Here is a 51362-nt window from a genome sequence, read left to right on the forward strand (position 1 = left end):
CAACTTATCTACACCAGCCTTGAGCTGATCACGAGCTTCGATGTTGAATTTGATATCTTTTGCCATTTTCTTACGTTTTAAACTTTAGTTTGAAATTAGAGAATTCCAAGAATGTCAGACTGACGCATAATGATGTAGTCAACGCCATCAATTGAGACCTCGGTTCCTGCATACTTTCCGTAGAGAACGGTGTCGCCAACCTTTACCTCCATGGTAACATCCTTAGTGCCTGGACCAGCAGCAAGTACCTTACCTTTTTGTGGCTTTTCCTTTGCAGTGTCAGGAATGTAGATACCACTTGCAGTTACCTGTTCGGTTGCGGCAGGCTCCACAACTACTCTATCAGCTAATGGTTTGATCATTGCGTTTACTATTTTAAGTTTAACATTAATATCGTTTTTCAGGCTTTGGTCTATCGAAATTTGTGCCAAGCCGTCTTTTTTTCTAAAACCTGTTCTTTTTTCAGTTTTGCTAGGTACTAAATGTCAGTTCAACGAAAATTTGTCAGTTTTTGGATAGCGCTGGCCCAATATACGCCAAAATTTGCAACGACAACAAGCTGTTTCCCGCTTCTTTATTCGAAAGTTAGCGTAACAACACGGCGGCTTTTTAAGTAGGCAACCATGATAGAATTCAAAAAAAGAGGGACTTCAACGAAGCCCCTCTCTAAATTTTATGGTAGTAAAACCCTATTTCTTTGCTGGTTGTTCTTTTGCAGGTTCAGCAGCTGGCTGCTGTTGAGCAGGTGCTGGCTGCTGCTTAAGCGCACCCGATGATGGGAAAGCAGGAACTCCGGCAGCAGGTTGGCTTGTGATTTTTTTCTCAAGGCCTGTTGACTCGGCACCCTTGTTGCTGTTAACAACTATATTTACAGCGAGGCTAAGAACTACAATAGCAATAGCAAGCCCCCAAGTAAACTTCTCAATAAAATCAGCAGTTTGTCTTACACCTACAATTTGATTTGCACCAGAGAAATTTGCAGCCAATCCTCCACCCTTAGAGTTTTGAACTAATACTGCAAGTATCAACAAAATTGCCGCAATAATAATCAGCGAAAAAAGGATATACATGGTTTATTTTCTGAATGTTATTTACTTTGACTCCTTCAACTTTTCGAGTTGAGCTACAAAATAAGCTTTTTTTTCTGGGAATTTCAAGCACAATTTACGGTAAATATCTGCAGCCTTCTCAATAAGTCCTTGTGCTGCGTATATTTTAGCAAGAGTTTCTGTCACTAAATCGCCGTCATCCTCTAGCGATTTAATTGAAATATCCTCATTTACAGGAGGCAAGTCTGGTTTTGGAACGATTCGAGGATTTGCACTTAAGAACTGGTCAATAAGGCTATTTTGTATTTCTAGTGTTTTCTCGTTATCGTCGAGCGTATAGAGCTTTTGATCTAATATTTCTAGGATTGGATCTTCCTTGTCCGACACTAGTTCATCATCAATCAGCTCAAATGGCACCTCGTCATCCAGCGTGATGGTTGGCTCCTCTTCCTCGGTCGACTCCTCAATCTTCGACTCGGGCAGTTCCTCATCGGCTGCTATATACGAATTAACAGGGCATTGTCCCTCTTGATCTTCTTCGGCAAGAATGCTTTCCTCTACTAGAGCAGCAGAAGCCAAGTGTTCTTGGTCTGCATTCTCTTCAATATCTGTAATGATAGCAGTAGGGCTTGCATCTTCAACCGAATTAACAGCATTCGGTTGACTAATTTCTGGTTGTTCTGACGAAACAGCATCAACATTCGAGTGCTCCTTTTCCTCTAATGCCTCTTCATGACTCTCATCTATAGTAGGGATGCCGAGTTCGTAGTCGCTAAGATAAAGGTATAGCCACTCGCCACTTGGTGCATAGGTCGAAACATGCGAAAGTAAAGTAGAAAAGCGTGCATCGCCGTTTACCTTTAAGCCCTTAAGGTAAATCAACTTAGCCAGACTAAAATAAGGGTATTTTTCTATAACCTTAACCAGCTGGTCTAGAGCCTTTGCATCAATACCTTTCGGATTCTCAATCAACTTTATAAACGTACGGTCATCCATCTTTTAAGGTATTACCAGTTTGCTACCGAAGCATTAAAGATAGCATCAATAAGCATAGTTGTTACATCTTTAATAAGTTCATTCTGAACACTTGCCACGCTAACGTTGCTCGGAAAATCTTTGAACTGTTTAAACTCCTTATAATCGAAGCTAAGTTCGGGATTCTGTTTGTTAGTAAACTTAACCCTTACGGTAATTGTAAGGCGGTTTTGGCTGGCTCTATCGTTCCCTGTAATTGCAACAGGATCGATGGAGTACCCTACGATTTGCCCCTCGAAGGCCAAGTCGCCATTACTACGAACATAGTCGAGCCTAGTTTGGTTTAGAAACCGTTCCTTTAGTGCTTCTGTAAAGCTATTGCTCAGGCTAGGTACAACCAAAGGGGCCAGATTCTGGAAGTATCCCACCGAAAAAGTTTTCGAATCGGGAGAAATGGATGCTCCCGAGAATGAGTACTTCATGGTACACGACGAGAAAAGCGATACGGTAGCTACAAATGCGAATGCCCTAATGAGCTTTTTCAACTTCATTCTGCTAAATATTCAGGTTATACTCTTTTATTTTTCGGTAAAGGGTTCTTTCCGAGATACCCAACTCATTAGCTGCATCTTTACGCTTACCTCCATACTTGGTTACTGCTTTTATGATGAGCTCCTTTTCCTTATCGGCCAAAGATAGCGACTCTTCCTGAATTTCGTGGGATACATCGAGATGCGACACATCTTCAAATTCATCAACATCGCTATCGGCATCTATATTGTCGATTTTCGCATGCAGAGGCGTATGTATCGGCGTGTAGCCTTGAAATTGCGGTACGCTACGATGAGGGTACACAACTTGGCCTTCGATTTCGTCGGGATTATAAAGCGCATTACGCGATAGCTCCTCAACACGCTTCTTAAGCGCATTCATGTCATCGCGCATGTCGAAAAGTATCTTGTAAAGAATTTCCCTATCGCTGGCATACGATCGCTCTCCGCTCTCCTTATCTCCAACGTAAAGCGCAGGAAGCGTTTTATCCTCCACATGTGGGATGTACAGCATCAGCTTATCGACATCAATTGTCCGCTCTTCTTCGATAACCGATATCTGCTCGGTAACATTTTTGAGCTGACGAATATTGCCCGGCCATCGGTACGATTCGAGCAGCTGCTTTGCTTCGGGGGTTAGCGCAATTGCGGGCATGCGGTACTTTTCGGCAAAGTCGGCTGCAAACTTACGGAAGAGCAACGAGATATCCCCCTTACGATCGCGCAACGGCGGTATGCTAATAGGTACCGTATTTAGTCGATAGTAAAGATCTTCACGAAACTTGCCATTCTGAATGGCCTGGGGAAGATTTACGTTGGTTGCTGCAATTACGCGCACATCCGTTTTCTGTGCCTTAGACGACCCCACCTTCATAAACTCGCCGGTTTCGAGTACGCGCAACAGGCGAACCTGTGTTGACAGAGGAAGTTCTCCCACCTCATCGAGGAAGATGGTGCCCCCATCGGCCACCTCGAAGTAGCCCTTACGGGTTTCGTGCGCCCCCGTAAACGAACCCTTTTCATGCCCAAAAAGTTCCGAGTCGATTGTACCTTCGGGAATAGCCCCGCAGTTAACCGCTACGTATTGGGCATGCTTGCGCGAGCTGAGCTGGTGAATAACCTGTGGAAAAATCTCCTTACCTACACCGCTTTCGCCAACTATTAGCACCGACAAATCAGTAAAGGCAACCTGCTTAGCTATATCGATAGCTCGCTCCAGCATTGGAGAGTTACCTATAATTCCAAATCGTTGCTTAATTTTTGCAATATCCATTACGCAAAACTGTTTTAGACTGTCAAAATTACCTTTTATATGTGGTTTGACAAAGTTGTAGGGCTCTTTTTTATAGCCTTAATGACATTTTTTCCGATTTTTTGAGCCTTTAGGGAATGGAAGAATCGCGGCTTGTTTCATACCTTTGTGGCAAATATATATGCCATGAAGTTTATAGGAATTATCCCAGCCAGATACGCATCGACCCGCTTTCCGGGTAAGCCACTCGCCGACATTAAGGGCAAACCAATGATACAGCGCGTGTACGAGCAGGCGAGCAAAGTGCTTCCGGTGGTGTACGTTGCTACCGACGACGAGCGCATATTCAACGCGGTAAGGGCTTTTCGAGGCAATGTGGTGATGACCTCTACCGACCACAAGAGCGGAACCGACCGCTGTGCCGAGGCCGTTCGTAAAGCAGAAGCTGAGCGCGAAGAGATGTACGATGTTGTGGTTAACATCCAAGGCGATGAACCCTTTATTGTACCCGACATGCTGCTAAAGGTGATGAGCTGCTTTAACGATGGCCAAACCGATATCGCAACATTGGTAAAACCATTTGGAGCCGACGAGGACATCTTCAACCCCAACTCTCCAAAAGTAGTGGTAAGCAACAGCAACTTTGCCCTCTACTTTAGCCGTTCGGTGGTGCCCTTCCTTCGCGGAATGGACAAGAAGGATTGGCAGAAAAGCCACACTTTCCTTAAGCATATAGGGCTCTATGCCTACCGCACGAAGGTACTACACCAGCTAACCCAGCTCGACCAAGGAGTGCTAGAGGAAGCCGAGTCGCTCGAGCAGCTTCGCTGGCTGGAGAACGGTTTCCGCATTAAGGTAGAGCGCACCGAGCACCAAAACTACGGTATAGATACCCCCGAAGATCTTGAGAAGGTTCTACAAATGGATCTTCTTTAGTAGCGTTATCCTTTTTTCGAAAGCTACACTTTGAGATTCATACTAAAGCTTATTAGAAGCCTTTTCGGTCCGAAAAAGGAATACACCATAGAGCCGCTGCTCCACTCCAATGCCGATAGGCTCTTCCAGGAGTGGAGCAGCGGCTTTGGTATTTCCATTCCTCAACCTAATCGTCCTCTTCAGCTAGCCGATATTTCGGGGAACTATGCCGTTAAGGGCCGTAATCCGAATGCTACCGGCGAAGGATACTTTGGTTCGCTTAAGCTCGAGCCCAAGGGGACACTCGTTAAGGCATACTGGGAGATTGGCCACACCCGCCAGCCTCAGCACGGGTTGGGGTTTTTAAAAGACGACCTGCTTGCCCTCGACTTCTACTACACCGAAGAGGGGACGCGCTACTACGGTCAGGTCATATACAAGGTAGATGGCGATCGGCTCATCGGCTTTTGGCGCGAAAACCACGTAGGCGAGCTCGCCATAGAGGAGGCCAAGCTAAAGAACAAGCTCGTGTAGCCACAATGCTGATTTTCTTTATTACCATCATTTAGTAGCCATTAACGATCAACCCTTGGGGGCTTTACTACCTTTGCCCCTCTCAAGACTGACCCTACCAGTAGGCAATCGCTCTGCTGTAAAATATTTAAAATGGCAAGTACATCACCACTAGACTTAGGCAAAGCCCCCATACCAAAGCTGCTGCTACACTACGCGCTCCCATCCATAATCGCCATGACGGCCTCATCGCTCTACAACATCGTCGACAGCATATTTATTGGGCATGGCGTAGGGGCAATGGGCATCTCGGCCTTGGCCATATCCCTCCCGCTGATGAACCTTGGAGCGGCATTTGGCGCACTTATCGGGATAGGCGCATCGGCGCTGCTCTCCATCAAGATGGGCGAAGGCGATGCAAAAAGCCAATTCAAGATTTTGGGGAATACGCTCACGCTAAACATCGTATTAGGAGTTCTCTTTACGGTCGTTGGGCTGATCTTCCTCGATCCCATCCTAAAGCTATTTGGAGCAAGCAACAATACGCTGCCCTATGCCCGCGAGTTTATGAGGATTATCCTTATCGGGAATGTCTTTACCCACGTGTACCTTGGGCTAAACACGCTCCTACGCGCCTCGGGGCATCCGCGCCACTCTATGGTAATCGTGGTAATGGCGGTGGTGGTAAACGCCATCCTGAACGCCCTCTTCATCTTTGTGTTTAAATGGGGAATAGCAGGTGCCGCCTGGGCTACCGTTATTGCGCAGCTGCTGGCCACCATCTTCGAGGTTAGCTACTTTGCCCGCAAGTCGCGCCCCATCCACTTTAAGGCCTTTGCCCTGAAGCTGGACGCCCGAATCGTACGCTCGATATTCGCCATTGGGATGGCCCCTTTTCTGCTGAACATCGGGTCGAGCATCGTGGTGGTATTCCTCAACAATGCGCTTATGCAGTACGGAGGCGACCTCTACGTTGGCGCCTTCGGCATTGCCAACCGCATACTTCTGGTTATTGCCATGATAACCTTCGGCCTCACCCAAGGCATGCAGCCCATCGTTGGTTTCAACTACGGAGCCCGAAATATTGGCAGGGTAAAGCAGGTGGTTAAGCTAACCATAACCTGGGCTACCGTGTGCACCACGGCAGGAGCCATTGCGGGAATTCTCTTTCCCCGAACCATCGCCACCATCTTTACCACCGACCCCGAGCTCATCCGCATCGCAGAGAACGGTCTCCGAATCGTATTCATAGGCTTCCCCATCGTAGGATTCCAGATCGTGGCGGCCAACTTCTTTCAGTCCATCGGCATGGCTAGCCGGGCAATCATTCAGTCGGTGCTTCGCCAGATGGTGCTCCTGCTACCCTTCCTGCTCATCTTTCCGCTGTTTTGGGGAACCACCGGCATTTGGGCCAGCATGCCCGCTTCCGACATTCTGGCCTCGCTCGTATCGGCCATCCTAATTGCCAGCGAGTGGAAAAAGCTCAACCGCCTTGCTCCGCCCGTTTATGAGCCAGCCAAGCAGGCCAGCCTTCAGCCGTGCGAGCCATAAGGCTGATGGCGATCGGCCCATCGAAGTTTCGAGCATGCCGCTACCAGCTTCTTCGGGTACGCTGGTAGTTCCTCACATGTTGCTGGTAATTCCTACAAGTACGCTACCGATTCTACCTATGCTGCTAGCTATTCTACCAAGTACGCTACCAATTCTTCGCATGTCGCTACTGATTTTACCAATGTTGCTAGCGATTCTACCGAGTACGCTACTGATTCTACCTATGCTGCTAGCTATTCTACCAATGTCGCCAGCAATTCTACCGGGTACGCCAACCTCTGGAGCCCCATTCCAACACTAATTCAACCTCCACCTTTGCGCTCTCGCGGCATTTGGTTAACTTTGCACCTCGTCCATATTCTGGGCTACAATATCTTGCTAATTAAGACATCGACATAAGCAATGAAGCAGTTCAAAAGACACCTGGTAACCTCGGCGCTACCATACGCCAATGGGCCCGTTCATATTGGCCACCTTGCTGGGGTTTACATCCCTTCGGATATCTACACCCGCTACCTGCGCCTTAGGGGCGAAGACGTGATCCACGTTTGCGGAACCGACGAGCACGGGGTACCCATCACCATAAAGGCAAAGCAGGAGGGCGTTACCCCTCAGGATATCGTGGACAAGTACCACAAGATCATCGGCGACTCGTTCAAGGGATTGGGCATCTCGTTCGACATCTTCTCGCGTACCACCACCCCAACGCACTACGCCACCGCATCGGAGTTCTTCAAGAAGCTGCACGACGCAGGTAAGTTCGTAGAGCAAACCTCCGAGCAGTACTACGACGAGGAGGCCAAGCAGTTCCTGGCCGACCGCTACATCATGGGAACCTGCCCCCACTGCGGCAACGACCGCGCCTACGGCGACCAGTGCGAGAAGTGCGGTACGTCGCTCAACTCTACCGACCTCATCGACCCAAAATCGATGATTAGCGGCAGCAAGCCTGTAATGAAGGAGACCAAGCACTGGTACCTCCCCCTAAACGACTACCAAAAGGATCTCGAGAAGTGGATCCTCACCGACCATAAGGAGTGGAAGAGCAACGTGTACGGCCAGTGCAAAAGCTGGTTCGACCTCGGGCTACAACCCCGCGCCGTGAGCCGCGACCTCGACTGGGGGATTCCCGTTCCTGTTGAAGGCGGCGAAGGGAAAGTGCTCTACGTATGGTTCGATGCGCCTATCGGCTACATCTCGGCTACCAAGGATCTTACTCCAGATTGGGAGAAGTACTGGAAGAGCGAGGACACCAAGATGGTTCACTTCATCGGTAAGGACAACATTGTATTCCACTGCATCGTGTTCCCATCCATGCTGATGGCCGATGGCAGCTACATCCTACCCGAAAACGTACCCGCCAACGAGTTCCTTAACCTCGAAGGCGACAAGATATCGACCTCGCGTAACTGGGCCGTTTGGCTGCACGAGTACCTCGAAGAGTTCCCCGGTAAGGAGGATGTGCTTCGCTACGTGCTTTGCGCCAATGCGCCAGAAACCAAGGATAACGACTTTACCTGGAAGGATTTCCAAACCCGCAACAACAGCGAGCTGGTGGCCATCTTCGGTAACTTTGTAAACCGCGCGCTGGTGCTTACCCAAAAGTACTTCGACAATAAGGTGCCTGCCGCTGGTGCGCTCACCGATTTCGACCGCGAAACGCTTGAGGAAATGCCTAAGATTAAGAAGGCAGTGGAGGACTACATCGAGGTGTACCGCTTCCGCGATGCCCTTAAGGAGGCCATGAACCTTGCCCGCCTTGGAAACAAGTACCTTGCCGACACCGAGCCATGGAAGGTTGCCAAAACCGACATGGAGCGCGTGGCAACCATCCTTAACGTGGCGCTGCAAATCACCGCTAACCTGGCCATTGTATTCGAGCCATTCCTGCCCTTCTCCACCGAGAAGCTGCTGAAGATGCTCAACACCTCCGAATTTGGCTGGGATAAGCTGGGCAACACCGACCTGCTAGCCGTTGGTCACGAACTGGGCAAGGCAGAGCTGCTATTCGAGAAGATTGAGGATAGCGTGATAGATGCCCAATTAAAGAAGCTCGAAGACACTAAGCTGGCCAACGCCCTTAAAGAGTACAAGGCCGAGCCCCAAAAGGAGGAGGCGCAGTTCGACGACTTCATGAAGATGGACATCCGAGTAGGAACCATTAAGGCGTGCGAGAAGGTTGCCAAGACCAAGAAGCTGCTTAAGCTTACCGTAGATACCGGCATCGACACCCGCACCATCGTTTCGGGTATTGCCGAGCACTTCGAGCCAGAGCAGCTCTTAGGCAAGCAAGCATGCTTCCTTGTAAACCTTGCCCCCCGCGAGATTAAGGGGATCACCTCCAACGGCATGATTCTTATGGCGCAGGATGCCGATGGCAAGCTCCGTTTGGTTCAACCAAACGAGGCCGTTAAGCCAGGATCACAGGTGGGATAATTGGGAAAATCCAATATATGATATGCGTAGGGGCGAAAAAATTTTCGCCCCTACTCATATCCCCCCATTCTCTTGCCCATCTCCTCCAGTTGGCTATCTTTGAAAACAAAAATGCTATTCGAAAACCCATCCTTCAACATAGAGGAGTTCCCAAACGCCTCTAAGCCCAGCTACACTCCGCTGCAAAACGACTATATCATGGTGCAGCTCTTCAACGCCATCTTGCTGTACGTATCCATATTTGCCGTTATAGCCTTCGTGGCGCTAGTGGGTATTAACGCCTTCTGGTCCCATCCCATTCTATACACGATGCTAATGGTAGTGCTAATGCTTGCCCTGTTGGGATTACAAGTATACCTTATCATGGCCGGTTTCAAGTACAAGGGCTACTGCATCCGTCAGCACGATGTGCTCTACCGCAGCGGCCTCATCTTTAAGCGCGAGCTGGCGGTTCCGCTTCGAAGAATTCAGCATGTAGAGGTTAAGCGTGGCGTATTTGCCCGCATTTTCGATCTGGCATCGCTCCACATCTACACCGCAGGTAGCGGCAGCGTTGACCTAAAGATACCGGGACTAAGCCTCGCCGATGCCGAAAAGCTGATGGAACACCTCTCCCAAACCATCTCTCATGAGCGCTAAGTCCATCGACCTTTCCCAGCCCAATCGGCTACACATGGGCGGCATGGCCATCTTCTTTGGCCTATCGGCTAAGAAGTTTATTCAGTACATATGGCCCATTCTGCTCATCCGCGTGTTCGACAAGGATGGATCGATGCTTGCTGCCTTCATCCTACTGGGCATTATTGCCGCCGTTGCCATTATCCATGCACTGCTGGAGTATCTCTACTTCACCTTTCAGATCACCTCCGGCGAGCTGACGGTGCGCAGCGGCTACATCCGCAAGAAGCAGGTGTCCGTTCCTCTGTCAAAAATTCAAAGCCTAAATATGAAGCAGAACCTGCTTCAGCGGCTGCTAAAGATTTACGAACTTGAGGTGAATACCGCTGGGGCCAAGGGCTCGGAGGTGACGCTGCAGGCTCTTAGTTTAACCACCATTCGTGAGGTAGAACAGCTGGTAAACCTAGGCTCTTCGAACATCTCGGAAGAGGAGCACGATGCGGAGGCCCCCCCTATCACAAACGAAGAGCACGAGCAAACCATAATGCGGCTAAGCCCTACCGATCTGCTGCGTGTGGGCCTTACCAACAACCACATCAAGGTTATCCTTATCGTGTACGGTTTCCTGTTTGGTATCTACGACGACCTTCCCGAAAGGTGGCAGCGGTTGGTGGTGGATACGCTTGATCAGTTTTCGGCACAAGCCTCCAGCCAGTTGGCCATCTACCTTGCCTTGGGGCTGCTGTGCGCCATCATTTTTACGGTGACGGGGGCCATTCTGGCAACCTTTGCCTGGCACTTCAACCTAAAGTTGAGCCACACGCCCAGCCGTTTGGTGCTGGATGCCGGACTTATTGCGCATAAGCGGGTGCTTATCCCCTTCAGGAAAATCCAGACCCTTACCTGGACCACCAATCCGCTTCGACGGCTAATCGGCATCTTCGCCGTTTCGGTAGGGCAGGCATCCTCGCTTGAGGAAACCGAGAAGATGAAGGCCAACGTTCCTGGATGTACCGATGCTCAGGTAGAGCAGATTCAGCAGGCCCTTTTTGGAACCAGCCTAATGGCCCAGCCAGAGCAGCTGCACCGCAGCCACTGGATATACCTCCGCAACCTTTGGCTAATGTTTGGGTTGGCTCCTGCGGCCGTAGTTTCTATTGTGGGTTACCTCGCAGATAGTCCGCTGGTATGGAGCTGGCTTTGGGCTATCGTATACCTACCCTTTGCCTACCTAAGCTGGCGCCACGCCTACTTCTACATGGACGAGCAGCACGTGGTGGTTAGCAGCGGCTCGTTTGGCCACAAGCGCCAGATGTTTGCCCTACATAAGATTCAGGGGGTGTCTGTACGACAATCTATCTGGCAAAAGCCAAGGGGCAGAGCTTCCGCCACGCTCTACTTGGCAGGCGAAACCATCACCCTATCGCAGATAGACGCTGCCACAGCCTACGCGCTGCGCGACTACGCCCTCTTCCTGGCCGAAAGCGAGCAGCAACCGTGGATGTAGGATTCTAAACGACATATCCAACCGATAAATGTAAGGGCGAAAGATTTTTCGCCCTTACATTTTATTGACGCCCCCATCCTTGACAGCACCTCCCATAACCATCCGGATGGGCATCAACCGAGGTGTAAGCACCTTACTGCCGTGCAAAATGAAGGAACCCCGAGGTATCTCCATTTTGTAAACATACAAAACTAAAGTATCTCGGGGTATTTGCATTTTGCAGCTATGCAAAATATAAGTACCCTGAGGTTTTTTTATTTTGTTAAATTACAAAATAAAGATTCCCCGAAGTATTTCTACTTTGTAAGCAAGCAAAGTAAAAGTACCCCGGAATTCCTGCATTTTGTAGCCATGCAAAGAGGAAGTACCCCAAGGTATCAGCATTTTGCAGCCGTGCAAAGTACAGATACCCCGAGAGTCCTTTTGTTTGCATCCCTCTGAAGGTAAACGCCAATGAACGGATGCCCATTTTCGAGGTCATCCGAAGCCATCGCCTGCAAATAGTCGGCTAAATGCTTGGCGCTCTCGGGTAGAATGGTAGCTTTGCAGCACTAAAACAAGCGCTATGCAACGCATCCTACTTTCAATCATACTGCTCTTCGGTGCGGCCACAACCATGGCGCAGAGGGGCGAGAAGGCCATCAGTCCACGGCAGATGGTTAAGGATATCCTAACGCTCGAGGCCGACTCGATGCAGGGGCGCGAGCCCTGCACCATTGGCGAGACGCGTGCCGTAAGCTACCTCACCACCCGCATGAAGGAGCTGGGCCTACGCCCCGCCTTCGGCAGCAGCTACACGCAGGCGGTGCCGCTGGTGGCCATCCGCAGCCAGCTGCCGCAAACCATCACCATCGGCTCGCCCGAGGGGATTCCGCTGGAGTACCAGGCGGGCACCGATGTTTCGGTGTGGAGCCCTACCACCCAGCCAACCATTAGCATCAAAAATTCACCAATGGTATTCGTAGGGTTTGGGGTAAATGCTCCCGAGAGCCAGTGGGACGACTTCAAGGGCATCGACGTGAAGGGCAAAACCATCGTGGTGCTGGTAAACGACCCCGGCTTCTACAACCACGACACCTCCCTCTTTAAGGGCAAGGCGATGACCTACTACGGCCGCTGGCGCTACAAGTTCGAGGAGGCCGAGCGCCGCGGTGCCGCCGCCTGCCTTATCGTGCACGACGATGCCGGCGCCGGCTACCCCTGGAGCGTGGTAAACGGTCACACCAACAACAAGGAGTTTTACATTGATGATCCTGCGCTGGAGAATCCCCGCTGCATGGTAACCGGATGGCTCACCAAGAGCGCCGCCGTCAGCCTGATGGAGGCCGCCGGATATCGCCTAACCGACCTGATGGATGCCGCCGCCAAACGCACGTTCCAGCCCGTAGACCTGCGCTGCAGCTTCAGCATCGACATTAAGAACGAGCTATCGCGCGGCGAATCGCAGAATGTTGCCGGATATATCAAGGGATCGAAGCACCCCGACGAGGTGATCGTCTACAGCGGTCACTGGGATCACCTAGGGTTTGGCAAGCCCGTTAACGGCGATTCGATCATCCACGGGGCCTCCGATAACGCCTCGGCCATCGCCTGGATGTTCGCCATCGCGCAAGGCTTTAAGAATGGGCCAGCACCCGAGCGCTCTATCCTCTTCCTTTCGCCTACCGCAGAGGAGGCCGGACTGCTGGGCAGCAGCTACTACGTGCAGCATCCAACCTTCGCAATGAAGAAGACCGTAGCCATGTTTAACACCGACGTATTCGTGTTCATCGGCAAGTTTAGGGATGTCACCATCACCGGCCCCGGCCACTCGGAGCTCGACGGAATGCTCCGCGAGGCCGCCGCAACCCAGGGTCGCTACCTAGCCGATGACCCTACCCCCGACAACGGCATGTTCTACCGCTCCGACCAGCAGCCCTTCCTTAAGGCAGGTGTGCCTGCGCTATTCGCCAAGGGATATATTGATAACGTAGAGCTAGGAAAGGAGAAAACCGCACTGGTTAATGCCGAGTACTGGAAAACGGTATACCACAAGCCCACCGACAGGTTTATCCCGGGAGTAAGCAAGGTCGATGGCGTGTACGAGGATGCCATCCTCTTCTACCGCCTCGGATATAAGCTGGCCAACAGCCGCACCTTCCCCAAGTGGATGAAGAGTTCGGAGTTTTACGTGGAGAGGTAATCTTCTAAAGAAGTTACACGGATGTAATCGGAAGTTAGACTGAAGTTAAACGGAATAGTGCAATAAAAAAGAGCCGCTGCGCATTGCAACGGCTCTTTTTATATATTCTGGATTGCCAACTACTCCGCCCTAAGGGCACCCCTCGTTGAGAAGGAGGGGAATTTCTTCGAAGTTGGCATTGCCTTTATTCTTTAACTTCTGAAATTCCTTCCGTTTAACTTCCGACTAACTTCTGTATAACATCCGATTAACTTCTCTGTATTTAGTACGCTCCCCCGAACATCTGCTGTACTACCAGCAACGCCTCGTAGAGTCTATCTACCTCCTCTTTGGTGTTGTACATGGCAAACGATGCACGAACAGTACCATCGATTCCAAAGTGGTCCATGATAGGTTCGGTACAGTGGGTTCCGGTGCGGACTGCAATACCCAGCTTATCGAGCACCATGCCCGTATCAAGCATGTGGATGCCGTTTAGCAAAAACGATATGATGGCAGCCTTATGAGGAGCCTTGCCGTATACCGTAAGGCTTCCAATGGTGGATAGCCGCTGGTTGGCGTAGTGAAGCAGACTATGCTCGTGCGCTTGGATGTTTTTCAGACCAATCTCTTCGATATAGCGAATGGCAGCACCCAATCCAACAGCACCAATATAGTTAGTGGTTCCAGCTTCAAACTTAAGGGGTAGCTCTGCCCAGGTTGTATTGCCATCGAGTTTCACGTGGGCAATCATATCACCTCCACCCTGATAGGGAGGCATTTCCTCAAGGTACTTTTCTTTTCCGTAGAGTATTCCAATACCCGTTGGTCCGTATACCTTATGTCCGGCAAACACGTAGAAGTCGGCATCGATATCCTGCACATCCACCTCCATGTGAGGTGCAGCCTGCGATCCATCCACCAGCACCGGAACGCCCAACGCATGAGCACGAGCCACAATCTCCTTAACGGGATTGATGGTGCCAAGCGAATTGGATACGTGAACCAGCCCAAGGATCTTTGTCTTTTCGGTGATCAGGCTTTCAAGGAGGTTATCCTGAAGGATTCCCTTACTATCGAATGGAATGTACTTAAGGATAGCTCCCTTTCGCTGGCATAGCAGCTGCCAGGGCACGATGTTGGCATGGTGCTCCATCTCGGTGATGAGTATCTCATCTCCCTCCTTGATGTACTTCTCCCCAAACGAGTACGCCACGGTATTGATAGCAGCCGTAGCTCCAGCGGTGAAGACAATCTCACGGGTGCTAGCGGCATTCAGAAACGAGCGCACCGTTTCTCGTGCAGCCTCGTACATCTCGGTGCTCTGCTGCGAAAGATAGTGCACCCCACGGTGGATGTTAGCATTCCAAAAAGTGCTCATCTGGTTCACCGATTCGAGCACGGCACGAGGCTTCTGCGTGGTGGCACCATTATCCAGGTACACCAAAGGTCGCTTATTTACCTCGCGCGACAGTATTGGAAAGTCTTCCCGTATCCTATTTACGTCGTACATTTTCTTTTGAGATATTAGAATTAGATGTTAGATATTATGCATAAGTAGCAAAACATATAAGTAGTAAAGATAGCATTCAACCACCCCGCCCTTCGGGCACCCCTCCTTGATAAGGAGGGGAGTAACTTCGAAGTATGTTTTGCTAATTCTTTAACTTCTCTAACTTCACAATTCTTTGACTTCTTCCGTTTAACTTCCGAGTAACTTCAGTTTCCGTTTAACTTCTTGCCCCTCTACATACAATGCATCTCGCACACATTGCAGCGGCTAAGCTCGCCACGCAGACGCTTGTTTACAAGTTCGTCAATGCGGTCGCGGAGCGGCTCAATACCGATGTGCTGGATAACCTCATGGGCAAATCCGAACATCTGAAGCAGCGTAGCCTCGCGCTCGCCAATACCGCGTGCACGCATGTAGAATACCTGATCGGTATCGGGCTGACCAACGGTTGCTCCGTGGCTACACTTCACATCGTCGGCATAAATCTCAAGCTGAGGTTTGGTGTACACCTTGGCATCATCGGTAAGCTGAAGCGTACGGTTGCTCTGGTATGCCTCGGTCTTCTGGGCATCCCTAGCCACGTACACCATTCCGTTGAAGGCAGCAACGCCATTGTCATCAAGCACCCCCTTAAAGAGCTGGTTGCTGAAGCAGCGTGGTACGTTATGGTTAACCACGGTGCGGCTATCAACTTGCTGATCTTTATCAACCAGATATAGACCAGATAGCTTATTCTCGCACTCCTCGCCATTGAGGTTAGCGGTTACATTGTTGCGAACCAAACCGCCATGTAGGGTAACTGCATGGGAGGTATAGCGGCTCTGCTTATCCTGATGTACGTACACATTGGAGATGAGCGTTGATCCATTGTTCGCATTCTGCATCTTAACCACCTCTACAGAGGCATTGCGCTCAACAAACACCTCCGTAACAGAGTTGGTAAGAAAGCTATTTGTTGATAACGTATGATCGCAGATGGCAACCTTCGCCTCACTATTCTCCTCGAAGATGAAAAGATTTCGAGGCTGGGTAAGTATATCCTCGTTCGAAACAAATCCGTTAAGAATCTGAATTGTTTGATCGAGAACAACACCCTTTGGTATATATAGGAATACGCCATCCTGTGCAAATGCCGTATTGAGTGCGGTTAATCCCTCGGTTGCATTATCGGCAACCTTGTTGTAGTACTTCTCGAACAGCTCAGGATACTGGGTTGATGCAGCGGCAAACGAGCCAAACACTACTCCATTATCCAAAACGGTTAGCTTCTCGCCAAAGTAAAACCCATTCACCAGCATTGCCAAGTGGGCATTCAGGTTAGGCACATCGCACTTAAAGAGATCCGATTGCTCTACGGAGATATTCTGTGAGGCAAAGTACTTTTCGTACTCCTTCTCGAATACCAACTGGATGTCGGTATACTTATACTTTTCGTTTTTCTTGTTGGGGATGCCGTTGAGCAGGAAGCTCTCGATGGCATCGGCACGAACGTTGTTCACCGCAAGCGATACCCCATCGGTAAGCATCTCCATGTTGGCGATGTAGAGGTCTACCAGCGATTTAACAACGTTATTTTCTATAGGCTTACTCATTTCTGCTCAAGTTTTGGGGCATTAGAATTCGCCATCCTTAATTAGCCAGTCGTAACCCTTTTCCTCTAGTTCAAGCGCAAGTTCTTTACCCTCAGACTTGATGATGCGACCGTTATAAAGCACGTGTACAAAGTCTGGCACGATATAGTCGAGCAAGCGCTGGTAGTGGGTGATAACGATGGTTGCGTTATCGGGTCTCTTAAGCTTAGTTACACCGGTAGCCACAATGCGTAGCGCATCGATGTCCAGTCCCGAGTCGGTTTCATCGAGGATGGATAGCTTTGGCTCGAGCATCGCCATTTGGAAGATCTCGTTACGCTTCTTCTCGCCACCCGAGAAGCCCTCGTTCACCGAACGATTGGTAAGCTTAGCATCGATCTCCACGATCTGGCTCTTCTCACGCATCATCTTCAGGAAGTCTGATGCAGAGATGGCAGTTAGCCCCTTATACTCGCGGTGCGCGTTAACCGCAGCACGCATAAAGTTGGTCATCGACACTCCTGGGATCTCCACAGGATACTGAAACCCTAGGAAGATACCTTCACGTGAGCGATCCTCAGGCGATAGATCAAGAAGATTCTTACCCTCAAAGATCACCTCACCATCGGTAACCTCAAACATTTCCTTGCCAGCCAGAACCGAAGCAAGAGTACTTTTACCAGACCCATTAGGTCCCATGATTGCGTGAACCTCGCCAGGATTTACCTCGAGGTTGATCCCCTTTAGGATTTCCTTGCCATTAATGCTGGCATGAAGATTTTTTATCTGAAGCATTTCTCTTTGTTTTTGCAGAACTGTTTGGGAAGTTAAAGAAGTTAATGAAGTTAATGAAGTTAGTGAATATCGGATGATATAGCCTTACAGTAACTATTCAACAACCTGCTTGCATCATTTAGAATTTCAAGCAATGCTCCTTTTTCATCTCCCGTTATGTAGTTCAAGTCCTTTGATAGTATTAAGTAATAGCGACACTCTTCGAGAGAACCTTGTGCCATATTAAAGAATCTCAACTTATCGGGTTTTCCTTTTTTCTTGTAACCTTCAGCAATGTTTGCTGCGATTGAAACAGCAGCCCTTCTAAATTGACTCGTCAAACCGAAGTCTTCTCTTTTTGGATAGGTGCTTGTTTTACTATAAACTTCCAAAATAAACGCATGGGCTTTCTTCCATGCATTCAACTCCTCAAAAGTTTTAGTTCCTTCCATATTCTTTAACTTCTTTGACTTCAATATTCTTTAACTTCTGCTCCCTATCCTACACTTCCCTCCAAGCTTACCGCCAGCAGCTTTTGCGCCTCAACTGCAAATTCCATTGGCAACTTGTTGAGCACCTCTTTTGCGTAACCGTTTACGATAAGACCAACGGCCTCCTCGGTTGACAGCCCACGTTGGTTGCAGTAGAAAATCTGATCTTCACCAATCTTCGAGGTAGTTGCCTCGTGCTCTACTATGGCTGTCTTGTTGTTAGTCTCGATGTAGGGGAAGGTGTGTGCACCGCACTTATCGCCCATAAGCAGCGAGTCGCACTGCGAGTAGTTGCGGGCGTTATCGGCGTTCTTGGTAACCTTCACCAATCCACGGTAGCTGTTGTTGCTTACCCCTGCCGAAATACCCTTCGATACAATTCGACTCTTGGTGTTCTTCCCGATATGAATCATCTTGGTACCAGTATCAGCCTGTTGGTGGTTGTTGGTAACCGCCACCGAGTAGAACTCTCCAATGGAGCTATCGCCCATTAGGATACAACTTGGATACTTCCAGGTAATTGCCGATCCGGTTTCGATCTGTGTCCACGAAAGTTTTGCCCTATCGCCCTTGCATATACCTCGCTTGGTAACGAAGTTGTAAATACCACCTCGTCCCTCCTTATCGCCGGGATACCAGTTCTGAACGGTTGAGTACTTCACCTCGGCATCCTTCATCACCACAATCTCTACGATGGCGGCGTGGAGCTGGTTCTCGTCGCGCATTGGAGCGGTACAACCTTCGAGGTAGCTAACGTACGATTTTTCGTCGGCAACGATAAGCGTACGCTCGAACTGACCCGTGTTAGCCGCATTGATACGGAAGTAAGTCGACAATTCCATTGGGCAACGAACACCCTCGGGGATGTAGCAGAACGATCCGTCGCTGAATACAGCCGAGTTGAGCGCTGCAAAGTAGTTGTCGGTATAGGGAACCACCGATGCCAGGTACTTTCGCACCAAATCGGGATGCTCGCGAACGGCCTCGCTAAACGAGCAGAAGATAATTCCCTTTTCGGCAAGCGTATCCTTAAAGGTCGTCTTTACCGATACGCTATCCATTACCGCATCGACAGCAACACCGGCAAGGTGAGCCTGCTCGTCGAGCGGGATGCCCAGCTTGTTGAAAGTCTCCTTAAGCTCAGGATCAACCTCATCCATACTGGCATACTTAGCCTGTTGCTTAGGCGCCGAATAGTAAATGATATCCTGATAATCGATCTCGGGAATATTCAAATGCGCCCACTTGGGCATCTCCATGGTTTGCCAGTGGCGAAACGCCTTGAGCCTAAACTCAAGCAGCCATTCCGGCTCCTCCTTTTTTTGGGATATGAGTCGGACGATATCCTCGTTCAATCCCTTCGGAATTTTGTCCTCCTGAACGTCGGTAACAAAGCCGTACTTATATTCGCCCTTCGTTACGTCGTCTAGGATGTTATCTTGACTATCCATTACTGCATATCTTTGTTTGTCGGACTAACAAAGCTAAACCTTTAATGTTTACCTTTGTAATCGGTTTACAAGTTGTTATGTAGAATAAATCTAAATTAGGGCAAAGATAGTCAGTTTTTTATAATAGTTGCCCAAAAACAGCTTTAAAACCGCATACTATCACTAAAAAATGGGATTGCAAATGTCGTCAGAAAAAGCAAGACGCACAGAACTCTCCACCTTCGGCGAGTTTGGACTTATCGACCACCTTACATCATTGCTAAAGTATAAGCAGGAATCTACTCAAACCGGTGTCGGCGACGATGCCGCCGTGATCGACTTGGGCGATCGCTATATGCTGCTATCTACCGATCTACTTCTGGAAGGAATTCAGTTCGATCTTACCTATACCCCCCTTCGCCACCTCGGCTACAAGGCGGTGGTTACCGGCATCTCGGACATCTACGCCATGAACGGAACGCCAACGCAGATCACCATTGGTCTTGGCATTTCGAAGCGCTTCTCGGTGGAGATGCTCGACGAGCTCTACGACGGCATCCGCCTTGCCTGCGACACGTACAACGTCGACTTGGTGGGCGGCGACACAACCAGTTCGCTAACGGGACTTACGATTAGCACTAGCACCGTGGGCTTTGTAGATAAGCAAAAGATTACCTTCCGTAGCGGCGCTAAAGAAAACGACCTAATATGCGTAAGCGGAAACCTTGGTGCAGCCTTTATGGGACTTCAGATTCTGGAGCGCGAAAAACGCGTGTTTGAGGGTAATGCCAACGTACAACCTCAACTCGAAGGGTTCGACTACGTCCTGCAGCGCCAACTGAAACCCGAAGCTCAAAAAGATATCATAGATCTACTTGCAGAGTTAGGCATCCAGCCTACTTCGATGATCGACCTTTCGGACGGACTGGCTTCTGACACCCTTCAAATTTGCAAGAGTTCGAAGGTTGGTGCCCGAATCTACCTCGATAAGATGCCCATTGCCAGCGAAACCTTTAGGGCTGGGGAGGAGATGAACTTCGACCCTGCTATTGCTGCCCTAAACGGAGGCGAAGACTACGAACTGCTCTTCACCGCACCCATCGAGCTGCACGACCAACTGAAAAATCTTGCAGGAATTGACGTAATTGGCCATATCACAGCCGAGAGCAAAGGCGCCTATCTGATAACTCCCGATGGAGGCGAAATACCGCTGCAGGCACAGGGCTGGGGAGCAAAGGAGTAGTTCTAAGAATTCCAAATTGAGCAATAACAAACGAATGCCCAACAGTAAACTAGTCATATTCACTGATAGCTACCCCTACGGAAGCGCAGAGCCATTTCTGGCAAATGAGCTGGAGTACCTCGCTGCTGCTTTCGAGAAGATACTAATTATCCCGCTGAACTACGGCACCTCGAAGGAGGCACGAGCGCTACCCGCTAATGTTACCTGCACGAAGCCCATACTAAACAGCACCAAGGATAAGGTGGAGCTCGCCAAACGGGGACTGTTGAACTGTGTCCCTTTGGGATGGTATCTAGGGGAGCTGCTTAAAGGAAAGGCAACCGCATCGGCAAAAACGATGTGGAGCTGGGGTATTGGGCTGCTGCTAAGCCGCGCTATCCTATCCAGTAAGCAGGTGAAAAATGTTTTAAAGGATGATGACTGCACAACATTCTACTTTTACTGGGGCATCCGCAGTTCGTTCATCATCCCACTAATAAATAAAAAAGGTAGGAAGATCGCCGTGCGGTTCCACGGATCGGACACCTACGAGGAAACAAACGGGGGCTACATCCCCCTTCGCGAACAGCAGCTGGCTGCTATTGACCGATGCTATTTCTGCTCCGAGTATGGAAAAAGATACGTTGAGAACAAGTACCCTTTTGTACAAGCAAAGGCTGAGGTTTCGAGGCTGGGTGTACACGAACGAGGTGTTGGCCAACCAAGCACCGATGGCGTATTTCGGATAATCACGCTATCGAATATGGTGCCGCTTAAGCGCCTCGAGCTGCTTGTGGAAGCGCTAATGCACTCCACCATCCGCATAGAGTGGACACATATCGGCGATGGTGAAACATGGGAAACCGTTACCTCTTCGGCCCAACAGCTGCCATCAAACGTAAAGGCAGCCTTCCTAGGAAGGCTACCAAATCAAAAGGTCATCGAGTATCTTACCAAAAATTCGGTAGACCTATTTTTAAACGTCAGCAGCAGCGAGGGCGTTCCTGTTTCAATCATGGAAGCCCTATCGATGGGCATCCCCGTTTTGGCAACGGCTGTTGGCGGCTCGCCCGAGATTGTAGACGATAAAGTTGGCCGGCTGGTTTCTCCAAGCATCACTCCAGAAGAGTTAATGCGCGAAATTGAGGCCATTGCCCAACACCCCAGCTACGATACCCTTCGGGCAAACGCCCGAAATCGGTGGACCGAACGGTGCAACGCAAAAACGCTATACCAGCAGTTTTGCCAATCAATTTTAAACATTTAGAGCCGTTCTTTATTTATAAAAACAGGTAACAATTTTTGTAAGCCGTAAATTGCTACCTTAGAGACGAAATTTAACTTTGTAAAAAATATTTACAATGATAGACGGAAAAGTAGTAGTAGGAATCACTCAAGGCGATATAAACGGAATTGGTTACGAGGTTATTATGAAGACGCTGGCCGATTCTCGCATTAATGAGATATGCATCCCCGTGGTTTACGGATCACCGAAGGTTGCCGCATACCATCGCAAGTTTATTAACGTAGAAAACTTCTCGTTCAATCCAGCAAAAAGTATTGAAGACATCCACCCCAAACGTTCCAACCTTATAAACGTAATGGATGATAACGTACGGGTTGATGCTGGAAAATCGACGCCATTAGGAGGAGCCGGCGCCGTTACAGCACTTGACATTGCAACACAAGACTTACGAGATGGTAAAATAGATGTTCTTGTAACTGCACCTATAAACAAGCAAAACGTTCAGTCGGAAGAGTTCAGTTTCCCAGGGCATACCGAATACCTCGAGCGCAAGTTTAACAGCGAATCGCTAATGATTATGATTAGCGATGTACTAAAGATTGGGGTGGTAACAACCCACGTTCCCATCAAAGATCTACCATTCCTCATCTCGAAGGAGCTGATCCTTTCGAAGCTGCGCATGCTCAACGAATCGTTGGTTGTTGATTTTGCCATTCGCGGCCCCCGAATTGCCGTACTTGGCTTAAATCCCCATGCCGGCGACAGTGGCTTAATTGGTATTGAAGAAAACGAGGTAATTATACCTGCCATTAAAGCAGCCAACGAAGAGGGCATCATGACCTTTGGGCCATATCCTGCCGACGGATTCTTTGGATCTGACAGCTTCCGCAAGTTCGATGCCGTGCTGGCCATGTACCACGATCAGGGACTTATTCCATTTAAGGTAACCTCATTTGGTAGCGGCGTTAACTATACCGCAGGACTACCCGTAATTAGAACATCACCAGCCCACGGAACAGCCTACAACCTCGTTGGACAGGATATCGCCTCTCCAGACAGCTTCCGCAGCGCCATTTACGCGGCTATAGACATCTTCCGCAACCGTTCTATGTACCGTGAGATCTCTAAAAATCCGCTAGCACACGTTGATCCTGATTCTATCTAGGACTTAGGCAACTTATATACTACAAAAAAGAGGCTCGTTTGAGCCTCTTTTTTTATTAGGTATTAAATGTTAGAACGTGTATCTAACACCAATTAATGCACCCCAGGTGCTTGACGTACTTCTAACATCCTTATAAGTTGAAGTTGGAAGTTGAGGTTTTCCATCAACTGTAATGGTATTCATTTGGAAGGTTGGCTTATTATCCGTCCCTACGGTAGATTTAAGCAATGTAAAATCATAGCTTCCAATAGATTGAGTTTGACGAACACCCCAATCCTTGTTAATAAGGTTGCCTACATTAAGTAAATCCAGACTTACTTGTAAAGAATGACGACGCTTTCCAATATTTGTAAACACATCCTGAAGTAACTTAAAGTCAAAGCGGTTATACCAAGGCATAACAGCCCCATAACGTTCAGCATATTGGCCCTTATGATTTTTAAGATAATCGTCCTGATTTACAAACTTCCAAAAAGCGTCATTTTGCTGAGCAGCAGTAAACAGAACGGCACCATTACTCTTTATATCAGTAAATGTGATTTCTGTTGCATCCTTTGGTATATACATTAAATCTGCAGTATTTCCATCATTATTGATGTCTGTAGAATATATGTACGACAACCTACCCATGCTACTTCCTTCATAAAGTAAAGAAACCGTTGTTGCCAAATGTCTTAGGTACTCAATACGGTAAGAAATAGACCCAACAACTCTATGAGGAACTGTAAATTGAGAATAGCTTAATCCTGGATTATTTTGACCGTAAACGGCAGGATTACTTTGCCATGCAGAAGATGCGGTAGAACCTGGATTTGCAGAAAGGTCTTTAGCCATGCTATAAGTGTAGGCAATTGATCCTGATAACCCATTAGAGTATGGCTTAGTCAACATAGCCGTAAGAGAATAAGAATATCCCTTGCTAGCATTTTCCAGCTGCATTGCTGTAGATACAGAAGATACATAACGCTTATCAGCATTAGTAGCTGCTTTGGGGAAAATTGGACGTTGATCAGGTCCTACAAGATTTCCACTATATGCTTTTTGATTTACATTATACTGAACCACCGCATTTACATCCTTTGTGTAAATAAATTCACCTGTAAATACAAAATCCTGGAAAGGAATCTTGATATCGGTAGCAAGGTTGCTTCTCCATACCTGAGGCATCTTAAAGTCAGGAGAAACAACGGCCATTGAACCAGGGGCTGTTGTACTTGGAGATGAAGGGAACTTACTCTTATAATAGAATGGATCTTTATTGAAAAGAAGTGTTGCCAAGGTAGCAGCATCTGTAATTTCAACTGTATTCTGAAGAGTTCCACTATTGGTAGGCTGATTGGTAAACCAAACAAAAGGTAAGCGTCCGGTAAATAAACCCGTTCCTCCTCGAACCTGAACAGTCCTATCACTCAAAACATCGTAGTTAAATCCGATACGTGGAGACCACTGAATCTTTGCCTCTGGCCACTGCCCAACATCAATTTTTTGACCTCCAAAATTAAGTGCAGCAATTGCAGAATTTGGAAGTGGATCTTTTAAATAGAAAGGACGCTCAACCCTAAGACCTGCTGTGATCTTAAGATTATCTAGCACTTGGATTTCGTCTTGCAAATAAACGCTACCATAGCCGAACTTCAATTCAGCATAACCATCTCCGGCTCCTTCATAAGGATAGGTTAAACCAAATGCAGTAGGAGCCTTATTGGTCATAAAATCGTCCATAGATGCATATCGATAGTAGCTTGTTCCATAGCGCTTATAGCTATTACCAAAGTATAGGTAATCGTAGGAGAATCCGGCTGTTAATGTATGCTTACCTAGATAGAAGTTGAAGTTATCTGCAAGGGTAAACACATTGTTTTTTACATCATTATCATAGGTAAAGAGTTCGTAACCAAAACTCATGTAAGGAGTTCCTTCTTTATAAATATCCACAAATGGGAATATATCGCTATCAGAATCTCTTTTATCCCTAATTTTCGTATAGGTAACAATAAACTTGTTGGCCATTTTTGACCCAAATACGCTATTTAATTCTGCAGACAAGGAGTTTACTGTATTCTCAAAATTATAGTTCGCACCAGTAAAGGCCATTGACTTTTCACTAATACGGCCATAGGTAGAACGAGGATTTGGAGCGCTTGTTGCATTTACCTCTTGGTCATTTGTAGATTTCACTGTATTGAAACGAACCGTAAACTTATGCGACTTGTTGATATTCCAATCCAAGCGAACTAAAAATTTATTGTTCTTGCTTTCAAAATTATCAAAGTTTTTATAGCTACCTGGATTGTACCCATGAGTACCTATTAGATAATTCCGCATTATATCAAGATCCTCCTCTGTAGTTCTTGATATATACTTTGCAGGGTCAGCAGCAAGAGTTGAACTTGAAGGTCTCCAAATTGTCCCAGGGAAAGATGATTTTTCATTTTCCGCATTTACAAAGAAGAACAACTTGTTTTTCACAATAGGTCCACCAACTCGAGCACCTGTTGTTGTAGTGGTGGATTTGGTGAGATTTAAGGTATAGTCGCCAACATGCTTTCCATTAAACGATTTATCGCGATAGTAGAGGTATGCAGAGCCTTTATATTCATTGTCGCCACTTCGGGTAACTGCATTAATGCTTGCACCCGTAAAGTTTGACTGCCTTACATCATATGGTGCAATATTAACACTTACCTCTTCAATAGCATCAAGGCTTATAGGTTGAGCATCCCCTCCTGGCAGATTCTTAGAACTCAAGCCGAAGCTATTATTAAAGTCTGCTCCATCAATTTTAATAGTATTATAACGTCCATCACGACCAGCGAAACTATTCCCATTAGCCTGAGGAACCAATCTTGTAAAATCATTTACGCTTCGGCTAATTGAAGGAAGAGTTGTTATTTCTCTATTGGAAACAGCTGTTGCAGCACCAGTTCTTTGGGAATTCAGAATAGGATTTCTCCCTGCTTGAATCACAACCTCCTTAAGTTCCAGCGTCGCTTCTTTTAAACTAGAATTTAGAACATAATTTTGTCCCAACTGAAGAACAATATCCGAATAGACTGCGGTCTGAAAACCAATCATTCTAATTTCAGCTTTGTATGGGCCCCCTACTCTCATGTTAGGAATTCGAAAGGTCCCTTTCGCGTCGGTAACCGTACCGTATTGGGTACCCGAAGGTTCGTGCGTAAGCTGAACCGTAGCACCAGGAAGAGGAGCGTTTTTATCATCTACGACTCTACCACTCGTAGAAGAAGTAGTAACCTGACCAAACGCTAGCGAACAAACAAGGGCTACTGCTAATGTCAGGAAAGCCCTTTTTAATGTAATTCTCATGTTCTGAACCGTTTTGTTTAATTATGTATCTGTTGTAAAATTATCGCCAAATAGAACTACCAATGGTAGCACAATCTTAAGATTGCATTATTTCTAAGCTAATCACCACAGCTAACACACGGTCAGACTCTCCCCGCTCAATCATCTAACTTAGGTTGTAAATATATATTAATATTCACAAATATCAGTTAATCGGTCGGGGGATTTTTACATTCACTCCTTAAAAAAAGGGTTACTTTTCTTACATTATTCCTTGTATGATGGTTTGTGTTGCACCTATATGAGAAGTAACGTATTCTTTAGCGGCTTTTGAAGATTGGTGTAAAGCCTGTGAATTCTTTGTCAATAAACCCATTACGTCATTAAATTGGACATAATTCTCAATTGAGAATGCAGCTTTTAATCCAACTAAATCTTTTGCTTCTTGAAATTTGTGGTAGTTTGGCCCAAATACGATGGGTAGGCCAAAAGTTGCCGCTTCAAGAGTATTATGGATGCCTACGCCAAAGCCCCCTCCTATGTAGGCAACCTTACCATGCCGATAAACGGAAGATAGAATGCCAATGGTATCAACAACTAGGATTTGAGCATTGGCAGCCTCCTCTGGGGAAGCTTGCGTATAGCGAACCGTTTTAAGCGCTCTAAACTTTGCAAGGATGTCCTGAATATGCCCCTCGCCAATTTCGTGAGGAGCAACTACCATTTTTAGCGACGGATTTGCAGCAGCATATTCGGCAAGTATTGTCTCGTCATCGGGCCAAGTGCTACCCGCAATAAGGGCAAAATTGTCACCTACAAACGAGCCTACTATCGGTAAATCTTTTACGTTACGGGCAATATCGGCAACCCTGTCGAAACGGGTATCTCCGGATATGGTTACATTGGTTACGCCTATAGACCTAAGCAGGTCGCACGACTGCTGATTCTGCACAAATAGCTGGCGGTAGTTCCGTAGTATCCGGCGAAACATACCTCCATACCAGCGGAAGAAAATCTGATTTGGGCGGAAAATGGCAGATATAACGTAGGTGGGAATACTGTTTCTATGAAGTGCTTGAAGGTAGTAGTACCAAAACTCGTACTTCACGAATACTGCTGCTTTGGGTCGAACGATTTGAATAAAGCGCTTGGCGTTAAAGTAGGTGTCGAGAGGTAGGTAGAAGATGTAATCGGCACCCTCGTAGTTTTTCCGAATCTCGTAGCCCGAAGGGGAGAAAAAGGTAAGCAGAATTTTGCTGCTTGGGTGCTGCTTCTTGTATGCTTCAATTACCGGCCTCCCCTGTTCAAACTCGCCCAACGATGCGCAATGAAACCAAATAACATCATCGGCATCCGAAATTTGAGCACGTAGCCTCTTGAAAATGCTTCGCCTGCCGCTTATCCACTTTTTTGCCTTATCGTTAGAGATAGATGCGATTAGGATTAGAACAAAATATATGCGGAGCAAAATGCTGTAAAGTATGATCATCGTTTTTCGAAGTTGAACGCGGCAAAAGTAGCGTTATGATTCTACAAACACAAATTTAACACATTCATCCAGCGGATTACATTAAGAATTAGCTACACGAAACTTGCATACGAGTATTGCAATAAATGCATCGCGTAATTTTTGATGCGGAAGCGCTTCCCTTATCCTCCAAGCTATTTCGGATACGAATGTGCTATTTTCTGGTTAATCGGAGCTGCTTTCCTATAAGATAGGAACCTTTTCCTATGACAAATGGGCTATTCCTTATAAGAAATGAAGCATTCCTTATGAGAAATGGATTATTTCTTATGAGAAATGAAGCATTTCTTGGAGGAAATGGGCCATTTCTTATAGGAAATGAATTATTTCTTGGAAGAAATGAGCCATTTCATATAAGCATTAGCCTCAAAAAAGCTTTCCCGATCAAGCTGAAAAACAACGCACAAAGTTCGTCGATAGAGAATATGAGGCATGGGAGAATCATCTCCCCATACCCGATGCTCTAGGACCGGTTCTACCTAAATGCTTACCTTTGCGCCAAGTGTAACATGACAAAGCAACGCAAAATAGCATGAACGGAAGTCCTGCTCTATATGAACTTTTGGATGAGCTAAACATCGGCTACGAATACCACGAGCACCCCGAAGCTCCAACCATCGAAATTGCCATGCAGTACTGGGATGGAATCGATGCCACCCATTGTAAAAACCTTTTTTTCAGAAACCATAAGGGAAACAAGCACTACCTGGTACTGCTCGAATGCTCGCAGGCACTAGACATCCACGATCTCGAAAAACGGTTGAAGCAGGGGAAAATCAGCTTTGCCTCCCCCGAAAGAATGGATAAGTATCTTGGGGTTAAACCCGGATCGGTAACGCCTTTTGCGCTAATCAACGACAGCCAAAAGCATGTGCATGTTTTTATCGACAAGAACTTGCAGAAGGCGAAGTTCCTTAGCTTCCATCCGCTGGTAAATACGGCCTCGCTGGTTATCAAAAGAGATGATCTCCTTAAGCTTCTCGATCATCTAGGGAACACCTACGAATTCATCGAAATGTACTAATGCATAAGGCTACTGGGCGAAGCTAAGCCCGGTAAGCCTTTCCCATGCTCCCCTCGTAAAATCGGGAATCTTAACAGGAGTAGAGCCCAACTCTACCGACTTAGCCGACAGCTCTACGATACACGACCATTCGGCAGCATCGTACACATCAACATCAAGGGGCAAACCTTTTCTCAAGCAGTACACCAACCGGTAATCCATAATAAAGTCCATTCCTCCATGTGCGCCTACCTTTTGAGCAACTTCACCCTGCTCCTTATAGAATGGATGCTCGTACTGCTTCAGCATTATATTCAGTTCCCCCTTACTTAGGTAGCAGCTCGGATTTTCGCCAAAGGCAATACCCGGCTCTATACGCTTATCGGCAAAGCCTTTGGTTCCACACACCAAATAGTTTCGGGAATAGGGCCGTGGGCTCGATATGTCGTGCTGTAACACCACCGTTTTCCCCTTATGGGTTTTAACTAAGGAAGTGTTGACGTTGCCAAGCGTACAGCATTCCTTTTTAACCATACCGCCCTCGGCTGCTGGATGGTTAAACTGGTTGCCCGACATGGACACCAGCATATCCAGCTTATCGCCACGATGGATGTTGAGCAGCTGGCAAAGCGGTCCAAACCCATGCGTTGGGTAAGGATTTCCCAGCATCGACCATGAGTTCAGATAATCTGGCTTTTGTACAAAATCGAGCCAGCGCAGATCGTGAATGTACGCTCCCTCGCAGTGAAATATTTCACCCAAAACATTCTGCTGTGCCATGTTGAGAATGGTTAGCTCGAACTTATCGTAGCAGCAATTCTCGAGCATAAAGCAATGGCGACGCGTTATCTCGGCCGTATCCACCAATGCCCAGCAATCCTCTACCGAAAGAGCCGCCGGCACTTCTACAGCAACATGCTTCCCCATTTGCATAGCGTACACAGCAATGGGCGCATGCAATTGCCAATGCGTGCAAATGTATACTAGGTCGACATCGGGAAGCGCGCATACCGTCTTCCAATCATCGGGCTGATCATACTCACGAGCAGCAGGAAGCCCATGCTGCCGAAGCTTATCTGCAACAAAAGAAAGATTGGAAGGGTTAACATCGCAAACCGCCACAATTTGCACATTGTTGATGTACATGTAGTGGTTGATCGATTCTTTCCCCCTTTTGCCAAGTCCAATAAAAGCAATCCGAACAACATCCAGCGGCTCGCAGGCCAGCCGAAGAACATCCTGCTGATTCGGTTTACGGTCGGGCTCAGGAAATGCGAACATATCGTAATGAAATCCTTTTACAACTTGTTATTGTCCTACCACGGTTGTAGGAACGCCAGCAAAATAACAGAATCTAAGCATGACACCCGAACCTGCAATTGTTAAATAAGCAGAACTAGCTTGCAGTAATTCCTCAACCCGAACCCTACCAGTAGGTATTTGTTTTTAAAGGTAATAGCCCTGTTTATTCCTTTTTAGATGTATCTTTAACGCTTCATAATCTAAACACTCCGTTATGAGGAAACATTTACTTATAGCACCATTTTTCTGCTTAATAGGAGGAGCTCTGGCACAAACGCTTCCGACAGAACTGCAGACTCCTCAGGTTGTTGAGGTGAACCGGCAGCCTATGCGAGCCACAAGCTTTGCCTTCGAAAGCGAAGACCTAGCAAAGAGCCTGAAAAAGGAAAACTCGAAGCGTTTTCTTTCGCTTAACGGCAATTGGAAGTTCAACTGGGTAAAGAATCCTAACGATCGCCCAAAAAACTTCTATCTCCCCGATTTCGACGATTCGAAGTGGGACAACTTTAAGGTTCCTGCAAACTGGGAGGTAAACGGCTATGGAATTCCGATCTATACCAATCACGCATACGAGTTTGCAGGAAATGCCAAAAGAGGAGCTAAGCTTAATCCTCCTTTCGACATTCCCGAAAACTACAATCCGGTAGGATCGTACCGCAAGACATTCGAGTTGCCCGAGGATTGGAAAGGCCAGCAAATTTTTATCCATCTTGGAGCCGTAAAATCGGCCTTCTTCATCTACGTAAATGGAGAAAAGGTTGGATACAGCGAGGATAGCAAGCTTGCGGCCGAATTCGACATTACCAAGTGGGTAAAGTCTGGCAAGAACCTTGTAGCCCTTCAGGTGTACCGCTGGAGCGATGGCTCGTACCTCGAATGCCAAGATATGTTCCGCATTTCGGGTATCGAAAGGGATGTATACCTATACGCAACTCCGCTTATCGACATCCGCGACTTTAAGCTGAAGTCTGAGCTCACCAATAGCTACAAGGATGGTTCATTTAAGCTAGATGCCAATGTATCGAGCTATATAGTTGATAAGAATACCCTTCATAGTAAACCCGAAAGCTTTTTCGTTTCAGCCAAAATTGTAGACTCCGATGGTAAGGTTGTTTTCAGCCAAAAATCGACCAAGAACGAGGTGCTAGGACGCTACCATAAAATGGTTTCCCTTTCTGGAACCATTCCTAATGTTAAGCAGTGGTCGGCAGAGATTCCTAACCTGTACACCCTTTTCATCACACTAGAAAATTCAAAGGGCGAAGTCGTTGAAGTTATTCCACAACGAATAGGCTTCAGAACCATAGAGGTAAAGGGAACCGATGTTCTTGTAAACGGCAAGCGCGTATTCTTTAAAGGAGTAAATCGTCACGAGGCTAGCCCAAGAAATGGGCACACCCTAACCCACGAAGAAATGCGTAAGGATATTGAGATGATGAAGAAGTTGAACGTAAACGCCGTTCGCTGCTCGCACTATCCACCCGATCCTTACTTCTTCGACCTTTGCGATGAGTACGGCATGTACGTTATCGATGAAGCCAACATCGAGTCGCACGGTCGCTACTACGACCTTGAGTACACCCTTGGCAACGATAATGCTTGGTTCAATCCTCACATGCAGCGCATCCTGCGCATGTACGAGCGCGATAAGAACAGAACCTGCGTGCTCTTCTGGTCGCTAGGCAACGAAGCCGGCAACGGTAGCAACTTCTATGCTGCTTACGACTGGCTTAAGGCTAACGATAACCGTCCTGTACAGTACGAGCGTGCAGAATGGGACTACAACACCGATATTATTTGCCCTCAATACCCCGATCCAGCATGGATGATCGAGTACTCGAAGGGTAACCCTACCCGTCCGCTTATTATGTCGGAGTATGCGCACATTATGGGCAACAGCCTTGGCAACTTCAAAGAGTACTGGGACGTTATCGAAAGCTACCCATCGCTGCAAGGCGGCTTCATCTGGGAGTGGATCGATCAGGGTATCGACACCGTTAAGAACGGCAAGCGCATCATTGCCTACGGCGGCGATTTCCCTCTAGAAGGTCCTGTCGACGAGAACTTCTCCGACAACAACTTCTGCGTAAAGGGAGTTGTTACCGGCGATAGAGGATACACCCCCATGTCACGCGAAGTAAAAAAGGTTTACGAGCACATCAAAACCAAATCTGACGATCCAAAATCGGGTAAGGTAACCATCACCAATGGCTACTTCTTCCGCGATCTGTCGAACTTCCAGCTTAACTGGAGCCTAGTTGAAGATGGTAAAGTTGTTGAAAAAGGCGTAATAAGCGATATCAACACAGCCCCACAAACATCAAAGGACGTTGCCATTGCCTACAAAACAAAGCTTAAAGCAGACAAGGAGTACTTCCTCAATATCGTTTACACCCTAAAGAAGGAAGAGCCACTCCTTCCTGCTGGATATGACCAAACCTACGCACAGCTTTCCGTACAATCGAAGGCCGCAAAGGTTGACGTGGCTCCAGCTAAAGGTAAACTTACCATAGTGGAAGATGGTAGGACTGTTACCGTAAAGGGCAGTGCGTTCGAGGCGAACTTCGACTTTAAGACGGGCGTGCTATCATCCTACAAGATAGGAAAGGAAACGATTATTAGCGAAGGTCCTAAGCCAAACTTCTGGCGTGCACCAAACGACAACGACATAGGAGCAGGCTTTAACAAGAACTTCCGCATGTGGCGCAGCGCCTACGACGAGGGCACCCTTACCGATGCTACCGTTAAGGATAACGGCAATGGCACCGTTACGGTTAACATTAAAAAGAGCCTGCTGAATGGCGATGCCATCTCCGAGCAAATCTTCACCATCGATGCTAAAGGTAACATTAAGGTGAGCAATAGCTTTACTGCTGTTAAGGGAACCTACAAAGGGCTGCTTCGAGTAGGTAATGCCATGACCTTGAACAAGGCCTACAGCAACATCAGCTGGTACGGTCGTGGCCCATGGGAAAGTTACTGGGATCGCAAAACATCCGCCATTGTTGGCCTTTACAAGCAGAACGTTAGCGAAGCTTACTTTCCCTATGCCCGCCCACAAGAGAGCGGCAACAAGAGCGATGTTCGCTGGCTAACCATGACCAACGCTAAAGGCAAAGGGGTGAAAATTGAAGGTGAAGAGCATCTTAACGTCTGCGCTTTACCCTACACCATCGACCAATTAGATCCTGAAGTAGATAAAAAACAGTATCACTCTGGCGAGCTTACCGAAGCACCATTCATCAACTTTAACGTAGACCTCCAGCAAATGGGCGTAGGCGGTGTTGACAGCTGGGGCTCGTGGCCTATAGAAAAGTATCAGCTTAAGTTTAAAAGTTACAGCTACTCGTACTGGATTAAACCCATCTAGCCAACGAGCTGCATAATACACAAGAGGATGTCCCTGTGGGCATCCTCTTTCTTTTTGCTCAATTTTGTAGCAATTCAACACAATAGCTACTACTTTTCGGAGTTATGTATAAAGCACTATACTAATGAGAATAGGAACAAGAACTACAAATCATGATTCAACTCGTTTTGTAGAAAATATCTTGTCTTTATTATATCTTGTGCATTGATACTTTATACCTTTTACAATATGAGCCATACCTTACGTTACCTTACCCTAGCAATTATCCTTGTATTGGGATGTGCAACCGTTTATGGGATTAAGCCAAGCGGCAGCTACAATATTCAAAGTATTACCCAGAAATATCCAAACATCACCTTTACAAGGGTGATAACACATGACAAATACCACCTCCAGTTGGCCGACATTGCCCCAACGGCTAAGGATAAGAACGTAACAGTGCTCATCTGCTACCCCGACTCGGGCAACATTAAGGAGTGGCTTGGCTACGGAATGCTCCTTGCCGAACGGGGCTACCGAACTATCATGTTCGACTACCGCGGTTTTGGTCTCAGCGACAAATTTTCCATCGAAAAGGACACTCTTTACTACGACGAATTTAGTATAGATGCCAACACCGCTTACAACTACATCAAAAAGCGATATCCCAACAGCAAGGTGGGGCTCTTTGGCATGTCGATGGGCAGCATAATGACCACTACAATTGCCCTAAAGCATAAGGGCGATTTCATTATCGGCGATTCGTACGTTTGCGATATGGATAGCGCCATTAACCAAATAGAACAAATCTACAAAAGAAAGATGGCCACACCAGCCAGCGCATACGACTACAACAACAACCTTCAGTACCTCTGCCAGCCCATCCTCCTACTTAATGGGAAATACGATACGATTTGCGAATCGAGCACTGCCGCTTTCGCAAGCAGTAAACACGTTGAATCGGTTGCCTACGACGGGGGACATATGGAAGGACCTTTGGCTCTAAAAGAGGCTTACTTTAACCGAATTGACGAATTTATAGAAGGCCTCAACAACACTGAGAATAACGAAAACCATGCCGTAAGCCCATACGCCATTCTGCTAGCCGTTATTGTTTTCGGAGTGCTTTTCAATCACATTGCACGAAAAAGAAAAATTGCTTCTAATGTAGGATAACCTCCTATATCAGTAAAGGAAAAGTCTATTCAACAAGTTGATTACGAAAAAAAATATATTGTACCCATTCCTATCAAAACGATTAGAGATGCTGGCCTAGAAGCAAGCGAGAGCATATAACTGCACCAAGGTTCTCGGGAAAAGCTTGGTTTTACCCATTTTGCAAAGAACTGCTGGTTTTCAAAAAAAATATCCCCATCTTTGTCACCGATATTTGGTATCCTGCCTCGGTAGGATAAGAGGGAATCCGATGAAACTTCGGAGCTGTACCCGCAGCTGTAAATTCCGCAAAACGTTTTGATGAAGAGCCACTGGCCGCTGTGCTGGGAAGGTTTCAAAACGGGAATGAGCCAGAAGACCTGCCAATGTCATCCAAGTTAAGACGCTCCGGGAATAGAGCGGGTCGATACAGATTCTTAAGATTCTCTTTAAGCTCTGGATAAATCGCATCCTACCCTATTTGCAGAGCAATCACCGCAAAGTGAACCCTAAAAGAGAATGAGTAAGCACTCCCTTCGTCCGATAATGTTTGCAGGCACCGGCAGCGATGTTGGTAAAAGCGTTGTGGCCGCAGCGTTCTGCCGCATTTTTCTGCAGGATGGCTATCAACCTGCTCCGTTTAAGGCGCAGAACATGGCCCTAAACTCGTACGCTACACCCGAGGGACTGGAGATTGGTCGCGCACAGGCCGTTCAGGCCGAGGCCGCCGGCATCCCCTGCTGCACCGATATGAACCCTATCCTGCTTAAGCCAACAACCGACCGCATGTGCCAGGTGGTGCTCAACGGCAGGGTTGCGGGTAACAAGAGCGCTGCCGACTACTTCAATGGTACCGACCGTGAGAGGCTTCGTGCCGAGGTTCACGCGGCATTCGACCGCCTACACGCACAGTTTAATCCTATTGTAATAGAGGGTGCCGGAAGCATTGCCGAGGTAAACCTTCGCTCGCGTGATCTGGTTAACATGCCGATGGCTCAGCATGCCAACGCTACCGTTGTTCTGGTTGCCGATATCGACCGTGGCGGTGTGATAGCATCAGTTTACGGTACGATGATGCTGCTAACCGAGGAGGAGCGCAGGCTGGTAAAGGGCATCATCATAAATAAGTTTAGGGGCGATATATCGCTATTTACCGATGGCGTTAAGATTATCGAGGACCTTTGTAAGGTACCGGTGCTGGGCGTTATACCCTACTTTAAGGATATCCATATCGAGGCGGAAGATTCGGTGATGCTCGACCTAAAGAACCGCACCGCCGTAGACGGTAAGGTGAATGTTGTGGTGGTGCTGCTGCGCCACATGTCCAACTTCACCGATTTCGACGTGCTGGAGCGCGATGAGCGCGTGCACCTCTTCTACTCCAACAATGTAGATGAAATTTCTAAGGCGGATATCATCATCATCCCTGGAACAAAATCGACCCTTGCCGACCTGTACGAGCTACGTAAGAATGGCGCTGCGGCGGCCATCGTTAAAGCATATAGGGATGGTAAAACAGTGATTGGCATCTGCGGTGGATACCAGATGCTGGGCATGGAGCTGTGCGATCCGCAGCATGTGGAGGGTACGATTGATGCCCTACCTGGATTGGGATTGCTACCCGTACGAACCACCATGCAGGGCGAAAAGGTTACCCGTCAGGTACAGTTTAGTTTCCTAGATAGCCCTGCAATCTGCGAGGGATACGAAATACATATGGGCGAAACGGAGCTGCTCTCGGGCAACGCCTCAACGCTAAACACGCTTACCAGCGGCAATGCCGATGGCGTGCATGTTGATAGCCGTTGCTTCGGAACGTACATCCACGGTATTCTGGATAATGCAGTGGTGATAGACCATCTGCTTGCCCCTTTTAAATCGCAGCTCGAAACACGAACCTTCGACTACAAGGAGTTTAAGGAGGAGCAGTACAACCTGCTTGCCAACCATGTGCGCAGATATGTAGATGTGGAGAAGGTTTATGAGATGTTAGAAATTAGACGTTAGATAATAGATGTTAGACATTAGATTGAGGATGCTAGACTATGAGATACGGTTCGAGCTTAAGGCTGGCGTAAGCAAATCTAAAATCTAATGTCTAAAGTCTAACATCTGTTTAAAACAACAAGATTATGCTTTTTGGTCATGGAGACGATATCGCTACTTGTGAAGTTCCTATTGTAGGGAACTTCAGCTCCAACGTATGGTACGATGGTTACGTTGCCGACTTGCAGAACGTGGTATCTGAGGCATTAACCGATATCACCAGCTATCCCGAGCCCGATGCGCGCAGCTTGCGTATGCTTCTGGCCGAGGTTAACGGTGTAGCCCTTCCCAACGTGCTGGTGAGCAACGGAGCAATTGAGGCTATCTACCTGATAGCACAGGCATGGCGCAAGAGCCGTTCGTTGGTAGTGGTACCCACATTCAGCGAGTACGAGGATGCCTGCCGGATTCACGAGCACGAGCTGCTATTCCTAAATGAGGATGATTTTGTTGGGGTCATTCCCGATGTCGCCGACATGGTGTGGATTTGCAATCCGAACAATCCAACAGGCAGAGTATGGACTCGCAACCAGCTGCTGCAGCTTCTAGAAGCTAATCCCGATAAGCTATTTGTGATAGACCAATCGTACGCCACATTTTGCACCGAAGAGCTACTGCATGCTACCGATGTGCTCGATTATAGTAACCTGATAATTATTGGGTCGCTTACCAAGTGCTACGCCATTCCTGGTATCCGAGTGGGCTACGTGGTGTCTGCCGCCGATAATGTGGCGCAGTTGCTTCAGGTTCGCATACCGTGGTCGGTTAACACCATTGCGGTAGCCGTTGCCAAGCATTTTATTGTAAATGGCGATAAGTACCCGCTGCCCTTAGTGCGTTGGCTTACCCAAAAGGAGCAGCTATGCGAGCAGCTCGCTGCTATTGATTTTGTAGAGGTTCTACCCTCGGAAACCCCATTCTTCCTGCTGAGGCTAAAGAGGGGTAATGCAGCCCAGCTAAAGCAGTATCTTATAAAGGAGTATGGGTTGCTCATACGCAACGCCTCCAATTTCCGTGGGCTAAACGCCTCATATGTGCGCATCTCTCCTCAGGATGATGCCATCAACCAAAAACTTGTAAATGCGCTGAAGCAATGGAAACCGTAAACACTGCTATAGCAGGGCTCATTCTGGGGTATCTCCTCGATTTGCTGCTTGGCGATCCTGCTTGGCTTCCGCATCCTATCGTACTATTTGGGAAGATGGTTCATCATTGTGAGAAGCTGTTGCGACGTGGAAGCGTTCTTATCGCAAAGGGTGCTCTTGGTGCTTTCGCTTTGGTAGGCATAACCTTTGTCCTATTCTTTGGATTGATGCATTGGGTAAAGCAGCTTCCACTTGTCGTGGGGATTGGCATTACAGCCCTCTTTGTCTTCTACGGATTGGCGAATCGTACGCTTATTTGGGAGGTGCGCAACGTATTTAAGTCATTAGAGAAAGATATTGATAGCGGCAGGAATGCCGTAGGACGCATTGTAGGGCGCGATACTTCCGCGCTAACTGATGCGCAAATACGCAAGGCAGCTCTCGAAACGCTCTCCGAAAACCTGAGCGATGGGGTGGTTGCGCCACTCTTCTACTATGCGCTGCTTGGCATTCCGGGGATGATGGCCTACAAGATGGTTAACACGCTCGACTCCATGTGGGGCTACAAAAACGAGCGATTCCTCCTCTTCGGTCGTGCGGCTGCCCGCTTAGACGATGTTGCCAACTTTATTCCATCACGCCTTACCGCATTGCTTATGGCAACAGTATCGTTTAGCTGGCGCTCGTTTGATTTCATTGTAAGATTCGGATCAAAGCATACTAGTCCAAACTCAGGTTATCCCGAGGCTGCTTTGGCAGGCATTCTAAATTGCCAATTTGGTGGCGGTAGCTACTACGGAGGCGTATTCCATAGCAAGCCTACCATTGGCGAATACAGTAGGACGTTTACAATGGAAGATATGCAGGTGGCAACTCGTGTGAACCATTTGGTAACGCTGGTTGCAGTGCTAATAATATCGTTAACCCTAACGCTGCTGCCATGAACGGACATTTTGTGATAAGCGGAGGTCCGGGCACAGGCAAATCGACGCTGATAGCAGCGCTACGCGAGGCAGGTATGCCCTGCTTCGACGAGGTGTCGCGCCAGATAATTGTGGAAGCCAACAAAAACGGCACCGACCTGCTGCCATGGAGCAACCTGGAGGCTTTTGCCGCCGAGTGTCACCGTCGTATGAAAGCCCTACTACTCGAAAAGGAGGTGAAGGGGCTCTGCTTTTACGACAGGGGCATTCCAGACATCATTGCCTACCTGCGCAATGGTGGTAAACCTGTTCCTGAATACCTATTTAGCGATGGTAAACGCTACGCCAAGCAGGTTTTGGTGGCTCCTCCATGGCAGGAGATATTTGTGAACGATAGCGAGCGACCTCAATCCTTCGAGGAGTGCCAAAGACTACACAACCTGCTGCTGGAAGCATATACCGAATTGGGCTATCGGGTAGTGATGCTGCCAAAGGTTTCGGTGGAGCAGCGGGTGGCATTTGTAATTAGCACCATGCGCGAGTTCAGTGTACAGGAGGAAATGTGCTGCATATAGAAAAAGAAAACCGGAAGTGGAGCAAAGCGAAATGTTGCTGCTTTTATGCTCCCACAGCCAGTAGGAAGGAAAGTGAAGCTGCATTTTAGCACCCACGGTCAGTGGGAAGGAAAGTGAAGCTGCATTTTGGCTCCCACGGCCAGTGGGAAGGAAAGCGAAGCTGCATTTTGGCTCCCACGGCCAGTGGGAAGGAAAGCGAAGCTGCATTTTGGCTCCCACGGCCAGTAGAGGAGGTAATTCTTCAAAACGAAGGCCCCTAGGCGGGGGTAAGTTGAGAAACAAATAAAAAAGATCATACAATGAATAGAAATCTAATCGCATTCATTCTTTTGGCTGTAAGCCTCATTGGAGTTTCCTGCAACAAGGGTGGCAGCAAAAGAGCTGGAATGAAGGATGGAAAGAAAGTTGAATTGCAGGATGCAAAAGGCTTTACCATAACCGAATTCGACGGCTACAAGGTAGTAGAAGTGGTGAATCCTTGGAAGGATTCGGTGCTGCTGCACCGCTATATTCTGGTAAGTAGAGAAGCTTCCATTCCCGACAATCTGCCCGAAGGCGATGTGGTTCGTGTTCCTGTTTCAAAAATATCGTGCCTCTACTCGGTTTTTGTCGGCTCGCTCGAACTCCTCGGCCAGGTATCGACCATCACAAGCGTTGCCGAAGAGCGTTACATCGAGAATCAAATGGTAAAGCAAGGAATTGCTAGCGGCAAAATTAAGCTGCTTGGCGAGGCTTCGGCAGTAAACGTCGAGGGGCTTATCGACTCCAACCCCGATATTGTTCTGGTTTCACCATTCAAGGATATGGGATACGGGAAGATGGATAAGGCCGGTATTCCGATTGTTGAGGTGGCCTCGTATATGGAGAACAGTCCGCTGGCACGCGCCGAGTGGATTAAGTTCTTTGCTCTTTTTTACGGAAAGGAGAAGCAGGCCGATTCGATCTATTCTGCCCTCTGCGATAGATACGGTAAGGTTCGCGAAATCGCAAAGGGGGCAAAGGTTAAGCCCTCCATATTTGCCGATAAGAAATTTGGTCAGGTGTGGAATATGCCTAGCGGCAATAGCTACATGTCCAGCTTTTTTAGGGATGCAGGTGCCAGCTATTTATGGGACGATGTGAAGCAAAGCGGGGTAATTCCGCTCTCCTTCGAAGCCGTTTATCAGAAAGCAGAAAATGCCGACTACTGGCTGGTAAAGTACAACAAACCTCAGGATATGACCTACGACGATCTTGGAAAAGAGTACGATGGATACAAGATGTTCAAGGCGTACAAGACCCGTAAGGTTATCCACTGCAATACCAACCGAATTTCGTACTACGAAAAGGGCGTGATGGAGCCAGATGTGATTCTTGCCGACTTGGTAAAGATTCTTCATCCGGAGCTGCTTCCCAATCATAAGCAGGTATACTTTCAGCTGATGAAGTAATGAGAAGACCTGCTGTAAATACAACGATTGTAGCGGTATGCGCGGTTCTAATTGCCGTTCTCTTTTTGGCAAACCTTGCCTACGGCTCAATCCATATACCAATTGATGCTGTAACCCGAATCCTTCTTGGTGGCGATGGAGAACGCACATCGTGGACCAACATTGTGCTGGTTACGCGCCTACCACAGGCAATAACAGCGCTGTTTGCCGGAGCTGCGCTCGCTGTTAGCGGGCTGATGCTGCAAACTATGTTTCAGAACCCGCTTGCCGGACCATCACTGTTGGGTATTAGCGCAGGTGCTAACCTTGGTGTGGCTATCGTTATGCTTTTTTTGGGTGGAACCATGGGGCAGTACGGATCGCTGGGCATTGGCGGACACCTTTTGGTGGTAGTTTCTGCTTTTGTTGGCGCATCTGCCATTCTTGGTTTGGTATTGGTGCTGTCGAATTACATAAAAAGCAACTTGGTGCTGCTCATAGCGGGCATCATGATTGGATATATCGCCTCATCGGCCATATCGATACTAAATTTTTACGCCTCGCACGAAAATGTGCATGCCTTTGTGATGTGGGGTATGGGCGATTTCTCCAGTATATCGCTAAAGCAGATACCATTCTTCGTTACTGCGGTGAGTGTTGGACTGCTTATCGCGCTTTTACTCATCAAATCGCTGAATGCGCTGCTGCTGGGACAACGGTACGCCGAAAATTTGGGAGTTGCACTGCAAAAAACTCGCTTGCTGATTCTTCTTAGTGCCGGATTGCTGATTGCGGTAACCACCGCATTCTGCGGACCAGTTGCTTTCCTAGGACTTGCGGTTCCCCACATTGCTCGGATGCTGCTCGGATCGGTAGATCATCGTTCGCTGCTGCCGTTTACGCTGATTTTAGGAGCGCTATTGGCTCTTCTGTGTAATCTGCTAACCACGCTGCCGGGCTCAGGATCTATTCTGCCACTAAACGCTATAACGCCGATGCTAGGAGGACCTGTTATGCTTTACGTAATCCTTAACAGGAGCAAAAGTCAAGGTTTAAACTAAAAAGATTGCCATGAGAAACCTGCTAAAGACAACCGATCTTAATATTGGCTACCAGCTACGTGGCGAACAAAAGGTGGTGCACCAAAAGATGAACCTTAGCTTAGCCAAAGGCGAGCTGACATCGCTGCTAGGTGTAAATGGGGTTGGCAAATCAACGCTCCTAAGGACGTTGGCTGGCTTTCAACCCAAGTTATCGGGCGATATATTGCTTGATGGAAGATCTATCGACAGTTTTTCGCAGCGCGAGCGGGCTAAGCTGGTAAGCGTGGTGCTTACCGATCAGGTGGTGGTGGGCGATCTGTTCGTCTACGAAGTGATAGCCCTTGGCCGTCATCCCTATCTGGGCTTCTTTGGGCGACTAACCTCGGAAGACCATAAGGTTATCGAAGAGGTTGTTCATAGCGTAGGTATCGGCGAGCTAACCCACCGTCGCATCAGCTCGCTGAGCGATGGCGAGCGACAAAAGGTGATGATTGCAAAGGCGCTTGCACAGCAAACGCCAATAATCATTCTGGATGAGCCAACGGCTTTCCTTGATCTTCCCAGCCGTATCGAGATAACCATGCTGCTGCGCAAGCTCACCGATAAAATGGATAAGGCGATACTTCTTTCGACGCACGACTTGGATTTAGCGCTCGATCTTTCCGATAAGATTTGGCTAATGGGTAAGGAGCGTGAAGTAGCATGTGGCGCTCCCGAGGACTTGGTGCTATCGGGTGCATTCAACTCCTACTTCGAGCGCGACAGCATCATCTTCGACCGAAGCATCGGACGCTTCCGTTTAAATGAGAAGCACGAGAAACTAATATCTCTTGATGCCGATGCAGGAAGCCACTTCTGGATCGAAAAGGCGTTGCATCGTAATGGGATTGCCGTTGCAAATAAGAATGTAAAAGCAGAAAACCATCTTCGGGTGGTTAGAGATGCCACGAAACCGTACAAGTTGGTCTCGGTTGGCTGTAAAGAAATGGAATTTGAAACAATAAACGAGCTACTAGTAGAGCTGAAAAATTGATATACTCCTTACCGCAAGGTGAAAGGGACGCCTTTAAAAGGGAATCAGGTGCAAATCCTGAGCAGACCCGCTACTGTAACCGTCAGCAACATCCTGATAAGTGGTCACTGCCTAATGGTGGGAAGGCACAGCGATGCGACGGAAGCCAGGAAACCTGCCTTGTTGGTGCAAACGATGATGCCCTCGTGGGAGTAGGGCTATTGTTTAATTTATTATAACCATTAAATGAAAAAGGTTTTAGTTGCGGCATTGCTTGTTGCCGGATTAATTCGAACAGCAGGTGCTGCAAGTGCCTACGAATCTGACAGCATAAAGATGAACCTCAAGGTAGATGAGGTGGTAGTTGTTGGACAGCGGATGGCAGTAAAGAAGGAGAACGTCTCTCAACGTATCGAGATGATTCATTTAGCTCTTATCGAAAGGGCTCCACAAAAAGATTTGACCTCTATTCTTAAGGAAAATGCGGGGCTCGATGTGGTGCAGTATCCCGGCATTCTTTCGGGGGTGAGCATCCGTGGCTTTCGCCCCGAAAATGGGAAGTTGAACTCCAAAACGCTAATACTAATAAACGGTCGCCCTGCAGGAAGTGCCAACTTAAGCATGATAGATCTATCGAACGTCGAAAGGATTGAAGTGCTCAAAGGTCCTGCATCGGCGCTTTACGGTCCAACGGCAATGGGTGGCGTTGTAAACATCATCACCAAAAATAGCAAGGGGGCTATTGGTGGAACAGCATCCTTCAGCTACGGATCGTGCGATAAGGTAAACTCGTCGGTGTCGGTGGGTGGTTCTATCGCACCTAAGCTCGATTTTGATGCCGGATTCTCCATCTCGAATAACCCCAAAGATTACAAGATGGGCAAGGGGAACATCTTTAGAGGATGGCTCGGCGGCGGCGAGGTTACCAACTTCTACAAGAAGACTGGAGCAGAGACTACCGATCCCGATAAGCGTGGCGATGGAGACACCCGTCCGTTTACTAAGTACACCAAAACCAACATGGATCTACGCTTGGGCTACGATATCTGTCGCGATTGGAAGCTGAATGCCTACGTAAACCGCTCTATTGCCAACGATGTGGAGTCGCCCGGCGACATAGCGTATGGAACAACTCCTACCCGCAAGGATTTGAACTATACTTCCGGCGATATCTCGCTAACCGGATCAATTGGTCGTAACGTAACCGCAATGGTAAAAGGATACTATGGCAGGGATGTTTCGGATGATGAGGTGATTTATGAGAAGAAGGCGTTTGTTACTCCTTACCTATCGATATCGAGGGAACTGGAGTGGAGCGGAGTGCAGGCGCAAAGCGTTGTTCGCATTAATCAGCATCATATTACCATTGGCGTTGATTATGCCCACTCGCAATCGCTAAGCGAGCGCTACAACAACCTTGGGGAGCGAATCAAGCCATACAATCAGGACTTCGCACTAAGAAATTTTGGTCTTTACGTTCAGGGTAATCTCGAATTCTTTAAGGGCAAGCTGTTGGCCAGCCTTGGAGGTCGTTACGACTTCAACAAGTACGACCTAAAGCAAACCGAGAAAATGACCAATCCTGCCAATAAGGAGAATAACGCCATCTTTAGCCCTAGCTTAGGCATAACCTACAAGGTACTACCGGGGCTATCCATCAAGGCCAATGCCGGGAGCGGCTTCTCCTATGCCGATGTTTACCAGCTGGCCGGCTACTCAGAGGTGTTCGACACCAAAAATAAGACGGTAGCCATCACCGTAGGAAATAAGAATTTGAAGAACCTTGAATCGAAATCGTTTGATCTTGGAGTATCATACAATAAGAATGGCTGGAGCACTGAGCTTGGCTACTTTAGAACAGAGTCGAAGAATAACGGCGTACAGGTATTTGTGGATGTAACCGCCGATAACCTGAACAACCTTGAGGTGAAGTACACCACCAAAGATGGCAAGTTCATCTATGCCGATGGAAGCGAGATCAAGGGACTGAACACTTTCCAGAATGCCAGCACCGGTACAATTGATGGTCTTGAGGCTAGCGTTGCCTATAACTTTGGCTATCTTGCAGCAAATCGATTCGATTTAACCTCGTACATCAAGTTCACCTCCATCCTAAACGCTAACGAGGAGCTCGATGAGTACGGCTTAGGTAAGATGAGTCACCGCATGCTTAATGTAGCCGACAATAATATCGTCTATGGAACCGATTACAAGAGCAACAAGCTATCAGCAGGCTTCAAGGGACGCTACGTTGGCTACCGCTACGACCGTAACTGGAGCTTCTACGATCAGTACGTAGAGGTGCGTTACCCTCAAATGATGACCTTGGATCTATATTTAGGTTACGATGTAACCAAAAAGATAAGTCTGATGGGCTATGTAAGCAACGTAACCGACGAGAACTACTACGAGAAGCGTGGGTATAACCTTCCTGGAAGAATGTTCTCGATGAAGGCTACTATAAACTTCTAATGAAACAATTCTACACCGATGGAATCACGACACACGACACATGTATCACGAAAGACGACAGAATATACGGGTATTGGATGTCAAATATAATTGGCGTAAGCCTCGTGATACTTGATACGTGCGTCGTGATACCATATATGAGTTGCTAACTTTTAATACTTACTGGATGGCATCTAAAATTATTCTCATTACCGGTGGACAGCGCTCAGGAAAGAGCAGCTACGCTCAGCGATTGGCTCTCGAGTTGGCTGAAAATCCCGTTTACTTGGCCACCTCGCGCATCTGGGACGATGATTTTCGTCTTCGTGTGGAACGCCATCAGGCAGATCGTGGTCCGATGTGGACCAACATCGAAGAGGAGAAACTCCTCAGCCGCCACGACCTCGCTAACCGTGTGGTGGTGGTAGATTGCGTGACTCTTTGGGCTACCAACTTCTTTTTCGATAACGATTCGGATATCGAGAAGTCGCTGGAGGAACTTAAGGCGGAGCTTGCGCAGCTCGTAGAGCAACCTGCCACCTTCATTTTTATCTCCAACGAGATTGGGATGGGCGGTCATGCCGAGAATGCCATCCAACGAAGGTTTACCGACCTGCAGGGCTGGCTAAACCAGCACATCGCATCAACGGCCGATGAGGTGGTGCTGATGGTGTCGGGAATTCCGGTAAAGGTGAAATAGTGAGAAGGGAGTAGTGAGAAGTGAATATAATACCCCTGACAGGGTTTGAAACCCTGTCAGGGGTATACAGAAGGAAGGCTTTTGATAGCAAACATTTCTTGTTTATAACAACGTTTACTCGGCGCGATTCCCCTCCTTCTTAAGGAGGGGTGCCCGTAGGGCGGGGTGGTTTTGTATCCAAAATCGACAACCACCCCCGGCTACGCCGACCCCTCCTTGTAAAGGAGGGTAATCGCGCTGATTTAGCATGTAGTGATTATTGGAGACATTCTCCCGTGATACTAAAATAAAAGTAAGCAATGGCAATTTACACCCGTGGCGGCGATAAGGGCCGCACATCGCTGGCAGGCGGCATTCGCGTTCCGAAGAATCACTGCCGCATAGAGGCCAACGGCGCCATCGACGAGGCCAACTCGTTCATTGGCCTTTTGCGCACAAAGCTGGGCGACGAGCATCCCTGGCAGGAGCGGCTGTACACCGTACAAATGGGGCTGATGCACACCATGTCGCATATAGCTACCGTACCCGAGTCGCCAAGGCCATCGAATGCTCCAAAGGTGGAAGATGGCGCCCCCTTTTGCGAGAAGTGGATGGAAGAGATGACCCAGGAAATGGGAGAAAGCACGGAGTTCATCCTTCCCGGGCAGACCGAGGTGAGCGCCTTATGTCATATTGTACGCGCCACCATCCGAAGGGCCGAACGTGAACTCTGTCCTGTAGTAGAGGAGGGAGGCGTAGAGCCTTGGATAGCCGCCTACATCAATCGCCTGTCCGATCTGTTCTTCACCCTTGCCCGCTATGATGGCTTTAAGGCCAACCTGCCCGAGGAGAAGGTGAGGCCGTTTAGGTTTAGAAGAGAAGGTAGATGAAGTTATTTCAGAAGGTAGATGAAGTTAAAGGAAGAAATACAAGCCCTGAAAGGGTGTAATCGTAAAGCCTAGCCTGTAAGGGCTAGGTGAAAATGGGCGAAGTGAAAGAAGATATTTGGGATGGTCGGTTACCATATTTTCAGAATCGGTTACAAGTATTTAGTGCCCAGTTACCGTAACCGACGGGTAAAACATGGTAACCAATGGCAAAAAACCTGTAACCGGCGGGTAAAACCTTGTAACCGACGCCCAAAACTTGGTAACTGACGGGTAAACCTTTGCAACCGGGCACAAAAAAGGTGTAACCGACGGGGTAAACCTTGTAACCGACCGCTCGTAATACGTGATACGCACATCGTGACACTAAAATAGAGAAGACAATGAAGACATTTTCCATCAAACGACCCGATAGGGCCATTGCAGCCCAGCTGCAGGATAAGATCGACGACCTCACCAAGCCAAAGGGATCGCTTGGGCTGCTCGAGGAGACTGCGCTACGCATTGGCGTCATCCAACAAACCCTTACCCCAACCCTTAGCAAGCCCTACAACCTCGTGTTTGCAGGCGATCACGGCATTGCCGACGAAGGCGTAAGCGCAACGGTTAAGGAGGTAACCCGCCAGATGGTGTACAACTTCATCGGTGGCGGCGCGGGCGTTAGCGTCTTTGCCCGTCAGCATAATATTGGGCTAAAGGTTATCGATTCGGGCGTAGACCACGACTTTGAGGGGCATCCAGAATTGGTTCATAAGAAGATTGCCTTCGGAACCCGCAATTTCCTATACGAACCAGCCATGACCCACGAGGAGCTGCATCTTGCCCTAGAGCGCGGTGCCGAGGTGGTGGACGATATTCACCGCGAGGGATCGAACGTGGTTAGCTTTGGTGAGATGGGTATTGGCAACACCTCCTGCTCTTCGATGCTGATGACGATGCTGCACAACGTTCCTCTCGAAAAAACGGTAGGCGCAGGTAGCGGTCTTGATAACAAAGGCGTTCAACATAAGCTCGATATACTTAGCCGCGCCAAGGCCAGCTACAAGGGCGACAGATCGGCCTTCGACATCATCGCACACTTTAGCGGATACGAGATGGCCATGATTACTGGAGGTATGCTTCGTGCTGCCGAACTAGGTATGGTAATTTTGGTGGATGGCTTCAACATCACCGCTTCGCTGATGGCCGCCGCAGCCCTTCATCCCGAGGTGCTCGACTACTGCATCTACTCGCACAAGAGCAACGAGGGGGCGCATAAGCTGATGCTCGATATTCTTGGAGGAACGCCACTGCTGCAGCTCGAGCTTAGGTTGGGCGAAGGAACCGGAGCGCTAGTTGCCTACCCTATCCTAGAGTCAGCCATCTGCATGATCAACAACATGAGTTCATTTAGCGCGGCTAAGGTTACCCGTAGCTTTAACTAGTACCTTTAACACAGAGACACTGAGAGCACAGAGATTTTATTTTTTTTTACAGATTTATCCTGTGGCCTCTGTATCTCTGCGTCTCTGTGTTGAATAAAATCGTCTCTGTGTTTAATAAATAGAAGATGAATAAATCCCAGTTCCTCATTACCGCTCCCCACAGCGGTTCGGGCAAAACGCTGGTAACGCTGGCGCTGCTTCGCCATTTGAAAGGTCGTGGGTTAAAGGTTCAACCCTTTAAGTGTGGTCCCGACTACCTCGACACCAAGCTGCACGAGGTGGCCGCCGGATGTAGCTGCTACAATCTCGATCTCTTCATGGCTGATGCCGATGGCGTGCGGAAGCGCTATGCCCATCAGGCTTTTCAGGCTGATGTCTCCGTAGTTGAGGGAGTAATGGGGATGTTCGACGGGTACGACCGCCACCTAGGAAGCAGCGCCGAAGTGGCCAAGACGCTCAACATCCCCGTGGTGCTGGTGGTAAACGCTAAGGCCATGGCGCACTCAGTGGCTCCACTGCTAAAGGGATTCGCCACCTACGATTCCGATGTTCAAGTGGCTGGCGTTATCTTCAACTTTGTGGGCAGCACCTCGCACTACCAGATGCTAAAGATGGCTGCCGAGGAGGTGGGCGTAGAACCTCTTGGTTGGATTGCCAAGAACGATGAGCTGCGGTTGGAGTCGCGCCATCTAGGACTACAAACCGAAGATTCGGAGATGGTGGATGAGGTCTGTAACAAGGCTGCTAGCTCCATCTTTACAAACGTAAACATCGACCGGTTGCTGGAGGTTACAGCATCGTCTAAACCTACTTTTGTTGAGCAGCCGGCACCTTCATCAACTAAAATAAGAATTGCTGTAGCTCGGGATGCAGCGTTTAACTTTATCTACCCGGCTAACATAGAGGCGCTGGAGCAGCAGGGAACCATCACCTACTTCTCTCCTATTAGCGACAGCCACCTTCCCGAGGCCGATTTCGTTTACCTTCCCGGGGGATATCCCGAGTTCCACGCCGAGCAGCTGTCGGCCAACCATGCAATGTTGGAATCTATCAGAAATTACTGCAGCAGCGGTGGCGCCATGCTCGCCGAATGTGGAGGGATGATCTACCTCGGTAGCCACCTTACCCTTAAGGATGGCACCAGCTACCCGATGGTTGGCTTCTTCGATTTTGGCACTACCTTTAGGGATGCCAAATGCACGCTGGGCTACCGTAAGGCGATGCTTGGAAGCGTTGAGGTTCGCGGTCACGAGTTCCACTACAGCCGCTCGGAGGGCGAGCTACCCGCTTCGGTTGCCGAGGTGCTAAGCGCCACCTGCAATCCCTGCAGCACGGGCATCTACCTAAAGAATCGAACGCTGGCCTCCTACTTCCACTTCTTCTGGGGCGATGGAGGGCATTCGATGGTAGAGATCATAAATAGGATATCTATGATTGAAAGTTTAGGGAAACGATGAACTGAGCGTACTCCCCTCCTTTTTAAGGAGGGATCGGCGAAGCCGGGGGTGGTTATAGTTGAAAAATAGAAAGAGTATTGTTGAAAGGAAAAAACAAAACCTCCCCGCCCTTCGGGCACCTCCCGCCTTAGCGAGAGCAATCGCGCCGATTATACCTTTTGCTAAGAACATTAAAGATGGATTAATTCTTAGCATGAGCTTACGATAAAATAGTAAAGAACATGAAACCGATCCTACAAAACCTCATCGCCGCCATCAACTTCTTCACCCGCTTACCAATGTATAGGCTGATGATGCCGCCCAAGGAGTGCTACTCGCGGGTGCTGCCCTACGCGGTAATTGCGGGATGGGTTGTTGGACTATTCGGGGCGGCCTGCTGGATAGCTTTCGCTAAGGCGCTTCCTTTCCACTTCGCAATTATTCTAACCATGGCAGTGATGGTACTCTTCACCGGAGCGCTTCACGAGGATGGCTTTGCCGATTTTGCAGATGGCTTTGGCGGTGGCCTTAACAAGGAGCGTATCCTTGCCATCATGAAGGATTCGCACATCGGAACCTACGGTGTTATTAGCCTGATACTGCTCTTTATCGTTCGGTTTGGTGCTCTTACGAGTATTTCTTCGGACAAAGTTGCAGCACTGCTAATCTCAGGAGCTGTTGTAGGACGATTTATTGGGGTGCTACTACCGAATTTCTTGCCCTACGCCCGTACCATCAAGGCCAGCAAGATTCAGGTGGGGCTCACACCAATGACAACTCTTCAGATCGTTCTTTCGCTAGCCGTTGCAACTTCTACAGGCTACCTCTTCTTTGGATGGATGGGGCTGTTTGCCCTTGCGCTAGCGGCTTGCATCTTGCCAGTTGGCGTAATCTACATGAAGCGCAAAATAGGTGGCTACACTGGCGACTGCTGCGGCATGATGATCACCACCGCCGAGATTGCCTGGTACGTTGCGGTGGTTATATTAGATGCAAGATTTTAGATAAAAGACACAAGATATGCGTATCACGACACACGTATTTTGCAGAACATAATCTTGATACTTGCGTCTTGATACTTGATACTAAACAACCATGCTCCACCTCTACCTCGTTCGCCACACTTCGGTTGCCGCACCTGCCGGCACCTGCTACGGTCAAACCGATGTTGCCCTTGCCGATACCTTCGCCCAAGAGGCCGAGGCGGTAAACGATATGCTACAGGGTATCTCCTTTGATGCTGTTTACTCCAGTCCTTTGAGCCGCTGCACCAGGCTGGCCGAGTACTGCGGCTTTGCCGATTGCACCACAGACGCTCGCCTGATGGAGATGCACTTCGGCGATTGGGAGAATAGGCAATGGGACGATATTGCCGATCCGCACCTTCAGCGCTGGTTCGATGCCTGGGCCACCGAGCGGGCCACCAACGGCGAGTCGTTTGTAGATGTCTGCCATCGCGCATCCGACTTTATGGAATCGTTGAGCTGGGATGGCAAGGAGGTTCGGATGCTCCTCTTTATCCATGCCGGATTTATCCGTGCCCTATGGGTCGAGCTGGGGCATTACACCCCCGAGGAGGCATTTGCAAAACAGGTAAACTATGGAGCGTTGGAAATTATAACAATAAAATAAAAAAAGAAATATAGGTATACAATTTTGTCTTAACACAACATGATTAAACAAGGCATAAAAAAAGCCCCCGATCTAATGATCGGGGGCTCTATAGGTTTGGCGGCCACCTACTCTCCCGCTTGGTGTAGCAGTACCATCGGCGCTGGCGGGCTTAACGGCCCTGTTCGGAATGGGAAG

At 48.3% G+C, this 51362-nt stretch carries 42 protein-coding genes, 1 rRNA gene and 2 riboswitches (1 of these 45 only partly in view); of the genes, 28 read left to right on the forward strand and 15 right to left on the reverse strand.

From position 1 onward, the window contains the following. From groL to CLV25_RS12790, 6 genes are all read right to left on the reverse strand, one after another. A protein-coding gene (gene groL / locus CLV25_RS12765) for a chaperonin GroEL (protein ID WP_131840047.1) crosses the window boundary here: on the reverse strand, window positions 1-66 show its 5' portion. 1569 nt of this gene lie to the left of the window's left edge; 66 of the gene's 1635 nt are visible here — the first part of the coding sequence; the start codon lies at window positions 64-66; the stop codon falls past the left edge of the window. Window positions 67-95: 29 nt separating this feature from the next. Next, window positions 96-362, reverse strand: coding sequence for a co-chaperone GroES (locus CLV25_RS12770; RefSeq protein ID WP_131840048.1), 267 nt, complete (start codon window positions 360-362; stop codon window positions 96-98). 327 nt (window positions 363-689) lie between these two features. Further along, window positions 690-1070 (reverse strand): preprotein translocase subunit SecG, encoded by a 381-nt coding sequence (gene secG / locus CLV25_RS12775; protein ID WP_131840049.1) that lies wholly within the window; start codon window positions 1068-1070, stop codon window positions 690-692. A 21-nt stretch (window positions 1071-1091) separates the two neighbouring features. Further along, window positions 1092-2045 carry a hypothetical protein gene (locus CLV25_RS12780; RefSeq protein ID WP_131840050.1) on the reverse strand — a complete coding sequence of 318 codons (954 nt, stop codon included), beginning with the start codon at window positions 2043-2045 and terminating at the stop codon, window positions 1092-1094. A gap of 11 nt (window positions 2046-2056) precedes the next feature. Beyond that, on the reverse strand, window positions 2057-2575 hold the full coding sequence (locus CLV25_RS12785) for an LptE family protein (RefSeq protein WP_131840051.1): 519 nt from the start codon (window positions 2573-2575) through the stop codon (window positions 2057-2059). A gap of 4 nt (window positions 2576-2579) precedes the next feature. Further along, window positions 2580-3848, reverse strand: a complete 1269-nt coding sequence (locus tag CLV25_RS12790) for a sigma-54 interaction domain-containing protein (protein ID WP_131840052.1) — start codon at window positions 3846-3848, stop codon at window positions 2580-2582. Window positions 3849-4013: 165 nt separating this feature from the next. On the opposite strand from CLV25_RS12790, the gene kdsB reads away from it, so the two are divergent. The 8 genes from kdsB to CLV25_RS12830 all read left to right on the forward strand — a co-directional run bounded on the left by kdsB (window position 4014) and on the right by CLV25_RS12830 (window position 13549). Beyond that, complete coding sequence (gene kdsB / locus CLV25_RS12795; protein ID WP_131840053.1) at window positions 4014-4763, forward strand: 3-deoxy-manno-octulosonate cytidylyltransferase; 750 nt, start codon at window positions 4014-4016, stop codon at window positions 4761-4763. A gap of 30 nt (window positions 4764-4793) precedes the next feature. Continuing rightward, complete coding sequence (locus CLV25_RS12800) at window positions 4794-5276, forward strand: hypothetical protein (RefSeq protein ID WP_131840054.1); 483 nt, start codon at window positions 4794-4796, stop codon at window positions 5274-5276. Between the two features lie 132 nt (window positions 5277-5408). Next, entirely contained in the window at window positions 5409-6806 is a 1398-nt protein-coding gene (locus CLV25_RS12805) for an MATE family efflux transporter (RefSeq protein WP_131840055.1), read from the forward strand. Beyond that, window positions 6763-7107 (forward strand): hypothetical protein, encoded by a 345-nt coding sequence (locus tag CLV25_RS12810; RefSeq protein ID WP_131840056.1) that lies wholly within the window; start codon window positions 6763-6765, stop codon window positions 7105-7107. The genes CLV25_RS12805 and CLV25_RS12810 overlap by 44 nt, the downstream gene beginning before the upstream one ends. Before the next feature lie 101 nt (window positions 7108-7208). Further along, on the forward strand, window positions 7209-9242 hold the full coding sequence (gene metG / locus CLV25_RS12815; protein ID WP_131840057.1) for a methionine--tRNA ligase: 2034 nt from the start codon (window positions 7209-7211) through the stop codon (window positions 9240-9242). Window positions 9243-9353: 111 nt separating this feature from the next. Beyond that, on the forward strand, window positions 9354-9881 hold the full coding sequence (locus CLV25_RS12820) for a PH domain-containing protein (protein ID WP_131840058.1): 528 nt from the start codon (window positions 9354-9356) through the stop codon (window positions 9879-9881). Next, the gene (locus CLV25_RS12825) at window positions 9871-11367 is read left to right on the forward strand and encodes a PH domain-containing protein (RefSeq protein WP_131840059.1); all 1497 of its coding nucleotides are present in this window, start codon (window positions 9871-9873) and stop codon (window positions 11365-11367) included. Before CLV25_RS12820 ends, CLV25_RS12825 begins: the two co-directional genes overlap by 11 nt. A gap of 565 nt (window positions 11368-11932) precedes the next feature. Then, window positions 11933-13549, forward strand: a complete 1617-nt coding sequence (locus CLV25_RS12830; protein ID WP_131840060.1) for a M28 family peptidase — start codon at window positions 11933-11935, stop codon at window positions 13547-13549. Between the two features lie 262 nt (window positions 13550-13811). Here the strand turns inward: CLV25_RS12830 and CLV25_RS12835 are convergent, their stop codons facing one another. The 5 genes from CLV25_RS12835 to sufB form a co-directional block, all read right to left on the reverse strand. Continuing rightward, window positions 13812-15041: a cysteine desulfurase gene (locus tag CLV25_RS12835; protein ID WP_131840061.1), complete on the reverse strand. Its 1230-nt coding sequence runs from the start codon at window positions 15039-15041 to the stop codon at window positions 13812-13814. A 233-nt stretch (window positions 15042-15274) separates the two neighbouring features. After that, window positions 15275-16633 carry a Fe-S cluster assembly protein SufD gene (sufD, locus tag CLV25_RS12840; RefSeq protein ID WP_131840062.1) on the reverse strand — a complete coding sequence of 453 codons (1359 nt, stop codon included), beginning with the start codon at window positions 16631-16633 and terminating at the stop codon, window positions 15275-15277. A gap of 21 nt (window positions 16634-16654) precedes the next feature. Beyond that, window positions 16655-17407, reverse strand: coding sequence for a Fe-S cluster assembly ATPase SufC (gene sufC / locus CLV25_RS12845; protein WP_131840063.1), 753 nt, complete (start codon window positions 17405-17407; stop codon window positions 16655-16657). Between the two features lie 59 nt (window positions 17408-17466). Beyond that, window positions 17467-17838, reverse strand: a complete 372-nt coding sequence (locus CLV25_RS12850) for a four helix bundle protein (protein WP_131840064.1) — start codon at window positions 17836-17838, stop codon at window positions 17467-17469. Between the two features lie 44 nt (window positions 17839-17882). Next, window positions 17883-19328, reverse strand: coding sequence for a Fe-S cluster assembly protein SufB (sufB, locus tag CLV25_RS12855; RefSeq protein WP_131840065.1), 1446 nt, complete (start codon window positions 19326-19328; stop codon window positions 17883-17885). A 181-nt stretch (window positions 19329-19509) separates the two neighbouring features. On the opposite strand from sufB, the gene thiL reads away from it, so the two are divergent. From thiL to pdxA, 3 genes are all read left to right on the forward strand, one after another. After that, complete coding sequence (gene thiL, locus CLV25_RS12860; protein ID WP_243649633.1) at window positions 19510-20550, forward strand: thiamine-phosphate kinase; 1041 nt, start codon at window positions 19510-19512, stop codon at window positions 20548-20550. Window positions 20551-20566: 16 nt separating this feature from the next. Then, window positions 20567-21796 (forward strand): glycosyltransferase, encoded by a 1230-nt coding sequence (locus CLV25_RS12865; protein WP_207895673.1) that lies wholly within the window; start codon window positions 20567-20569, stop codon window positions 21794-21796. A gap of 94 nt (window positions 21797-21890) precedes the next feature. Beyond that, on the forward strand, window positions 21891-22940 hold the full coding sequence (gene pdxA, locus CLV25_RS12870; RefSeq protein WP_131840068.1) for a 4-hydroxythreonine-4-phosphate dehydrogenase PdxA: 1050 nt from the start codon (window positions 21891-21893) through the stop codon (window positions 22938-22940). Window positions 22941-23009: 69 nt separating this feature from the next. On the opposite strand, the gene CLV25_RS12875 is transcribed toward pdxA, so the two are convergent. Further along, window positions 23010-26267, reverse strand: a complete 3258-nt coding sequence (locus CLV25_RS12875; RefSeq protein WP_131840069.1) for a TonB-dependent receptor — start codon at window positions 26265-26267, stop codon at window positions 23010-23012. A gap of 241 nt (window positions 26268-26508) precedes the next feature. After that, window positions 26509-27735, reverse strand: a complete 1227-nt coding sequence (locus tag CLV25_RS12880) for a 3-deoxy-D-manno-octulosonic acid transferase (RefSeq protein WP_131840070.1) — start codon at window positions 27733-27735, stop codon at window positions 26509-26511. Between the two features lie 571 nt (window positions 27736-28306). Here CLV25_RS12880 and CLV25_RS12885 point away from each other — a divergent pair. Further along, window positions 28307-28798 (forward strand): prolyl-tRNA synthetase associated domain-containing protein, encoded by a 492-nt coding sequence (locus CLV25_RS12885; RefSeq protein ID WP_131840071.1) that lies wholly within the window; start codon window positions 28307-28309, stop codon window positions 28796-28798. A 9-nt stretch (window positions 28799-28807) separates the two neighbouring features. Here the strand turns inward: CLV25_RS12885 and CLV25_RS12890 are convergent, their stop codons facing one another. Further along, complete coding sequence (locus tag CLV25_RS12890; protein WP_131840072.1) at window positions 28808-30058, reverse strand: Gfo/Idh/MocA family protein; 1251 nt, start codon at window positions 30056-30058, stop codon at window positions 28808-28810. A 235-nt stretch (window positions 30059-30293) separates the two neighbouring features. Between CLV25_RS12890 and CLV25_RS12895 the strand changes: the two genes are divergently transcribed. The 16 genes from CLV25_RS12895 to cobC all read left to right on the forward strand — a co-directional run bounded on the left by CLV25_RS12895 (window position 30294) and on the right by cobC (window position 51185). Next, on the forward strand, window positions 30294-33449 hold the full coding sequence (locus tag CLV25_RS12895; protein WP_131840073.1) for a glycoside hydrolase family 2 TIM barrel-domain containing protein: 3156 nt from the start codon (window positions 30294-30296) through the stop codon (window positions 33447-33449). Between the two features lie 228 nt (window positions 33450-33677). Further along, window positions 33678-34604 carry an alpha/beta hydrolase gene (locus CLV25_RS12900; RefSeq protein WP_131840074.1) on the forward strand — a complete coding sequence of 309 codons (927 nt, stop codon included), beginning with the start codon at window positions 33678-33680 and terminating at the stop codon, window positions 34602-34604. Between the two features lie 200 nt (window positions 34605-34804). Then, a riboswitch (cobalamin riboswitch) is annotated at window positions 34805-34985 on the forward strand. Window positions 34986-35102: 117 nt separating this feature from the next. Then, window positions 35103-36590: a cobyric acid synthase gene (locus CLV25_RS12905; protein WP_131840075.1), complete on the forward strand. Its 1488-nt coding sequence runs from the start codon at window positions 35103-35105 to the stop codon at window positions 36588-36590. A gap of 125 nt (window positions 36591-36715) precedes the next feature. After that, a complete protein-coding gene (locus tag CLV25_RS12910; RefSeq protein WP_131840076.1) occupies window positions 36716-37735 on the forward strand; it encodes an aminotransferase class I/II-fold pyridoxal phosphate-dependent enzyme in 1020 nt (339 codons plus the stop codon). Next, entirely contained in the window at window positions 37723-38658 is a 936-nt protein-coding gene (cbiB, locus tag CLV25_RS12915; RefSeq protein WP_131840077.1) for an adenosylcobinamide-phosphate synthase CbiB, read from the forward strand. The genes CLV25_RS12910 and cbiB overlap by 13 nt, the downstream gene beginning before the upstream one ends. After that, complete coding sequence (locus CLV25_RS12920; RefSeq protein WP_131840078.1) at window positions 38655-39212, forward strand: AAA family ATPase; 558 nt, start codon at window positions 38655-38657, stop codon at window positions 39210-39212. Before cbiB ends, CLV25_RS12920 begins: the two co-directional genes overlap by 4 nt. Before the next feature lie 299 nt (window positions 39213-39511). Then, window positions 39512-40642, forward strand: a complete 1131-nt coding sequence (locus tag CLV25_RS12925; protein WP_131840079.1) for an ABC transporter substrate-binding protein — start codon at window positions 39512-39514, stop codon at window positions 40640-40642. Beyond that, on the forward strand, window positions 40642-41682 hold the full coding sequence (locus CLV25_RS12930; protein WP_131840080.1) for an iron ABC transporter permease: 1041 nt from the start codon (window positions 40642-40644) through the stop codon (window positions 41680-41682). Before CLV25_RS12925 ends, CLV25_RS12930 begins: the two co-directional genes overlap by 1 nt. A 10-nt stretch (window positions 41683-41692) precedes the next feature. Then, window positions 41693-42697, forward strand: coding sequence for an ABC transporter ATP-binding protein (locus CLV25_RS12935; protein WP_131840081.1), 1005 nt, complete (start codon window positions 41693-41695; stop codon window positions 42695-42697). After that, window positions 42698-42873: riboswitch (cobalamin riboswitch) on the forward strand. 49 nt (window positions 42874-42922) lie between these two features. Next, a complete protein-coding gene (locus tag CLV25_RS12940) occupies window positions 42923-45148 on the forward strand; it encodes a TonB-dependent receptor plug domain-containing protein (protein WP_131840082.1) in 2226 nt (741 codons plus the stop codon). A 166-nt stretch (window positions 45149-45314) separates the two neighbouring features. After that, window positions 45315-45827, forward strand: coding sequence for a bifunctional adenosylcobinamide kinase/adenosylcobinamide-phosphate guanylyltransferase (locus CLV25_RS12945; protein WP_131840083.1), 513 nt, complete (start codon window positions 45315-45317; stop codon window positions 45825-45827). A 299-nt stretch (window positions 45828-46126) separates the two neighbouring features. After that, entirely contained in the window at window positions 46127-46696 is a 570-nt protein-coding gene (locus tag CLV25_RS12950) for a cob(I)yrinic acid a,c-diamide adenosyltransferase (RefSeq protein ID WP_131840084.1), read from the forward strand. Window positions 46697-47076: 380 nt separating this feature from the next. Then, window positions 47077-48117, forward strand: a complete 1041-nt coding sequence (gene cobT / locus CLV25_RS12955) for a nicotinate-nucleotide--dimethylbenzimidazole phosphoribosyltransferase (RefSeq protein ID WP_131840085.1) — start codon at window positions 47077-47079, stop codon at window positions 48115-48117. A gap of 125 nt (window positions 48118-48242) precedes the next feature. Continuing rightward, window positions 48243-49574: a cobyrinate a,c-diamide synthase gene (locus CLV25_RS12960; protein ID WP_131840086.1), complete on the forward strand. Its 1332-nt coding sequence runs from the start codon at window positions 48243-48245 to the stop codon at window positions 49572-49574. Between the two features lie 221 nt (window positions 49575-49795). After that, window positions 49796-50557 carry an adenosylcobinamide-GDP ribazoletransferase gene (locus tag CLV25_RS12965; RefSeq protein WP_131840087.1) on the forward strand — a complete coding sequence of 254 codons (762 nt, stop codon included), beginning with the start codon at window positions 49796-49798 and terminating at the stop codon, window positions 50555-50557. Between the two features lie 91 nt (window positions 50558-50648). Beyond that, window positions 50649-51185: an alpha-ribazole phosphatase gene (cobC, locus tag CLV25_RS12970; RefSeq protein ID WP_131840088.1), complete on the forward strand. Its 537-nt coding sequence runs from the start codon at window positions 50649-50651 to the stop codon at window positions 51183-51185. A 94-nt stretch (window positions 51186-51279) separates the two neighbouring features. On the opposite strand, the gene rrf is transcribed toward cobC, so the two are convergent. After that, window positions 51280-51362 (reverse strand): 5S ribosomal RNA (rrf, locus tag CLV25_RS16220); the annotation flags it as partial.

Origin of the sequence: Acetobacteroides hydrogenigenes (assembly GCF_004340205.1) — a bacterium.
Classification (GTDB): Bacteria; Bacteroidota; Bacteroidia; order Bacteroidales; family ZOR0009; genus Acetobacteroides; species Acetobacteroides hydrogenigenes.

Bases quoted from the DNA above. Each gene is read 5' to 3' on its own strand.
- CLV25_RS12805 (WP_131840055.1), top strand. From the start codon at position 5,409: ATGGCAAGTACATCACCACTAGACTTAGGCAAAGCCCCCATACCAAAG.
- CLV25_RS12885 (WP_131840071.1), top strand. From the start codon at position 28,307: ATGAACGGAAGTCCTGCTCTATATGAACTTTTGGATGAGCTAAACATC.
- CLV25_RS12925 (WP_131840079.1), top strand. From the start codon at position 39,512: ATGAATAGAAATCTAATCGCATTCATTCTTTTGGCTGTAAGCCTCATT.
- CLV25_RS12780 (WP_131840050.1), bottom strand. From the start codon at position 2,045: ATGGATGACCGTACGTTTATAAAGTTGATTGAGAATCCGAAAGGTATT.
- sufB (WP_131840065.1), bottom strand. From the start codon at position 19,328: ATGGATAGTCAAGATAACATCCTAGACGACGTAACGAAGGGCGAATAT.
- CLV25_RS12790 (WP_131840052.1), bottom strand. From the start codon at position 3,848: ATGGATATTGCAAAAATTAAGCAACGATTTGGAATTATAGGTAACTCT.
- CLV25_RS12935 (WP_131840081.1), top strand. From the start codon at position 41,693: ATGAGAAACCTGCTAAAGACAACCGATCTTAATATTGGCTACCAGCTA.
- cobT (WP_131840085.1), top strand. From the start codon at position 47,077: ATGAAGACATTTTCCATCAAACGACCCGATAGGGCCATTGCAGCCCAG.
- CLV25_RS12785 (WP_131840051.1), bottom strand. From the start codon at position 2,575: ATGAAGTTGAAAAAGCTCATTAGGGCATTCGCATTTGTAGCTACCGTA.
- kdsB (WP_131840053.1), top strand. From the start codon at position 4,014: ATGAAGTTTATAGGAATTATCCCAGCCAGATACGCATCGACCCGCTTT.
- thiL (WP_243649633.1), top strand. From the start codon at position 19,510: ATGTCGTCAGAAAAAGCAAGACGCACAGAACTCTCCACCTTCGGCGAG.
- secG (WP_131840049.1), bottom strand. From the start codon at position 1,070: ATGTATATCCTTTTTTCGCTGATTATTATTGCGGCAATTTTGTTGATA.
- CLV25_RS12945 (WP_131840083.1), top strand. From the start codon at position 45,315: ATGGCATCTAAAATTATTCTCATTACCGGTGGACAGCGCTCAGGAAAG.
- sufD (WP_131840062.1), bottom strand. From the start codon at position 16,633: ATGAGTAAGCCTATAGAAAATAACGTTGTTAAATCGCTGGTAGACCTC.
- CLV25_RS12920 (WP_131840078.1), top strand. From the start codon at position 38,655: ATGAACGGACATTTTGTGATAAGCGGAGGTCCGGGCACAGGCAAATCG.
- CLV25_RS12875 (WP_131840069.1), bottom strand. From the start codon at position 26,267: ATGAGAATTACATTAAAAAGGGCTTTCCTGACATTAGCAGTAGCCCTT.
- CLV25_RS12835 (WP_131840061.1), bottom strand. From the start codon at position 15,041: ATGTACGACGTAAATAGGATACGGGAAGACTTTCCAATACTGTCGCGC.
- CLV25_RS12950 (WP_131840084.1), top strand. From the start codon at position 46,127: ATGGCAATTTACACCCGTGGCGGCGATAAGGGCCGCACATCGCTGGCA.
- sufC (WP_131840063.1), bottom strand. From the start codon at position 17,407: ATGCTTCAGATAAAAAATCTTCATGCCAGCATTAATGGCAAGGAAATC.
- CLV25_RS12960 (WP_131840086.1), top strand. From the start codon at position 48,243: ATGAATAAATCCCAGTTCCTCATTACCGCTCCCCACAGCGGTTCGGGC.
- CLV25_RS12965 (WP_131840087.1), top strand. From the start codon at position 49,796: ATGAAACCGATCCTACAAAACCTCATCGCCGCCATCAACTTCTTCACC.
- cobC (WP_131840088.1), top strand. From the start codon at position 50,649: ATGCTCCACCTCTACCTCGTTCGCCACACTTCGGTTGCCGCACCTGCC.
- metG (WP_131840057.1), top strand. From the start codon at position 7,209: ATGAAGCAGTTCAAAAGACACCTGGTAACCTCGGCGCTACCATACGCC.
- cbiB (WP_131840077.1), top strand. From the start codon at position 37,723: ATGGAAACCGTAAACACTGCTATAGCAGGGCTCATTCTGGGGTATCTC.
- CLV25_RS12905 (WP_131840075.1), top strand. From the start codon at position 35,103: ATGAGTAAGCACTCCCTTCGTCCGATAATGTTTGCAGGCACCGGCAGC.
- CLV25_RS12940 (WP_131840082.1), top strand. From the start codon at position 42,923: ATGAAAAAGGTTTTAGTTGCGGCATTGCTTGTTGCCGGATTAATTCGA.
- CLV25_RS12890 (WP_131840072.1), bottom strand. From the start codon at position 30,058: ATGTTCGCATTTCCTGAGCCCGACCGTAAACCGAATCAGCAGGATGTT.
- CLV25_RS12880 (WP_131840070.1), bottom strand. From the start codon at position 27,735: ATGATCATACTTTACAGCATTTTGCTCCGCATATATTTTGTTCTAATC.
- pdxA (WP_131840068.1), top strand. From the start codon at position 21,891: ATGATAGACGGAAAAGTAGTAGTAGGAATCACTCAAGGCGATATAAAC.
- CLV25_RS12900 (WP_131840074.1), top strand. From the start codon at position 33,678: ATGAGCCATACCTTACGTTACCTTACCCTAGCAATTATCCTTGTATTG.
- CLV25_RS12810 (WP_131840056.1), top strand. From the start codon at position 6,763: ATGAGCCAGCCAAGCAGGCCAGCCTTCAGCCGTGCGAGCCATAAGGCT.
- CLV25_RS12830 (WP_131840060.1), top strand. From the start codon at position 11,933: ATGCAACGCATCCTACTTTCAATCATACTGCTCTTCGGTGCGGCCACA.
- CLV25_RS12770 (WP_131840048.1), bottom strand. From the start codon at position 362: ATGATCAAACCATTAGCTGATAGAGTAGTTGTGGAGCCTGCCGCAACC.
- CLV25_RS12910 (WP_131840076.1), top strand. From the start codon at position 36,716: ATGCTTTTTGGTCATGGAGACGATATCGCTACTTGTGAAGTTCCTATT.
- CLV25_RS12850 (WP_131840064.1), bottom strand. From the start codon at position 17,838: ATGGAAGGAACTAAAACTTTTGAGGAGTTGAATGCATGGAAGAAAGCC.
- CLV25_RS12930 (WP_131840080.1), top strand. From the start codon at position 40,642: ATGAGAAGACCTGCTGTAAATACAACGATTGTAGCGGTATGCGCGGTT.
- CLV25_RS12825 (WP_131840059.1), top strand. From the start codon at position 9,871: ATGAGCGCTAAGTCCATCGACCTTTCCCAGCCCAATCGGCTACACATG.
- CLV25_RS12895 (WP_131840073.1), top strand. From the start codon at position 30,294: ATGAGGAAACATTTACTTATAGCACCATTTTTCTGCTTAATAGGAGGA.
- CLV25_RS12820 (WP_131840058.1), top strand. From the start codon at position 9,354: ATGCTATTCGAAAACCCATCCTTCAACATAGAGGAGTTCCCAAACGCC.